Below are 55,774 nucleotides of genomic sequence, written 5' to 3'. Positions count from 1 at the left end.
GGTGGCCTCATGGTTGGCGGTTCCAGCCGTGCACAGCGCAACGCCGTGCTGATCGGCGCAGGTATTGGCGCGCTCGGTGGCGGCGCTATCGGCAACTATATGGATCGCCAGGAAAATGAGCTGCGCGCGCAGCTTCAGGGCACCGGCGTATCCGTGACGCGTAACGGCGATCAGATCATCCTGAACATGCCGTCGAGCATCACCTTCGATACGGATCAGGATCAGGTGAAGAGCCAGTTCTATCCGACGCTGAACTCGGTGGCCATCGTGCTGCGCAAGTTCAACCAGACCCTGGTTGACGTCCTGGGTCACACCGACTCGACGGGTAGCGCCAGCCATAATCAGGATTTGTCGCAGCGTCGTGCCGGATCGGTGGCAAGCTATCTCGGTTCGCAGGGCATCGACCCACGCCGCTTTGCGATCATCGGTTATGGCGCAAGCCAGCCGGTCGCGACCAATGCGACGCCTGAAGGTCGTGCTCAGAACCGTCGCGTTGAAATTCAAATTTCACCGCTGCGGGGCGCAAGCTAACCCTTGGGCAGACAGAATCGGGCCGCTGTGGTCCCATCTAACGAACGCAGTTCCTCGCGAGAGGGCTGCGTTTTTCTATGTTCGGGCCGAATCGTTGCTCCGCCGAAAGTGGCGGAGCTGCTTAAAGCGTGGATAGGCTTTTTATTTTACGTCTCTCTAATTATAGAGAACAATAATGGAACAAAATAGTAATATTGTTTTATTTCAGACTGTTAGCCTTATTGCCAAACGAGAACAAAACAGATACAAATAGATATTGGCGATGAGCCTGCCGGGCTTCTAGCGGGACAAGAGGATGGTGTAAGATGTCTCAGAATTCATTGCGACTTGTTGAGGATAATTCAGTGGACAAGACTAAGGCACTTGATGCGGCGCTGTCACAGATCGAAAGAGCGTTCGGCAAAGGCTCGATCATGCGCCTGGGTCAGAACGACAAGGTGGTCGAGATCGAAACCGTATCGACCGGCTCGCTCTCTCTGGACATCGCGCTGGGTGTAGGCGGCTTGCCCAAGGGCCGCATCGTCGAAATTTACGGGCCGGAAAGCTCCGGTAAGACCACGCTCGCGCTACACACCATTGCTGAAGCGCAGAAGAAGGGCGGCATCTGCGCATTCGTTGACGCTGAACATGCGCTCGACCCTGTCTATGCACGTAAGCTTGGCGTGGATTTGGAAAACCTGCTGATCTCGCAGCCGGACACCGGCGAGCAGGCGCTTGAAATTACCGACACGCTCGTGCGTTCCGGTGCCATTGATGTTCTCGTCGTGGACTCCGTTGCAGCGCTGACGCCGCGTGCGGAAATCGAAGGCGAGATGGGCGATTCGCTCCCCGGTCTCCAGGCCCGTCTGATGAGCCAGGCGCTGCGCAAGCTCACCGCTTCGATCTCGCGTTCGAATTGCATGGTCATCTTCATCAACCAGATCCGTATGAAGATCGGCGTCATGTTCGGTTCGCCTGAAACGACTACCGGCGGTAATGCACTGAAGTTCTACGCTTCGGTTCGTCTCGATATCCGTCGCATCGGTTCCATCAAGGAGCGCGATGAGGTTGTCGGCAACCAGACCCGCGTGAAGGTTGTGAAGAACAAGCTTGCTCCTCCCTTCAAGCAGGTTGAGTTCGACATCATGTATGGCGCCGGTGTTTCCAAGACGGGCGAACTGGTCGATCTTGGCGTGAAAGCCGGTGTGGTCGAAAAGTCCGGCGCTTGGTTCTCCTATAATTCGCAGCGTCTCGGTCAGGGCCGTGAAAACGCGAAGCTTTACCTCAAGGAGAATCCTGAAGTAGCGCGCGAAATCGAAACGACGCTTCGCCAGAATGCCGGTTTGATCGCGGAACAGTTCCTTGAAGATGGCGGCCCGGAAGAAGATAGCGGGTCCGACGCTGCGGAGATGTAATCTCCGCTGTTGGTTCGGTTCGAACCTCAAGTTCCGCTTGAAAGTTGGAGGCCCTGTGCTGTTGCGCAGGGCTTCACTTTTTTCAGTCGCAGCTTGATAGGGATTCAACCGCACCGGCAAAAGCTGGTTTCAGGTGCTGAATTTGCCTTTATGGCGCACGCTGCTTATCTGGACAGAAAAGCAGCACATCGTTAAAAGCGGTCAACCGAAGAACTCCACTTCACGTCTTTGTAACGCGGGGAGGGAGTAATGCCTGCGGTTTCCGTTATTTAATGCGGTTTGCAGGTGCAAAAGACAATCGATGCTGCCTGTTAACAGGCTGCATCAATGCAGGGCAGGAAAAGCCCAAGGGTGAATTATGGCTGGCGTCAACGAGATTAGGTCCACATTCCTCGATTACTTCCGCAAGAACGGACATGAAATCGTTCCGTCGAGTCCGCTCGTGCCGCGCAACGATCCGACGCTCATGTTCACCAATGCGGGCATGGTGCAGTTCAAGAACGTTTTTACCGGGCTGGAACATCGCGCCTATAATCGCGCAACCACCTCGCAGAAATGCGTGCGCGCCGGCGGTAAGCATAACGATCTCGACAATGTCGGCTACACTGCGCGTCACCACACTTTCTTTGAAATGCTGGGCAATTTCTCGTTCGGCGATTATTTCAAGGAAGACGCTATCAGCTTCGCCTGGAACCTGATCACCAAGGAATTCGGTCTGCCGAAGGACAAGCTCCTCGTCACCGTCTATCATACGGATGAGGATGCGGCGAATTACTGGAAGAAGATCGCCGGCCTGAGCGATGACCGTATCATCCGTATTGCCACCAGCGACAATTTCTGGGCGATGGGCGATACCGGCCCGTGTGGCCCTTGCTCGGAAATCTTCTTTGATCACGGCGATCATATCTGGGGTGGACCTCCCGGATCGCCAGACGAAGACGGCGACCGTTTCATCGAAATCTGGAATCTCGTTTTCATGCAGTTCGAGCAGGTGACGCCCGAGCAGCGCATCGATTTGCCGCGTCCTTCGATCGATACCGGCATGGGTCTGGAACGCGTAGCCGCCGTGCTACAGGGCGTGCATGACAATTACGACATCGACCTGTTCAAGGCGCTGATCCGCGCATCGGAAGAAGCGACAGGCGTCAAGGCTGAGGGGGATTTCCGTGCCAGCCATCGCGTTATTGCTGACCATCTGCGCGCTTCGAGCTTCCTGATTGCCGATGGTGTTTTGCCGTCGAATGAAGGTCGCGGCTACGTGCTGCGCCGCATCATGCGCCGCGCCATGCGTCATGCCCAGCTTCTGGGTGCCAAGGAACCGTTGATGTGGCGTCTGCTGCCTGCGCTCATTCGGGAAATGGGTCAGGCCTATCCGGAACTGATCCGCGCCGAAGCGCTTATTTCCGAAACATTGAAGCTGGAAGAAACCCGTTTCCGCAAGACACTGGAACGCGGTCTCGGCCTCTTGTCCGACGCCTCCGAAAAGCTGGTCGAAGGCGACCGCCTCGACGGTGAAACGGCTTTCAAGCTTTACGACACTTATGGCTTTCCGCTCGATCTGACACAGGATGCACTGCGCCAGCGTGGTATTACTGTCGATACCGACGGCTTCTCCACTGCCATGGAACGCCAGAAGGCAGAAGCGCGCGCCAATTGGGCCGGTTCGGGCGAAGCCGCAACCGAAACGATCTGGTTCGGTATCAAGGACAAGGTCGGCGCGACAGAGTTCCTGGGTTATGAAACCGAAAGCGCTGAGGGCGTTATCGCCGCCCTGGTGCGCGACGGCTCGGAAGTGCAGTCGGCGTCCGAAGGCGAGACCGTATCGGTCGTGGTCAACCAGACGCCGTTCTATGGTGAATCCGGCGGCCAGCAGGGCGATACCGGAACGATTTCCGGCGAAGGTTTTGTCATTACCATCAAGGACACGCAGAAAAAGGGCGAAGGCGTCTTCGTTCATATCGGCGAAGTGACCAAGGGCACTGCGAAAACCGGCGAAGCCGTCGAATTGAAGGTCGATTCGGATCGTCGCACGCGCATTCGCTCTAATCACTCGGCAACCCATCTTCTGCATGAAGCGCTGCGCGAAACGCTGGGCAGCCATGTGGCGCAGAAGGGTTCGCTCGTTGCGCCTGATCGCCTGCGCTTTGACTTCTCGCATCCGAAGCCGATTTCGGCTGAGGAGCTGGCCAAGGTTGAAAACATGGCCAATGAGATCATTCTCCAGAACGCGCCGGTTTCCACCCGCCTGATGGCTGTGGACGATGCAATTGCTGAGGGCGCGATGGCGCTGTTCGGTGAAAAATATGGTGATGAAGTGCGCGTCGTGTCGATGGGCATGGCCAAGCATGGTCCGAAGGCTGGCAAGTCCTATTCGGTCGAACTTTGCGGCGGCACGCATGTGCGCCAGACAGGCGATATCGGTCTGGTCCGCATCGTTTCGGAAGGTGCGGTTGCAGCCGGTGTTCGTCGTATGGAAGCGCTGACGGGCGAGGCTGCGCGCCTTTATCTCGAAGAGCAGGACGAACGCGTGAAAGCAATCGCCAGCGCGCTGAAGACCACGCCTGCCGAAGCGCTTGAACGCGTCAACGCCCTGATGGACGAGCGCAAGAAGCTTGAGCGCGAATTGTCGGATGCACGCAAGAAGCTCGCGCTCGGCGGCGGTTCATCGGAGGGCGGCAGCGCGGTTGAAGCTGTGAATGGCGTCAACTTCCTCGGCAAGGTTGTGACTGGTGTATCGCCGCGCGATCTGAAGCCATTGGCCGACGAAGGCAAGAAGCAGGTTGTTTCCGGCGTGGTGCTGTTCATCGGCGTCGGGGAAGATGGCAAGGCCAGTGCCGTTGCTGCCGTGACGGAAGATCTGGTCGGTCGTTTCAGTGCCGTGGATCTGGTGCGCGCTGCTTCGGCAGCACTTGGCGGCGCCGGTGGCGGCGGCCGCCCGGACATGGCGCAGGCCGGCGGGCCGGATGGCGACAAGGCGGATGCTGCGATTGCAGCGGTCAAGGCGCTGATCGCCTGATTTAATAGCAATAAGGCCGGGGAAACCCGGCCTCAGCCTGCTGACAAACCCCTGGCTATGCCGGGGGGGTGTGATTCTCTGGGTCATGTTGAAGAAACCAGCCGCAGAACAGACCGCGCTCGAGATGGTGACGCTCGATCAACTGGTCCCGAAAGATCATCTGCTTCGCAAGATCGATGCGGTGATCGACTTCTCTTTCATCCATGACCGGGTTGCCGGGCTTTATTGCCCCGACAACGGCCGTCCTCCGCTCGATCCGACCTTGATGTTCAAGGCGCTGTTCATTGACTACCTGTTCGGCGTGCGCTCGGAGCGTCAGCGGGTGCGCGAGATCGAGGTCAATGTCGCCTATCGCTGGTTCCTGCGCCTGAAGCTGAGCGATGCGGTGTTCGACGCCTCGACACTGAGCCAGAACCGGCGGCGGCGCTTTAACGACACCTCGGTCGCCCAGGACATTTTCGACCATATCGTCGAACAGGCGATCCGGCACGGACTGGTCGATGGGACAGTGCTTTATACCGACAGCACACATCTGAAAGCCAATGCCAACAAGGGCAAATACGACCTTGAGATGATCGCCAGATCCCGGGCCGACTATTGGGCTGATCTTGATCGGGCCATTGATGCGGAACGGGCACTGCACGGCCAGAAGCCGATGAGGGACAAGCCGCGTGAGCGGGAGGTGAAGGAAACCAAGGTCAGCCGCACCGATCCGGAAAGCGGCTATATGGTGCGCGACGGCAAGCCGAAGGGCTTCTACTATCTCGACCACCGCACGGTGGATGGAAAGCTGGCCATCATCACCGATATCCACGTCACGCCGGCCAATGTGCATGACAGTCGCGTCTATCTCGACCGTCTGGATCGGCAACGCCGGCGCTTTGACTTCGAGGTTGGCGCGGTCGGGCTGGATGCTGGCTATGCGACAGCGGCCATTGCCCGGGGTTTGGAAGATCGCCATATCCTCGGCGTTACCAGCTACCGCACTCCAACGCCGCCCAGGGACGGCATGATGCGCAAGTCGAAGTTCGCATTCGAAGCGGATGCCGATGGCTATCGCTGCCCTGAGGGCCAATTGCTCCCCTATGCCACGACCGACCGCAACGGTTACAAGCATTATGTATCTGATCCGGCCATCTGCCGGACCTGCCCGCTGCTCGCATCCTGCACGGCCAACGCCAAGTCCATCCGTACCATCACCCGCCATGTCTGGCAGGACGCCCGCGAACGCACTGACGCCCACCGGCTCACAGCTTGGGGAAAAGCGATCTACAAGCGGCGCAAGGAAACGGTGGAATGCTCCTTTGCCGACGCCAAGCAGCTGCACGGCCACCGCTACGCCCGCTTTCGAGGCCTTGTCCGCGTCGCCTGCCAATGCCTGCTGCAAGCCGCCGCACAGAACATCAAGAAGATCGCCATGGTCCTGACAAAGACCCCAAAGGCAGCCAGCGTATGAGCGGCTGCAGCCGCTTGCAACTCCTTACTAATGCAGTCACAAAACGCGCCCCTCTCAAAAACAAAACCCGCCGAAAAATATCGGCGGGTTTGTCAGCAGCCTGAGGCCGGGGAAACCCGGCCTTATCATTTTAAGCGGCGTGTGCTTTGCGGCTGTCATCGGGCGCTTCGGCCCGTTCATCAAGACCGTAGTCGCGAACCACGCTGGCGACCCGCAAGCGGTAGTTTTCAAAGACACCGCCACGACCCTGTGCCTGTGCAATGCGATGCGAGGGCAGGTTGCGCCATGCGCGGACGGCGTCTTCATCGCGCCAAAATGAGAGCGACAGCAGCTTGTCCGGCTCCACGAGGCTCTGGAAACGCTCGATTGAGATGAATCCATCGATGCGGCTGAGATCGTCCCGTAGGCCCGCCGCTATATCGAGATATTGTCCGCGCCGCTCATCATCGGCGGGCCAGACTTCAAAGATCACCGCGATCATGGTTTTACCAGCTCCGCATGAGGTCCCGATTGCGGCTTGAGGAACATGCGATCCTCAGATCGAATGAATTGCTCTCGGCGCGCAAATTCATAATTCTCGCGTCCGAGCGGATCGGCGGCAAGTCGCGCGCGATAGGCTTCATATGCGGCGAGGTTTTCCAGCGAATAAACGCCATAGGCCGTGGTAGCAGAGCCTTCATGCGGGCCGAAATAGCCGATCAGTTGCGCGCCGCAACGCGGAATGGCTTGGCCCCAATTGCGCGCATATTCGGCAAAAGCATCCGCTTTGAACGGGTCGATCTGGTAGCGGATGAAACAGGTGATCATGCGGGGTCTCCTTGATATGTATGCTTTCGATGGAAATACTGTAGCGGTTGAAATGCAGGCATAGTTCGGTTAGCATCGAAGTATGAAAGATGGACCGATCATAGCATCCGTCGCTGCTCTTCTCGGCGATCCGGCACGTGCAAACATGTTGACGGCGCTGATGGATGGACGCGCCTTGACCGTCAGCGAGCTGGCGTCTGCGGCGGGCGTCACCTTGCAGACTGCCAGCGGGCATCTGGCCAAGCTCGATGCGGCCAATCTGTTGATTGCTGAAAAGCAGGGGCGTCACCGTTATTTCCGCCTATCGGGCGCGGACGTGGCGCAGGTGCTGGAAGGGCTGATGGGCCTTGCCCAGCGAACGGGAGCGGTGCGCGTGCGCACGGGGCCGAAGGAGGAGGCATTGCGCAAGGCGCGCATCTGCTACGATCATCTGGCGGGCGAGCGCGGTGTTGAGATGCTCGATGCCGCGCACAGGCTTCGCCTCATCGATAATGCCGAAGAACCCGTGCTGACGGATGAGGGCAAATCGTTTTTCACCTGCCTGGGTGTGGACGTGGCAGGACTCGAACACGGCAAGAGACCGGTGTGCCGCCATTGTCTCGACTGGAGCGAACGGCGCAATCATCTGGGTGGTGCGCTTGGCGCGGCGCTTCTGAAGAATTTTATCGCGCGTGGTTGGGCCAGACGCGCCGAGGGGCGGGTGATCGCCTTTTCACCCACCGGCGCGCAAGCCTTCAAAAACGCGTTCTCAATTGAAGCGCAGCGGACTTGAAGTCGACACCTTAGCTCGCGGCCTTGACGGCAGCGTCATCCAGTTCAGCTGCACGTTTTGCGGCAGGACGGGCTTGCAGCCGTTCCCAATAGGCATCAAATGCCGGGCGGTGCGGCAAGCTTCCGAACATCATGCCCCAGCCTATATGAGAACCGACATAGACATCGGCTGCCGTGAAGCGATTGCCGGTAATATAGGGATGGCGCGATACCGCCTTTTCCAGCGTGGCGACGACGCTGTCGTAATTGCCATAGCCCATCATGCGCTCGCGCTCTGGCGGCACTTCAAAGCCCATGGAGCGATTTGATAGCGCCGCTTCCAGCGGCCCTGCGGCAAAAAACATCCAGCGATAGAAATCGGCGCGCTCGTCGGGATGGGGCGCAAGTCCTGCTTCCGGAAAGGTGACAGCCAGATAAGCGCAGACGGCTGCGGCTTCGGTGACGATAGCTTCGCCGTGGCGCAATGCGGGCACTTTGCCCATGGGGTTGACGGCACAAAATTCAGGGCCTTTCATCGGAGGGCCAAAATCGAGAATTTGAACGTCGTAGGGCTTGCCCGTCTCCTCCAGCATCCAGCGGGCGATACGTCCACGCGACATGGGATTGGTGAAAAGCGTCAGGTCAGCCATTTTATCCTCCTTGAATGGATGGATGCAGAATGCGCGTTTTCCCATATGAAGCAAATCAAAAAGAAAACGGCGGGAAAACCCGCCGTTTCGCATTCTTATGAAAGCTGCTGCTGATTAAGCAGCCATTGCCTTCTTGAGGTTTTCGTCGATCTTGTCGAGGAAGCCGGTGGTGGAGAGCCACGGCTGATCCGGACCGATCAGCAGCGCCAGATCCTTCGTCATGAAGCCGCTTTCCACGGTGTCCACGCAGACCTTTTCCAGCGTATCGGCAAAGCGCTTCAGCTCGGCATTGTCGTCGAGCTTGGCGCGATGTGCGAGACCACGGGTCCATGCGAAGATCGAAGCGATCGAGTTGGTCGAGGTTTCCTCGCCCTTCTGATGCTGGCGATAGTGACGGGTCACGGTGCCGTGTGCAGCTTCAGCTTCGACGGTCTTGCCATCCGGCGTCATCAGAACCGAGGTCATCAGGCCGAGCGAGCCAAAACCCTGAGCCACGATATCCGACTGAACGTCGCCGTCGTAGTTCTTACAAGCCCAGACATAACCGCCCGACCATTTGAGCGCCGAAGCGACCATGTCGTCGATAAGGCGATGTTCGTACCAGATCTTCGCTTCCTTGAACTTTTCGGCGAATTCGGTCTGGTAGACTTCTTCGAAGATGTCCTTGAAGCGACCGTCATAGGCCTTGAGAATGGTGTTCTTGGTCGAGAGATAGACCGGGTAGTTGCGCTGCAAGCCGTAGTTCAGCGAGGCGCGTGCGAATTCGCGGATCGATTCGTCGAGGTTGTACATGGCCATTGCCACGCCAGCCGCCGGAGCCTGATAGACTTCGTGTTCGATGGTTTCGCCGTCTTCACCGACGAACTTGATCGAAAGCGTGCCCTTGCCCGGGAACTTGAAATCGGTCGCGCGGTACTGGTCGCCGAATGCATGACGGCCAACAATGATCGGCTGGGTCCAGCCCGGCACGAGGCGCGGAACGTTCTTGCAGATGATCGGCTCGCGGAAGATCACGCCGCCGAGAATGTTGCGGATGGTGCCGTTTGGCGACTTCCACATCTTCTTGAGCTTGAATTCTTCAACGCGCGCTTCATCGGGGGTGATGGTTGCGCACTTTACGCCGACGCCGTGTTCCTTGATGGCGTTTGCTGCATCGATGGTGACCTGGTCATTGGTCGCATCGCGGTTTTCAACCGACAGATCGTAATATTTCAGATCGACGTCGAGATAGGGATGGATCAGCTTGTCCTTGATGAACTGCCAGATGATGCGGGTCATCTCGTCGCCGTCGAGTTCAACGACTGGGTTCGCAACCTTGATTTTTGCCATGGATGAAGCCTCTTTTTAAATGCGTCTTGAATGCGTTGGGCCCCTATAGCACCCGCAGGGAATAAGGCAAAGCTCTCAGGCCTCATTCTTTGGCCTATAGGTGAAATTGGCAGTCAAAAAATCGCGAAGGGCGGGGTCAGGCTGCGTGGTGCGTTGCCGGCTCGCTGTTGCGTGGCTTCTTCCAGCTCTCCTGCTGCTGGCGGTAATTTTCCTGTTCGCGCGCCAGAATGGCATCGGCGTCGAGCGCGGAAATGGCGGCTGCCTTGTCGGTCGGCACGAGGCCGTTCAGTTGCAGGGAAAGATAGCGCCCGCAGCAGACGCGCAGGAAAGAGGCGAAATTGTCGAGGTCGTGGCCTTCTTCGCGGGATTCGCCATAAAGCTTGCTGATCAGTCGGCTCACGCTGAGACCGTCGCGGGAAGCAACATCTTCCAGTGTCCACCAGAAGAAGTTTTCAAGCCTAACGCTGGTGACGACGCCATCAATGCGCAGTGAGCGTGTTACGCTCTGCCAGAGTTCTGGATTGGCACCGATGAACAATCTGCACATGATTTTCTCCCGGATAAAGCTCCGTGGATAGTGTTGCGCAATATGAAGCTGCCTGCAACCGGATGATGATTGCAGGCAATATCCATTATGCTCAAGCGTGCGTGATCTTGGTGCCGAGCACGGCGAGGAACTGCGATAGCCATGCCGGATGAGCGGGCCATGCGGGCGCGGTGACGAGGTTTCCGTCTGTTACGGCTTTATCGACGGGAATATCGGCATAGGTGCCACCGGCGAGTTCGACTTCCGGGCGGCAAGCCGGATAGGCTGAACAGGTGCGGCCTTCCAGCACGCGGGCGGCTGCAAGCAGCTGGGCGCCGTGGCAGACGGCGGCGACGGGTTTGTTTGCTTCGAAGAAGTGTTTTACGATCGCAATCACCTTGTCATCGAGCCGCAAATATTCCGGCCCGCGACCACCAGGAATGACCAGCGCGTCATAATTTTCAGCCTTCACATCGGCGAAACTGGCATTCAGCGTGAAATTATGGCCGGGCTTTTCCGAATAGGTCTGGTGACCTTCGAAATCGTGGATGGCGGTCGCGACCTGATCTCCCGCTTTCTTGCCGGGGCAAACCGCGTGAACCGTGTGGCCGACCGCAAGCAAGGTCTGGAACGGGACCATGGTTTCATAGTCTTCGCCGAAATCACCGCACAGCATGAGAATTTTTTTACCGGACATGGCTTCCTCCCTGAATCCTGATTTTCCGTACGGTTAATCTGGCATGGATGCGGCGAGGGCAGGTGTTATTCAGATACTACACCTGTTTTTTGCGGACGAACGTAAGGGGAATCTTTGCGAATTTACCTCAATTATGTCAGGGAAACGCCACGATTATATATATGACGGAAAGCATCATGGCAGGAACAGACAAGCAGCGCCCCTTTATCGCGGAAGGACCGGCAATCGTGCTGGTGGAGCCGCAATTGCCGGAGAACATCGGCATGGTGGCGCGTGCCATGGCGAATTTCGGTCTGGCTGAATTGCGGCTCGTCAATCCGCGTGAGGAGTTTCCCAGCGAAAAGGCGAGGGCCGCCGCCAGCAAGGCCGATCATGTCATCGACAATGCGGTGGTTTATGACGACCTGCCGTCGGCGATTGCCGATCTCAATTTCGTCTATGCCACCACGGCGCGTGAACGCGATGGCTTCAAGCAGGTGCGCAGCGCCGTCGAGGCCGGTAATGAATTGCGCACGCGTTTTCGAAGCGGCGAAAAGACGGGCATCCTCTTCGGTCGTGAACGCTTTGGTCTCAGCAATGAAGAGGTCGGGCTTGCCGATGAGTTGGTGACTTTTCCGGTCAATCCGGCCTTCGCCTCGCTCAATATCGCACAGGCCGTGCTGCTCATGTCCTATGAGTGGATGAAGTCCGGTCTCGAGACCGAGACGGAAACGGTTTTCCGTGGACCAGAGATGGAGCTTGCGCCGAAGCACGAATTGCAGGGCCTGTTCAACCATCTGGAAGAAGCCCTTGATGTCAGAGGCTATTTCCGGCCCGAAGCGCGCAAGGAAATTATGGTCAATAATCTGCGCGCCGTGCTGACGCGGGCCGGTTTCGCCTCAGCGGAATTGAAGCTCCTGCGCGGGGTTGTCACCTCGCTTGATGTGTTTACGCCCAAGAAGCCGCGTGGCTCCGGCGCGCCGGAAGGTCGCGCCCGCAAGCCCGCTCCAGAGGATAAGGCAGAATGAAAGACGCGCCCGTCGCCAGCTTTTCCGCTTCCGCAACAACCGACAACGAAAGACCTATATTGGTCTTCGACAGCGGTATCGGCGGTTTGACGGTGTTGCGCGAGGCGCGGGTGCTGATGCCGGACCGGCGTTTCGTCTATATCGCCGACGATGCCGGTTTTCCCTATGGCGGCTGGGAAGAAGAGGCGCTTCGGGCGCGTATCGTTGAACTGTTCGGCGGTTTCATCGCAACGCACAATCCTGAAATCGCGGTCATCGCCTGCAATACGGCCTCGACATTGGTGCTGGACGATTTGCGCCGCGCCTATCCATCGGTGCCTTTTGTGGGGACCGTGCCTGCGATCAAGCCCGCCGCCGAGCGCACATCGTCCGGGCTGGTTTCCGTGCTGGCGACGCCCGGCACGGTGAAGCGCGCTTATACCCGCGATCTCATCCAGTCTTTCGCCTCGCAATGCCATGTGCGGCTGGTCGGCGCTGATCGGCTGGCGAGCATTGCCGAGTCGCATATTCGCGGCGAGGAGATCGATGAAGCGCTGGTCGTGGAACAGATCGCGCCGTGCTTTATCGAGAAGGATGGCAACCGCACGGATATCGTGGTGCTTGCCTGCACCCACTATCCGTTTCTCGCCAATGTGTTCCGCCGTCTGGCACCATGGCCGGTGGATTGGCTCGATCCGGCGGAAGCGATTGCGCGCCGCACCGTATCGCTGCTGACGCCGCGCAAGGGCGATGTTGAATTGCATCACCACGACGATCTTGCGGTCTTCACCTCACAGAAGCCGGATTATGCCATCCGCAGGCTGATGCAGGGATTTGGGCTGCAATTCGCATAAGATATCATGCTTAAGGCCTTGTATTTTCCTGATCTTACGTGATCATGCTTGTGATCCGTCGATAAGGAAAAAGAGATGACCGGCACGATACCGCAGATCAAGCTTCCGTCAGGTCAGAACGTTCCAGCGCTGGGACAAGGCACCTGGTATATGGGTGAGAACGCCGGAGAGCGTCACCATGAGGTTGAGGCGCTTCGATACGGTATCGAGCTTGGCATGACGCTGATCGACACGGCGGAAATGTATGCCGATGGCGAAGCTGAGGAAGTTGTCGGCGAAGCCATAACAGGTCGCCGCGACGACGTGTTTCTGGTGAGCAAGGTTCTGCCCTATAACGCATCTCGGACTGGCACGATCGAGGCTTGCGAGCGCAGTCTGGAACGTTTCGGTACGGATCGCATCGATCTTTATCTCCTGCACTGGCGCGGGCGTCATCCGCTGGCTGAAACAATTGCTGCTTTCGAGGAATTGCAGCAGGCAGGCAAGATCGTCGCTTGGGGTGTCAGCAATTTTGATGCAGGCGATATGCAAGAGCTGTTCAGCGTCACGGGCGGTCAGGCTGTCGCGAGCAATCAGATTCTCTATAATCTCACACGGCGCGGGCCAGAATTCGACCTCATGCCCTGGTGCGGTCAGCATGGCATTCCGCTGATGGCCTATTCGCCTATCGAACAGGGCCGTTTGCTCGGCAATCGCGCTTTGGCGGAGATCGCTGCGGAATATAGCGTGACGCCTGCGGCGGTGGCGCTGGCATGGATCATGCGCAAGGGCAACGTGGTTGCTATTCCAAAATCATCGAACCTGCATCATGTTCGCGACAACAGAAAAGCCGCAGATTTGCGGCTTTCCGAAGAGCAATTGGCGCGTCTTGACCGCGCCTTTGCGCCGCCTTCGCGAAAAGTGGCGCTGGAGATGCTTTGAAATGGCTCTGTGATTGAATCAAAGAGCCGTTTTAAGCTGTTGTTTATAATCAATTTTCACAGGGTGTGGCTAGCGGGCGTCTTTCTTCGCCTGTTTGACACTTGCGGTCTTGCGGTTACGCCCGCGATCGGCAAGCCGCGTGAAAGTGCTGTACTTTTCATTTGGAACATTTCGCATACCGAAATGGGCATGACGCGTATTGAAGGTTTTGGCAGCCTTTTCGCTGGCGAGCTTTGCTGCAAGCGCTTTCTGGGCGTTGGCGATCAGATCGCTGGCAGCTGCCATCTGTTCACGGCGCTCGACTTCGCCATTGATGCGCGCCACGGCAGTCGCGAGAACGGCAACCTTCAGGTGAGAGCCTTCATCGGCCTTTGAAGCCGTCGCGCCACGGGCCGCCGATTTGCCGCGCATTTCACGGCGGCGCTGGTTGGCTTGATCGCGCGCCTTCTTGCGGCGCTCGCGGATCAGCTTTGCCAGTTGGGTGAGTTCCTCGTCGGACACTTCCTGCAAATGCGGATGCTGGGTCTTTTCCACCAGCTCCTTCTCTTCTGCATTAAGCGCGCGCGCCTGGTCCTTTCTGCTGACGGCCATGGGACATCCTTTCCTTGAAAAGCAATTTCCGCAAAAATCCCTATAGGGATATAGGCTCGGCTTTTGTCCGGGGAAGAGCGTAGTTGAAGTTTTCGTGTCACGCTTTTTATAGCGGTGTTCCTGCGGGCCGGCATGGAACTATTACGACCGATTTCCGTTATCCCGCAGTCGGAAAAAGCGCGGAGATCAGCATATGGAAATCGTCGAAACCCGCATCGGCTCGATAGGCGGCTTCAAGCTCTATACGGTCGAGTTTATTGCCGAGGGTGATGAAAAGGTATCCGTGATTTTTGAAAACGAAACCGGGGTGGAGTTGAATCGCGACGATGCCATTCGGCGTGCAGCAGCCAAGCTTGGTGCGGCGCTCGGCGTTGCGTCCATGGAATGTGGAATTGAACCCGACACCTTGCTGACGCGCCCCAGCGCAAGGCGGGCAGGTGACCGGGCCGAACTGGAACGTCAGCTGGAGGAAGGGCTGGAAGATACCTTTCCCGCGAGCGATCCGGTTTCGGTGACGAGTTCCGCGATACCGGCATCCGCGGACCCGAAGTCGTAAGGCGATACAAAGAGAAAAGCCGAAGCGTATGCTCCGGCTTTTCATGTTCATAAAATGAATCGCTTTTTTGATTTAACCCTTTGATAAATCAAAGATTGCGGCGTTTCCCTTCCAGAATGTCCAGAACGGCGCGTGCACAATCCAACACATTCGAGCCGGGGCCGAATACCGCTGCGACGCCGTGGTCGAACAGATATTGATAGTCCTGACGCGGCACCACTCCACCGCAAACCACGACGATGTTTTCCGCGCCTTTTGCTTTCAGCGTATCAACGAGCTGCGGCAGCAGGGTCTTGTGACCGGCAGCCAGCGACGACACCCCAATGACGTGCACTTTCGACTTGATGGCCATATCAGCCGCTTCGTCGGGTGTCTGGAATAATGGTCCGGCCAGAACTTCGAACCCGATATCGCCGAAAGCTGACGCGATGATCTTGGCGCCGCGGTCATGCCCGTCCTGTCCAAGCTTGGCGACCATTACCTTTGGCGTTTCGCCGCTCTGCTTGGAAAACTCCTCCAGCCGCGACACCAGCGTCTGATATTCAGGCTCGTCCTGATAGGCATCGCCATAGACCTTGCGGATGACTTTCGGTTCTGCGGCGTGGTCGCCAAAAGCGCGGCGCATGGCGTCGGAAATTTCGCCGACCGTGGCGCGAGCGCGGGATGCCTCGACGGCTGCGGCAAGAAGATTGCCTTCCCCGCTGGTCGCCACTTCTTCGAGAGCGGCGAGGGCGGCTTCGACCTTTGCCTTGTCGCGGGTCTGGCGAATGCGCTCGATGCGCGCGATCTGCGACTGACGCACGGCGGTATTGTCGATTTCGAGAATGTCGATCTCGTCTTCCTGTTCCAGCCGGAACTTGTTGACGCCGACAATGACTTCCTCGCCCTTGTCGATGGCAGCCTGACGCTTGGTGGCGGCTTCCTCGATCAGCCGCTTCGGCAGGCCGCTTTCGACGGCCTTGGTCATGCCGCCCAGTTCTTCCACTTCCTCGATCAACGCCCAGGCCTTCTCGGCCAGTTCGTTGGTCAGGCTTTCGATGTAATAGGAGCCGGCCAGCGGATCGACCACCTTGGTCACGCCGGTCTCGTTCTGGAGAATGAGCTGCGTGTTGCGGGCGATGCGAGCGGAAAATTCCGTCGGCAAAGCAATGGCTTCGTCGAAAGCGTTCGTGTGCAGCGATTGCGTGCCGCCAAGGGCGGCCGACATGGCCTCGAATGCCGTGCGCACGACATTGTTGTAGGGGTCCTGTTCCTGCAAAGACACGCCAGAGGTCTGGCAGTGGGTGCGCAGCATCAGGGAACCCGGCTTTTTCGGCTCGAATTCCTTCATGATGCGCGTCCAGAGCAGGCGGGCTGCGCGCAGCTTGGCGATTTCCATGAAGAAATTCATGCCGATGGCGAAGAAGAACGATAGGCGACCGGCAAAGTCATCGACATTGAGGCCTTTTTGCAGGGCCGCACGCACATATTCGCGCCCGTCGGCCAGCGTGAAGGCCAGTTCCTGCACCAGCGTCGCGCCAGCTTCCTGCATGTGATAGCCGGAAATGGAAATCGAGTTGAACTTCGGCATTTCCGTCGCCGTATAGGCGATGATATCCGCAATGATCCGCATGGAGGGTTCGGGCGGATAAATATAGGTGTTGCGGACCATGAACTCCTTGAGAATGTCGTTCTGGATGGTGCCGGAAAGCAGGTGGCGAGAGACACCTTGTTCTTCGCCTGCAACGATGAAATTGGCGAGGATCGGGATCACCGCGCCATTCATGGTCATCGACACGGAAACCTTCTCAAGCGGGATACCATCGAAGAGGATTTTCATGTCTTCGACGGAGTCGATGGCCACGCCCGCCTTGCCGACATCGCCGACGACACGCGGATGGTCGCTGTCATAGCCGCGATGGGTGGCAAGGTCGAAGGCGACGGACACGCCCTGCTGTCCGGCGGCCAGCGCCTTGCGGTAGAAGGCGTTGGATGCCTCGGCGGTGGAGAAACCAGCATATTGGCGGATGGTCCACGGACGTCCGGCATACATGGTCGCGCGCGGGCCGCGCACGAACGGTTCGAAACCCGGCAGGCTGTCGAGATGGCCGACATTTTGCAGGTCGTCCGCCGTATAAAGCGGCTTCACGTCGATGCCTTCCGGCGTATGCCAGACAAGGCTATCCGCAGGGCGCTTCAGTTCCTTTTCGGCCAACGCTTCCCAATCCGCGCGGGTTTTCTGCGTCATTGGCTTATTCTCCATCCCATATCGTCCTCATGCCCAGCTTCCCCGTCCTTCGAGACGCACCCTGCGGGCGCTCCTCAGGATGAGGAAAGCTTGCACCTGCACCTTGAGCCGGTGCAAAGCACCGCGTTGCAGGCTTATTCGAATTCCATAATCAGTTCGTCGACGGCAAGGCTTTCTCCGGCCTTGACGGCAACGCGCTTGACGGTGGCGCGACGTTCGGCGCGCAGCACGTTTTCCATCTTCATGGCCTCGACCGTCGCAAGTGGTTGTCCGGCTTCCACCGTAACGCCTTCCTCTGCCAGAATCGAGGTGATGACGCCCGGCATCGGGCAGAGCAACATTTTCGATGTATCCGGCGGCAGCTTGACCGGCATCAGCTTTGCCAGTTCCGCGATGCGGGGTTTTCGCACATGCACGGTCAGGTCCATGCCGCGCCAGCGCAGACGCCAGCCGGAGCCCGCGCGGGCGACCTTCACGCTCAGCGGCTTGCCGCCGACGGTGAATGTGGCGAGTTCGCGTCCTGGATGCCAGTCGCTGGCAATGGTGAGGCTGCCGCCATCGACGAAATTCACCGTTGCGCCGCCTTCGCCGTCGGCAAGGCGAACCGGCAGAAGATGGTCGCCGATCTTGACCACCCAGTCGTTGCCGGGCTTGAGGTCCTGCCCGGAAAGACGACCGGAAATTTGTCCGTCGCGGGTGACAACGGTGAGATTGATATGGGCAGCGACTGCAGCCAGAAGGCGCGCATCATCTTCCGATGGCGCAACACCCGAGAAACCATCCGGATATTCCTCTGCGATGAAGGCCGTGGTCAATGCACCGGCTCTGAAGCGCTGGTGGTCCATGACGGCGGACAGGAATGGCAGATTGTGGCCGATGCCTTCCACTTCGAAGGCGTCGAGCGCGTTGCCCATCGCGTCGATTGCGGCAAGGCGATCCGGCCCCCAGGAGCAAAGCTTGGCGATCATCGGATCGTAATACATCGAGATTTCGCCGCCCTCGAACACGCCGGTATCGTTGCGGATGACCGTTCCGTCGTCGCGACGACCTTCCACCGGAGGCCGGTAGCGGGTCAGGCGACCAATGGAGGGCAGGAAGTTGCGATAAGGGTCTTCGGCATAGAGACGGCTTTCCATGGCCCAGCCATTGAGCTTCACATCGGCCTGACCAAAGCGCAGCTTTTCACCGGCGGCAACGCGGATCATTTCTTCCACCAGATCGATCCCGGTGATGAGTTCCGTCACCGGATGCTCCACCTGCAAGCGCGTATTCATTTCGAGGAAATAGAAATTGCGGCTGCCATCGACGATGAACTCAACCGTACCGGCGGAAAAATACCCAACCGCCCTGGCAAGTGCGACGGCCTGTTCGCCCATGGCCTTGCGGGTCGCTTCGTCGAGGAAGGGTGAGGGCGCTTCCTCGATCACCTTCTGGTTTCGGCGCTGGATGGAACATTCGCGTTCGCCGAGATAGACGACATTGCCATGCTGGTCGCCAAGCACCTGAATTTCGATATGGCGCGGCTGCGTGACGAATTTTTCAATGAAAATGCGGTCGTCGCCGAAGGAGGATTTTGCCTCGTTGCGCGACAGTTGAAAGCCTTCGCGGGCTTCGTCGTCGTTCCACGCAATACGCATGCCCTTGCCGCCACCACCGGCAGACGCCTTGATCATCACCGGATAGCCGATGGAACCAGCGATCTTCACCGCTTCGTCAGCGTCTTCGATCAGGCCCATATGGCCGGGCACGGTGGAAACGCACGCTTCCGCCGCCAGCTTCTTGGAGGTGATCTTGTCGCCCATCGCATCAATGGCGTTCACCGGCGGTCCGATGAAAGTGACATTGGCCGCCTTCAGCGCTTCGGCGAAACGGGCATTCTCCGACAGGAAGCCATAGCCCGGATGCACGGCGTCCGCCCCGGTCTGCCTGATGGCATCCAGAATCTTGTCGATGACGATGTAGGACTGGTTGGAAGGTGCAGGCCCGATATGCACGGCCTCGTCGGCCATTTTCACATGCAGCGCATTGCGGTCGGCATCGGAATAAACCGCAACCGTGGCAATGCCCATCTTCTTTGCGGTCTTGATCACACGGCAGGCGATTTCGCCGCGATTGGCAATGAGGATTTTCTTGATCATCTTTATCTACTCAACTGAACCGGATCACAGCGGAATGGTGTCGTGCTTTTTCCAGGGCGCGCTTTGTTGCTTGTTGCGCAGGCTGGCAAAAGCGCGCGCAATGCGGCGGCGCGAGGAATGCGGCATGATCACCTCGTCGATGAAGCCACGCTCGGCGGCGACGAACGGATTGGCGAAGCGTTCTTCATATTCGCTCTGGCGGGCGGCAATCTTTTCGGGGTCGCCCAGTTCCGAGCGATAGAGGATTTCCGTTGCGCCCTTGGCACCCATCACGGCGATTTCCGCCGTTGGCCAGGCATAGTTGATGTCCGCGCCGATATGCTTGGAGGCCATCACGTCATAAGCGCCGCCATAGGCCTTGCGCGTGATGAGCGTGACCATAGGCACTGTCGCCTGACTATAGGCGAACAGCAGCTTTGCGCCGTGCTTGATGACGCCGCCATATTCCTGCGCCGTGCCCGGCAGAAAGCCCGGTACGTCCACAAGGGTCAGAAGCGGGATCGAAAAAGCATCGCAGAAGCGTACGAAACGTGCGGCCTTGCGCGAGGAATCGATATCGAGGCAGCCTGCAAGCACCATGGGCTGGTTAGCGACGACGCCGACTGTCTGGCCTTCGATACGAAGGAATCCGGTAATGATGTTCTTGGCGAAGGCTTCCTGAATTTCGAAGAACTCGCCTTCGTCTGCCAGCGCGTGGATCAGTTCCTTCATGTCGTAGGGCTTGGTTGCGCTGTCGGGGATCAGCGTATCGAGCCGCATTTCCAGCCGGGACGGGTCGTCATGCACCGGACGGACCGGTGGCTTGTCGCGATTGTTGAGTGGTAGGAAATCGAACAGAATGCGCACCTGTTCCAGCGCTTCGATGTCGTTTTCGTAAGCGCCATCAGCGACCGACGACTTGGCGGTATGCGTGCGTGCGCCGCCCAGTTCTTCCGCCGTGACGATCTCATTCGTCACGGTCTTCACCACATCCGGGCCGGTAACGAACATGTAAGAACTGTCGCGCACCATGAAGATGAAGTCGGTCATCGCCGGGGAATAGACCGCGCCGCCCGCGCAGGGGCCCATGATGACGGAAATCTGCGGAATGACGCCGGAGGCATCGGCATTGCGCTTGAACACGTCGGCATAACCCGCCAGCGAGGCGACGCCTTCCTGAATGCGCGCGCCGCCCGAATCGTTGAGGCCAATGACGGGCGCGCCGTTCTTCATCGCCATATCCATGATCTTGCAGATCTTCTGGGCATGGGTTTCCGACAGCGAGCCGCCGAGCACAGTGAAATCCTGACTGAACACATAGACCTGACGGCCATTGATCGTGCCCCAGCCGGTGACGACGCCATCGCCTGCCACTTTCTGCTCCGCCATGCCGAAATCGGTGCAGCGATGCGTGACATACATATCGAACTCCTCGAACGATCCTTCGTCGAGAAGCACTTCGATACGTTCGCGGGCGGTCAGTTTGCCTTTGGCGTGCTGGGCATCGATACGGCGTTGGCCACCGCCGATACGCGCTTCGGCGCGGCGGGCTTCGAGCTGTTCTAGGAGTTCCTGCATTATTGCGGCCTTCGAAAGTCGGTTATGAAACTGAAATGATAGGCATTTTTAGATGCGTTTTCTAAAATGCTTAAAGCGCTTGTGAGCCGTGTAGAAAAGCTTGAAAAGGTGCGATTGTGTAAGTTATAAATTTGCAAATAGCAAAATGCGAAATTGCGAAAATGGCACCTAAAAAACTCTATGTCGGCAGGAAGATACGTCAAATCCGCGAGCAGCATAAGGCCACGCAGTCGGCCTTTGCTGAACGTCTCGGTATTTCAACGAGTTATCTGAACCAGATCGAGAACAACCAGCGCCCCGTTTCGGCAGCCGTCCTGTTGGCGCTGGCCGAGAATTACCAGATCGATATTGGCGCGATCTCGCTCGGGGATGATGACCGGTTGTTATCGGCGGTTTCCGAGGCGCTGGCCGATCCTGTATTCGACAATTACAAGCCGAACCTCCAGGAGTTGAAACTCATCACCCAGAATGCGCCGGGACTGGCGCATGCCCTGATCGCCTGCCATCAGGCTTATCGGCGCAACAGCGAGCAGCTTGCCAGTCTCGATAACCAGCTGGGGCGCGCGCCTTCGATAGCCGAGCCTGCGCCTTATGAGGAAGTTCGCGACTTCTTTCATTTTATCGACAATTATGTGCATGAGATTGATGTTGCAGCAGAAAAGCTTGCCGAGAAGCTGGATATTCCCGGTCGGGATATCGGTGTCGCCCTGCCGCAATATATGGAAGACCGCCACCGCGTGCGGCTGGCAAGGTCCGGTTCAGACGAGGCGGTTCTGCGTCGCTTCGATGCGCAAGCACGGGTTCTCTATCTCAATCCCTATTCGCCTGCTTCGACGCGCCATTTCCAGATCGCATTTCAAATCGCCGAACTTGAAATGGAAGAACTGGTCAATGCGATAGCAAGGCGGGCCGATTTCAGGTCGGTCGAAGCAGTCGAGATTTGCAAGATCGGCCTGCGCAATTATTTTGCCGGCGCGCTGGTCATGCCGTACCAGACTTTTCTGTCGGCGGCGAAAGAACTGCGCCATGATCTTGAACTTTTGGCTTCGCGGTTCGGGGCCAGTCTGGAACAGGTTGCGCATCGTCTCAGCACTTTGCAGCGTTCGGGCCAGCGCGGCATCCCGGTTTTTTTCGCGCGTATCGACCGGGCAGGCAATATCACCAAGCGACACAGTGCCGCCAAGCTGCAATTTGCGCGTTATGGCGCCGCCTGTCCGCTCTGGAATGTGCATCAGGCTTTCGAAATGCCAGGAAGGATTATCCGTCAGTTGGCAGAAACGCCTGACGGTGCCCGCTATCTCTGTGTGGCCACGGAACTGACGAAAAGCGAGGGTGGTTTCAACGCCCCGCAGCGGCGCTATGCCATCGCCCTTGGCTGTGAAGTGGGCTACGCCCATGATTTCGTCTATGCGGATGGTCTCGATATCACGGCGCGGTCAGCCTTCGATCCCATTGGCGTTTCATGCCGGATTTGCGACCGTGCGGAATGTGTGCAGCGTGCCGTGCCGCCGCTCAAAAGCAGGCTGGCGGTCGATCACGACCGCCGTGGCATCCTGCCTTACAGGTTGATGTAGTCAGAAACCTGCATGTTCCTTGAGGAAGTCGGCTTCGTCTTCCGTGGTTGCGCGGCCCAGCACCTTGTTGCGATGCGGGAAACGGCCGAACTGCTCGATGATGTTGTGGTGCTCGCGGGCAAAGCCGAGCGAATATGGGTCGCCGAGCCTTTCATAAAGCTCGACGCAGCGGCGCTGGTGGTCCAGATTTTCGCTGTGCATGAAGGGCAGGTAGAAGAACTGCCGCTCATCGGCGGAAAGCTGCCGGTCGAAATCGTGGTCGAGCGCCTGCATGGCCACATCCAGTGCCAGGCCGTCGCTCTCGAAGGAACGCGGCGAGCCGCGGAACATATTGCGCGGGAACTGATCGAACAGGATCGTTAAGGCCAGCGCGCTTTCCGGCTGTTGCTTCCACGATTCCAGCTTGCCGGCGCGTGCATCGGCATAGGCGACAGCGAATTTCTCGCGAATCTCATTGTCGATATCGTCGCTTTTCGTGAACCAGTTTTCACGCATCTTGGGCGAAAACCAGAATTTGAGCACATCTTGCGGTTCGATAGCCATCTGGGGCCTCCCTTTATCGTTTCAGGCTCAACACCTATTGGGTCTTGGGTGGAGCCTGATCCGGCTGCGGGCAGGGCGGCTCTCCCTTGAAGTTGCGGGACATACAGCCGAATCGGTCAAAACTCTTGCCTGTATCCATGGCAGCCTTTCCCGCGCCACCGCAGCCTGTGAGGATGATGCCGGATAACAGGGCGAGCGAGACAAATATACCGCGTCGTTTCATGATGTTTTTCCCGAAAATGGACAGGCGCTGTCGGTTGAACAGATAATAGGGACGGGGTGAAGGCAGGACAATAGAGGTGCTGGATTTGCCGTGTGTTCACAAAGTTTCACATTCTTGCCCGATACTTGTGGTTCAGTTGAGGCCATTAACCGGTCAGCAAGTTCTGCGATCTAGGAACGATCGGCAATGGCCTCGTGGCGGAATGCAACGCAGGGAGCCTGCAAACTCCCCTGTCCTTGGTTCAAACCCAGGGCGAGGCCTCCATCATCCTCTTCCGCGATAATTCTGCACGCCCTGTTCAGGAATCCAGACATCCTGCGGCGCTGCACCGGTCTGGTAAAAAACGTCGATCGGGATGCCTCCACGCGGATACCAGTAACCGCCGATGCGCAGCCATTCCGGTTGCAGCAGATCGACCAGACGCTTGCCGATAGTCACAGTACAATCTTCGTGGAAAGCGCCGTGATTGCGGAATGAAAACAGGAAAAGCTTGAGCGATTTGCTTTCCACCAGCCAGCGGTCCGGAACATAGTCAATCACCAGATGCGCGAAATCCGGCTGCCCGGTCATGGGGCAGAGCGATGTAAATTCCGGTGCCGTAAAGCGCACGCAATAGCGCGTGCCATGCTGCGGATTGGCGACCTTTTCGAGAACGGCTTCTTCCGGCGAGGTGGGAACACCTGTGGTCGATCCCAGTTGGGTAAGGCCGGAATATATTGTATTTTCTGACATTTAAGCGCCTTTCGTCAAGTTACGGCGCAGCCAGTTTCGCGCTTATGCGCGCAGCACAAGCATTGCTGCTTGGCTCTTGTCCTTGTTTTGACCGGGTAGGCTGCGACCGGTGGCAAAATTGCCGATGCAGCTGCACTATCAGGCAGCTGAGCAGGCGTAAAGGGAAATAGATACAGGAAGGCCCGCGCGAGGGGGCGACGCGGGCCTTCCTTAAACCGGCTTCAATCGGCTTGCTACAAAGCAAATCCCGAAAACCGTACCAGACGTTTCAGGATGTACTCTAGCGGCGATCCGAAATCGCGCATCCGATGGCAACGCCGATCAGAATGCCGAGAATGCCGGCGGTCCCGAACAGCGTGGTCGCCGTTCCGGGATTTTCACGTATCGTCTCCGCCACCACTTGTCCGCGATCGCGCACAGCCTGTGCCGTGTGCCGCAGCCGACCCGATACGTCATCCATTGCGTCTTCCGCACGCTCCCGGAATTCTCCAGACTGGGAGGCAAGCGAGCGGGAAAGACGTTTCAGCTCACCGCGCATATCGGCGATCTGCTTTTCCAAAGCCTGCTGGATATCGTTGGTGGTCTTGTCTTCGGCCATTTGTCGTCTCCGTTGATTGATGCAAGGAAAACGTGCGGAACGCCGTTCGGTTCCATTCGATTTCAGAGCCGGGTGGAGCTTATGGTAAACGGATCATAAACCATTTTAATTTACCAATTTTGAATACAAAGAACTGTCTGGAGCGGGGCCAGAATGTATATCGAAAATGGTGCGCCAATCAGCCGAACCGAACCGGTTTCGGCCCGTATCGTCAAAGCCGCAGCGCTTGCGCAATGCTGCATTGACCAGCAGGAGCCGCAGCAATCTCGTGCCTTCGCTGAAGCAAGCCTGACACTGATGCTCGACGATCCGTCGCCCAAAGTGCGCATTGCCATGGCCGATGTTTTGTCCACCAGCGCGCATTCTCCCTTGCATATCGTTACGGCGCTTGCAGCCGATCAGCCGGAAGTGGCTGGCTATATCATCGCGCGCTCGCCGCTGTTGAGCGAGGCGGACCTTATCGACCGCGTTTCCTTCGGCGCGCCGTTGATCCAGTTGCTGGTCGCGGCCCGTCCGCATGTTTCCATCGCATTGGCCGCTGCCATTGCAGAAGTCGGCTCATTCGAATCGGTGGCCGAACTTCTCCGCAACAGTTGCGCGCGGATTGCGCCGCTGTCATTCCGCCGGATTGCAGAGCGTTGTGGACATGAGCCACAAGTGCGTGAGGCACTGTTGGCGCATCCGCAACTGCCTGCCGATTGCCGTCATTTGCTTGTGGTGAAGGTCGGCGACGCCCTGCGCCAAATGCCGCTGGTCAATCGTCTCCTTGGCGAGAGACGCGCCGCGAAGCTCGTCGGCGATGCGTTCGTGCGGGCGTCCATCGACATAGCCGAAGCTTGCACGCAGCAGGAATTGCCCGCAGTAGTCGAACATCTGCGACTGCGCGGGGAGGTGACGACCGCTTTCATCATCCGTGTTGTCGCGGGCGGTCGCATTGATCTGTTCGCGGCCCTGATGGCGTCGCTGTCCGATCTCGATGAAGAACGCATTTGCTCGATCATTTCGCACGGACGCCCGGCGGCAATGGTCGCTTTGCTGCGATCCGCCGGATTGAGTGATGCTACCCACGCCGCATTGATTGCGGCCATCGAGGCATGGCGCGCTGTTGCCAACGGACGCAGCAAGTTCGGCCCGGTCGAAGTCTCCGCTCTGATGCTTGAAACCACTGGCAAAAGCAGACAACTGGCTGCAAACGACGATCTCTTCGCGTTGCTGCGTTCAATCCATCAGGAATTCATGCGACAGACCGCCCGCGACAGGCTGAGCCTGATGTCGGTGGCCTGATTTGATTTAGGACTGCCGAAAGATGGGCAGTCTGCTCAAAAGATAGCCCGCGGTCGTTCCACAGACAGCACCCACGGCCTTGAAAAGAAAATCCGCCATTTCCCCGTGACGTCCGGGCGCAAGACGCTGCAACAACTCGAATGCACCCGCGCAGCCGACTGTCAGCAGCAAAACAGATAGCCAGTGGCGGGGATAAGCGAGGGCAAACAGCGTGCCCACCAGAAAGAACGCGCCGAAGCGCTCCACATCCGCAGGTTCGCCGCTGATCGGGCGCAGGCTGATCGGGCCGACTGTGACGATGAGAATGGAGGCGAGGACCAGCCACGCAAAAATGCGTAAAAAACGCTTCATGGAAGTATGTCCTCTGTTCGGCTCTATTCTTCGCTGTGATCGCCCTCAGCTTCGTCCTGCCGGGGATCTCCGCATCGCGCATACATACGGTCTGTGACGGATTTTTTCAGATTATTGCCGAACGGCAATTCGTAATGCGAGATGACATCGACGCCCATACACCATTTAACATCGTGCGGCGAGAGGCCGTAATTGGTTTCCAGAAAAGCAGTCACATATTCAACGCCGTCCTCGCAGGTGTCCGTTTTGCAGAACTTGCCGTCGCGCGCGAGCTGGCGAATCGATCCTTCGCCGAGCTTGACCACGAGTGGCTCGATTGCAAATGGAAGCGCACCGCCGATTGCGATGACGATAAGGCCTGCCAATGTGTATTTTATCGAGCGCCGCATAAATTGCCATCATGCTGGTTTCAGGATGGGCTATAACGCACGATCGGCAATATCATGGCAAGAGAGCGCAGCCGCTAATAACTCTATATCGCTGTTTTAATGCGCTTTTCCCATAACGTATCGTACATTTTTCGTGTTCTTCGACTGTTATAAGCCCAAGTTTGCGGCTCCTAAAAGAGTGTCAATATTTTAGGATGTGACGGATTGATATTGACTTTTACGTAAATGCGGTTGCACAACATTCAATCACTCAAGGTGAGGTGCAATGCCGTGGTGCGCGAATATTATACGATTACGGAACTGACGCGGGAATTCGGGATATCAACCCGTACCTTGCGTTTTTACGAGGATGAAGGACTGATCGCGCCTGTGCGGCGTGGCCGGACCCGCTTGTTCCGCCCGTCGGACCGCCACCTTCTCAAGCAGATTCTGCGCGGCAAGCGACTGGGCTTTTCCATCGCCGAGATTCACGAGATCATCCAGATGTATCGCGAGCCGCCCGGCGAGACCGGTCAGCTCAAGCTTTTGATGAAGCGCGTCGAAGAAAAACGTGACGATCTGCGCCAGAAGCGCCGCGATATCGATGAAACCGTCGGCGAACTGGATCAGATCGAAGAAGCTTGCATTGAGCGGTTGGCGGAGCTTGGCGTCAGCACCTGACGCCATCTATTCCGGTTGTGTATCGGGAACAGGCGAACACATATTCGCGATTTCCCGCACCGTACTGTTGTTCTGTTGATCAGCCTTGCCGGTAAAGACGTCATCGAACAGTTGCGCCTTGTCGAGCTCGGTCACGACACAGCCGCAGAACGCCTTGCAAAGCGCTTCGCTGCCGGTTTGCGAACAGGCGGCCACGCAGGACTGCGTGAAGGCTTCTCTTGGCGCTGGTCGCGCAGGCGGCGCGATTTGCGCGAAGACATACACCAGAGAAATAAGTACCGGCTGGTGAATGAGGTAGAAGGCAAGGCTGTGCCTGCCGATAAAAGTGAGCGGCTTTTGCAGAAAGCGGGGCTTGATGCCTCCGGAAAGCAGCGGGAGCAAATTGTAGCGCTCGGCGATGCGCGACGCGGCAATTCCCAACAGAACAGCGCCAAACCATGGAAATAGCGGCACAAAGTCGTTGGACCGTATTGTGACGGTCGAAAGACCGAGGAAAGCCAGTGCCGGATGGTTGAAAATATCGGCTCTGGCAAAATGGCGCGCAGCAATGACCAGGATGGCCGCGCAAAGGGTCACGATCCATGGCAGTCGCAAGAAAAGCAGGCCCAGAACGCTTGCGAGCGCAATTTGATGCAGGATGCCGAAAAAGATGAAGCTTTCCGGTGACATCAAATAGGTGACGCCGGTGATGGCCGCAGCCGCAACGACGATCTGGACAAGACGTATGCCCATTGAACGCCAGCGTATGCCGCGACCATGGGCTAGAACCAGGCTGAACCCAACGAGAAACAGGAAGCTGGAAGCAATGCAGCGCGCGAACAGTTTCCAGCCGCCTTGTGCCGTCGTTGCCGGGGCCATATAGCCGAAAAACTCCAGATCCCAGCCAAAATGATAGATCGCCATGGCGATTAGCGCGATTCCGCGCGCAATATCGATGCGTCCGAGACGAGGACGCGAGGCAGCGGGTGACAGTTCCGTTTCAGCGGTGTTCTGCATGATGCTTTCCGGTTTCGATTCCCCGCAAATCTCTAACACAGGCTGATCCAAGGCTATAGTATCGAGATGCGTGGGATTCGGCCCCGTGTGGATCGGTTCGCTAGGGGTTTCAGAGTGTTCTACAGTTTTTCAAAGCTTTTCTGGCTGTTCTTTCAGCCGCTTACGATCATTTTCCTGTTCGTTTTGCTCGGAATTGTGGCCATATGGGCCGGTTTTCGCAAAACAGGCCTGTCGGTATTGGGACTGGCCGCGCTTATCGTTTTCGTCAGCGCTTTCACAACGCTCGGCGCTCTGTTTCTGGCCCCACTGGAAGACCGCTTTCCGAGAGCTGCTTTGCCGGATAAGGTCGACGGCATTGTCGTTCTGGGCGGTTACATGAATGGCGACATCAATGCGGGACGGCCCGGTTTTGAATTGAACAGCGCGGCTGACCGCATTGTCGAGACGATGCGGCTTGCGCGGCTTTATCCCAATGCGAAGATTATCGTTTCCGGCGGCGAGGGTGCTTTTTTCGAGCAATCCACCAGCGAAGCCGACACAACGCGCGCGCTTCTGGACGATCTCGGCTTTTCCGGAGACCGCTATATCTACGAGAACAAGTCGCGCAATACGGTTGAGAATGCGGTTTTCTCGAAGGAACTGGCTCAGCCCAAAGCGGGAGAAAAGTGGCTGTTGGTGACCTCCGCCTATCACATGCCACGCGCGGTCGGCTGTTTTCGCAAGGCGGGTTTCGACGTGATCGCCTGGCCAGTCGATTACAAGACGCGATTGAACGAAGAATTCTCCATCTATCTGGAGTCGCCCAACGATGCCCTTTCGCGCTTCAGCGTCGCCATGCGCGAGTGGGTGGGACTTGCGGCTTACCGGATTACCGGCAAGACAGATATGTTCCTCCCACAACCCTGATGCCGCATTTTCGCCGCCACTGTAAAGCTTTTGTTAATGAAAAAATTTTGTAAGCTTTTGATACGGAATGGATTTTTAAAGTGCGGTGCTTGCAGTTTTGACAGGTTGCCGCATTTCAGCCGCTTTTCACCGTTGCATTTCGCACTTCACGGGGCTATATGAGCGGTAACAGTGACGTGATCAAAACCACTGTTCGTCAGACCGATACACAATAGGGTTATGAAAAGTTCCATGGACGAAACAGTTCAAAAATCCTGCTGGGGCGTTACGCTCTGGGCAGTCATTGGGCTCGCCGCTATTATTCTCATGGCCTACCTCTTCTCTGTTTGATCGATCAGGCGCTGGGGTCTGAACGATCCGGCAGCAGCGCAGAAACAGAGCTACGCATTCCGGAAAATTGATGCCGCATTTCGGCAATCCGTTTGCGTTATTCCTTTCTTACACTATCTGATATGAATGTACCGCAACGCGTGTTGTATTCGCTCGCGTATACAACCGTCTGGATAGGACGGGCGTTAGGTCAAAGCTTGGTCAGCTCCGTTTAGTCGAAGCTGCAGAAGGTGTGGAATGTTTCTGTCGGTTTTCGATCTCTTCAAGATTGGTATTGGGCCCTCCAGCTCCCATACGATGGGTCCCATGACGGCTGCGCGGATGTTTCTCAATGAGATCATCAGCGGCAACTGGCCACGGCCTGCGCATTCCAAAATCGTTCGCCTGAAGGCGAGCCTGCATGGCTCGCTGGCTTATACCGGCGTCGGTCATGCGACGGACCGCGCCGTCATTCTCGGCCTTTGCGGTTTTCTGCCCGACACGATCGATCCCGATATCATGGATTCGGAAGTAGAAAAGGTTCTGGCGGCCAAGAAAGTGCAGCCGGGAGGCCATCCCGCCTATCAGTTTGATCCGGCGGTCGATCTTGTTCTCGACCGCAAGACGCCGCTCCCCGGCCATGCCAACGGTATGGCGTTTTCCGCTTACGATCACGACGACAATCTTTTGTTGCGTCGTGCTTATTTTTCCATTGGCGGCGGTTTCGTCGTCACAGAGGAAGAATTGAGCCGCGTCCAGCGCAGCGGTGCGAAGCCGGATGACAAGGCCGACGTGCCTTATCCTTTCCGCAATGCCGCTGAAATGCTGGTCATGGCCCATGATAGCGGGCTGTCGATTGCCGAAATGAAGCGCGCCAATGAAGAAGTGCATATGTCGCGTGAGGAACTCGACGCGGGGCTGGATCGCGTCTGGGGCGCCATGCGCGGCTGCATCGAACGCGGATTGAGCCGCGAGGGCATCATGCCCGGCGGGCTGGGCGTTCGTCGTCGGGCACGGCACATTCACGACAAGCTTCAGGATGACTGGCGCAACAATCGCAGCAATCCGTTGCTCGCCAATGACTGGCTGTCGGTCTATGCCATGGCGGTCAACGAGGAAAACGCTTCGGGCGGCAGGGTGGTTACCGCGCCGACCAATGGCGCCGCGGGCGTGGTGCCTGCGGTGCTACGCTATTATCTGCATTTCCACGATGATGCCGACCAGAAGGGCATTCGCGATTTTCTGCTGACGTCGGCAGCCATTGGTGGCGTCATCAAGCACAATGCGTCGATTTCCGGCGCAGAGGTTGGCTGTCAGGGCGAGGTGGGTTCCGCTTCGGCAATGGCGGCAGCGGGGCTTGCCGCTGTTCTCGGCGGTTCGCCGGAGCAGATCGAAAATGCCGCTGAAATCGCGCTCGAGCATCATTTGGGCATGACGTGCGACCCTGTTGCCGGATTGGTTCAGGTGCCTTGCATCGAACGCAATGCGCTGGGTGCGGTGAAGGCGGTGACAGCTGCATCGCTGGCCGTGAAGGGCGATGGCAAACATTTCGTGCCGCTCGATGCCTGTATCGAAACCATGCGTCAGACTGGCCACGATATGAGCGAACGCTACAAGGAAACCAGTCAGGGCGGTCTTGCGGTGAATGTCGTAGCCTGCTGAGTTCTCAACTTTAGGAGAACGCGATTCTTCTTGCTTGAAGCGGTCGCATCCCTTGGTTAAACCGCTTCCATGGCTCTCAATCTCGTCAAGCTTTGTGTCGGTTGCGATAGTATCGAAGATCTCGCAGCCTGGATCGATTTCCGCCTCGCTGAACAGCGGGGCGCGGGGCTTGTGCCCGAACAAACCCACACGACGCGGATGGTGCCGAAACGCATCGACGAGCTTCTGGAGGGCGGTTCGCTCTACTGGGTCATCAAGGGCAATATCCAGTGCCGCCAGCGTTTGCTTGATGTGCGGCCCTTTACGGATGAAGTCGGCATCAGCCGTTGCCATTTCGTGCTGGAACCGAAGATCGTTCCGACGGAATGGCAGCCGCGCCGCGCTTTTCAGGGATGGCGTTATCTGAGCGAGAACGAAGTGCCGCGTGATGAAGCGGCTGGAAAGTCGGGCAGGGCAGCGCTCCCTGCGGAACTGCGTCAGGAGTTGGCAGCACTCGGCCTGCTCTGAGCAATTTTCCCGGAATCAAAAAGGCCCACCAAAAATCGGCGGGCCTTTATTTTATTCAGCTAATTGCCGCTCAGTTTTCAATCGTCACACGAACGGTGATCGTGTTGGAATTGACTGGCAGCGTCATGCGCATCCGGGCACGTGGCTGGGCGATGCGTTTGTTACGAGCGGCATGGCTGACCAGCAGGCCGACGAGATCACGGGTTTGAAACCCCGTGCCGCGACGCACATCGGCAATCCGCAATGCAGCCTGCTTGAGCGTCTGTACCGAGAACAGACCGCCCAGCGAAGGCACACGGTTTTCTTCATGAGACCAAATGGTGGTCTTCAGCGGCGGTACGAATGTGTCTTTCATATTGGACATCTCGAAACCCTCTACGCTTTACAAAATTCGGGTTTGAAGCTGTTGCGAGGAGAAAAAATCCCCTCGCGATTGATCAGTTGGCGACGGCATAGCAGCCGAAGCTCTTCTTCTTGAGAGAAGCACAAGCATCCCATGCAGCCTGCTTCGAGGTGAAGCCGACGAAGCGGGCGCGGTAGAATGTGGCGTTACCCTTGTTGAAGGTTTCCGTGTAGGGCGATGCGCTGCGCAGCGCGCCACCGACAGACGAGGACGCCTTGGCAAGCATGTCGCGGGCCTGACCTTCGCTCGGCAGAGAACCGATCTGGATCGCCCAGCCGCCAGCAGACGGGGCCGATGCGGTGGTGACCGGGTCTACCTCCTGTGCCTGCGCTTGGGCCTGAGCCTGCAGGGTGCCGGATGGGATTTTGGCCTTAGGTGTCGGGCGAATGGCGGCCTGTGCTGCGAGCGCAGCCGGACGGGCTGTTGGAGCGGCCAGTGCAAGCACCTGCGGCTGTTCCGCGTCACCTTCACCGGATTCGTTGTTGATGACTTCGTTGACCGATTCGACACGGGCAACCGGCACAGGCGCTTGTCTCGCCTTCGGCAGATCGACGGCGGCGACAGTCTGCGGAACGTCATTGGTTGCGGCAATGAGAGCGTCGGTACTGCGACCGCGCTTGGCCTGCGGGAGATATTTGTTGATCAGCTGCGCCATATGGGCGTCGCGGCTTGCGCCTGTATTGCCGCCCATGACCACGGCAACGATGCGGCGGCCATCGAGATTGACCGACGAAACGAGGTTGTAGCCGGAAGCATTGGTATAGCCGGTCTTGATGCCGTCGACGCCTTCGATGCGGCCCAGCAGGCGGTTGTGACCGTTGATGGTCTGACCACGATAAACAAAGCTGCGGCGCGAGAAATAGGAGAATTCACGCGGGAAATGCTGACGAAGCGCCATGCCGAGGATAGCCATGTCGCGCGCGGTGGAATGCTGCGCCATGTTCGGCAGGCCTGATGCGTTGCGGAACGTGGTGTTGCGCATGCCGAGACGGCGCGCCTTGGCGGTCATCATCTGGGCAAAGCGCTCTTCCGAACCGCCGATATATTCGCCGACCGCCGCCGCAACGTCATTGGCGGACTTGGTGATCATGGCGAGCGCCGCATCTTCGGCGCGGATGGTCTGGCCCGGGCGGAAGCCGATCTTTGTCGGTGGACGCGAACGGGCATAGGCTGACACGGGGATGGGCGTATCCCTGCTGATCCGTCCGGCCTGCATGGCTTCGAAGAGCATATAGAGCGTCATCATCTTGGTCAGCGAAGCGGGATAGCGCTGCGCGTCGGCGTTTGAAGCAAAAAGCGTCTTGCCCGTATTCGCATCGACCACGATCGCAGCATATCTGTCGCTGGCGGCAATCGCCGGTATCGTGGTGGATGCTGTCGAACAGCCTGTAACGGTCGCGAGAAGAAGTGTAGCTTGCGCCGCTTTTTTCAGGGCATATGCGACTTTACTGAATGCCATACGCACGATGATGACCCTACCTGTATTCCGGAATTTTTAAGCTGCGGCGCAAAAGGCACACAGCAATCTAATTCCACCACCCTAATGTCATCAGCGTTACCAATCCGTTTATGGTAAGCGCGTCGTTCATAATTTTCTGAAAATTTTTGCGGTCACTCGGCCTTGGTCGCAGCTTTGATCACGCATTTATGAAGTTTTTTCGCAGCTGCGCGATGCCCGTTCCGTCAAAAAACAAACGCCACTTTTGGCAGAAAGCTTTAGCAAACGGGGGCTTGACCTATATTAGTTGTGTCAAGGGGCTCGCTGGTAATAAGTCTCGGTTGCAAGTGCCACTGAAGGGCTTAAAATCAGAACGAAAAGACCTACATATTGAGGCAGGGCGGGGTCGGCAGATGGGCATTTGGGTACAGGTTTCATGAGGCATTTCAATACAGTCATGCAAAGCAAGACCGATGGCGGGAACGGGCCGGAAAACGGCACCGTTGTGGTCACGCGCACGCAGCCCAAAACCAAGAAGCCCAGCCTCTACCGTGTCCTGCTACTAAACGACGACTACACCCCCATGGAGTTCGTCGTACATGTCCTGCAGCGTTTTTTCCAAAAAAGCCTTGATGATGCCACGCGCATCATGCTGCATGTTCACAATCACGGTGTCGGTGAATGCGGAGTATTTACATACGAAGTCGCCGAGACCAAAGTGAGCCAGGTCATGGATTTTGCCCGCCAGAATCAGCATCCGCTGCAATGCGTGATGGAGAAAAAGTGAGGTCTTATGCCATCGTTCTCTCCCAGCCTTGAAAGGGCACTGCATCAAGCCCTGACCATCGCAAACGAGCGGCATCACGAATATGCTACGCTCGAACATCTTTTGCTTGCCCTGATCGACGATCAGGATGCCGGCGCAGTGATGCGCGCCTGCAACGTCGATCTGGAGCACCTCAAGCGCGTCGTTACCGATTATATCGACCGCGAACTGGACAATCTCGTCACCGGCTATGACGAGGATTCCAAACCGACGGCCGCTTTCCAACGTGTGATCCAGCGCGCCGTCATTCACGTTCAATCTTCGAATCGCGAGGAAGTTACGGGTGCCAATGTGCTCGTCGCCATCTTTGCGGAACGGGAAAGCCATGCTGCCTATTTCCTTCAGGAGCAGCAGATGACCCGTTACGATGCCGTGAACTATATTTCACACGGCATTTCCAAGCGTCCTCAAAGCGGCGAAACCCGTTCGCCGCGCGGTGCCGAAAGCCCGAGCGAGGAGCAGCGCCCCGGTGGGGAGCAGGAAGAGGGACCGAAGAAGAAGCAGGACGCCCTGTCTGCTTACTGCGTCAACCTCAATGACAAAGCCAAAGCCGGTCGTATCGATCCACTGATTGGTCGCGACAGCGAAATCAGCCGGACGATTCAGGTTCTGTGCCGCCGCTCCAAGAACAACCCGCTTTATGTGGGTGATCCCGGCGTCGGCAAGACGGCCATTGCCGAGGGTCTCGCGAAACGCATTGTGGAAGGACAGGTTCCTGAAGCGCTTGCCGACGCGACGATCTTCTCGCTCGACATGGGCACACTTCTGGCGGGAACGCGCTATCGCGGTGACTTTGAAGAGCGTCTGAAGCAGGTCGTGAAGGAACTCGAAGAGTTTCCGGGTGCGGTTCTGTTCATCGACGAAATCCACACGGTCATCGGTGCCGGTGCGACTTCGGGCGGTGCGATGGATGCATCGAACCTGCTCAAGCCAGCACTGTCGTCCGGCGCAATCCGTTGCATCGGATCGACGACCTATAAGGAATATCGCCAGTTCTTCGAGAAGGACCGCGCGCTTGTGCGTCGTTTCCAGAAGATCGACGTCAATGAGCCGTCGATCCCGGATGCGATTGAAATCATGAAGGGGCTGAAGCCTTACTTCGAGGATTTCCACAAGGTCAAATACACGGTCGACGCCATCAAGTCGGCGGTGGAGCTATCCGCGCGCTATATTTCCGACCGAAAGCTGCCCGATAAGGCGATCGACGTGATCGACGAAACCGGCGCCAGCCAGATGCTGCTGCCGGAAAACAAGCGCAAGAAGACCATCGGCGTGAAGGAAATCGAAGCGACCATCGCGACGATGGCCCGTATCCCGCCGAAGTCCGTCTCGAAGGATGATGAACTCGTCCTGTCGCATCTCGATGCGGAACTGAAGCGTGTCGTCTATGGCCAGGATCTGGCTATCGAAGCGCTGTCGGCCTCGATCAAGCTGGCCCGTGCGGGTCTGCGTGAACCGGACAAGCCAATCGGCTCCTATCTGTTCTCCGGCCCAACCGGCGTCGGCAAGACGGAAGTTGCCAAGCAGCTTGCCGCCTCGCTTGGTGTGGAACTCCTGCGTTTCGACATGTCGGAATATATGGAGCGCCATACGGTTTCGCGGCTTATCGGCGCGCCTCCCGGCTATGTCGGCTTCGATCAGGGCGGTCTTTTGACCGATGGCGTGGACCAGCATCCGCATTGCGTGCTGCTGCTCGACGAAATCGAGAAAGCCCATCCGGACCTTTACAACATTCTGTTGCAGGTCATGGATCATGGCTCGCTGACCGACCATAACGGCAAGAAGATCGATTTCCGCAATGTGATCCTGATCATGACCACCAATGCCGGTGCGTCGGATATGGCCAGAGCGGCAATCGGCTTCGGTTCCACGCGGCGTGAAGGCGACGATATGGAAGCGATCAACCGGCTATTCACGCCGGAGTTCCGCAACCGTCTCGATGCGATCATTCCGTTCGGTCCTCTGCCGGTTCCGGTTATTCATCAGGTTGTGCAGAAGTTCGTTCTTCAACTCGAAGCCCAGCTTGCCGAACGCGGCGTTACCTTCGAACTGACCGAAGGCGCAATCGCATGGCTGGCCGACAAGGGCTATGATGAGCGCATGGGCGCGCGTCCGCTCGGACGTGTCATTCAGGAACACATCAAGAAGCCGCTGGCCGATGAAGTGCTGTTCGGAAAGCTCAAGCATGGCGGTACGGTACGCGTCGATGTGATCACCAAGGCAGACGGCAAGACCGATCTGTCGCTGGAATCCGTCGCCGAGCAGCCGGTGAAGCCGAAGAAGGATATTCCGGCCGAGAAGAAGATTTCTCCGCGCCGGAAGGCCGCGCCGAAGAAGGCTGAAAAGGAAAAGGTTCTGGCCGGTAAGGACGAACCAGCTCCGAAGCCAGCTGCAAAAGCGGCGCCGAAAGCTTCAAGCGCCAAATCGTCGGTGCCGAAAGTGCCGCGCAAGAAATAAATGCATGAACAGACGGCCCCTCTTCGGAGGGGCCGTTTTCGTTTGAAGTTTAAACTTATCGATCCTCGGTCAATTCTATTCTAACGTGGCTTCATGCCAGCGACTCATCTTCCAGATAAGCCTCCACATCAGGACATTGCGCCAGCGCATAGCGGCCAGCATTTTCGCTGGTTTCTGCGTGGTTGCAGCCGCATTTTCAGCATTCCGGCCATCTTGCTGATGAGTTCGTTTGTCGGCTTTGCCGGGCTTGCGATTGAAAGCGGCATTTCGGTCGGGCAGGCGGTGTTCATGACGCTGACCATCTGGGCACTGCCCGCCAAGGTCGTGCTGATCGGTGCCGTCAGTGCAGGCGCAACACTGCCTGCCGCTGCGCTCGCTGTCGGACTGTCCTCGGTGCGCCTCATGCCGATGGTAGTGGCGCTTCTGCCGGAACTCAAAGGGCCAAAAACGCGTAAGCTGACGCTAGCGGTGCTCTGCCATTTCGTGGCGGTGACGGCCTGGGTCATGGCGATGGAGGAGTTGCGCAATATTCCGCGTGACATGCGCACCAGCTATTTTGCCGGGATCGGCTCGGTTCTGGTTGGAACCAATGCGCTGGTGGTGGCGATTGTCTATATGCTGTCGTCTTCGTTCCCGCCGGTTGTGTTTGCAGCCCTTTTCCTGCTGACGCCAATGTATTTTCTGACCTCGCTCTGGCGGTCGGCGCGCGAACTGGCAGGGCAGGTCGCGATGGCGTCCGGCTTGCTGTTGTTTCCGCTCTTTCACCAGTTCATGCCGGGATATGACCTGCTCTGCACGGGCATTGTGGGTGGCCTGATCGCCTTTGGATTCCACAGAAAGCGCAGCATGACGAAGGAGAAGGCGCTATGAACTGGGACAGTTTTGACAGCCAGTGGTGGCCGTTCGTCTTCATCATTCTGGCGGGATCGCTGCCGACCTATATTTTTCGCGTCATGGGCGTAATCGTCGGCGGGCGAGTCCGCGAGGATTCCGAGTTTCTTGTGCTGGTGCGCTGTGTGGCAACCGCGCTGGTCGCGGGCGTGATTGCACAGCTTATTCTTTATCCGAACGGCGCACTTGCCGATTCGCCGATATGGCTTCGGGTCGGAGCCGCCGGTGCAGGATTTGCCGCCTATCTGATGGCTGGCAAGCGTTTGCTTGTCGGTATCGCGGTTGCGGAAATCCTGCTGATTGCCGGTCTGTTGACGCTCTAAGAGTGAGTCTTATCAGAGCGCTGCGCGGATTTTTTCAGCATTTGCTGAAAGAACGGCTGCGTCTTCCATCTGGCCAGTATGCGGCTTGAGAGCGACGCCTTCAAAACGCGGAATGACGTGGAAATGCAGATGATAGACGGTCTGGCCGGAAGCCGGTTCGTTGAACTGCATGACGGTGACGCCATCGGCATTGAAAGCCTTCTTCACGGCCTGCGCGATTTTCTGCACGGCGGCGATGACGACGGCCAGCTTTTCCGGCTTGGCGTCGAGCAGATTGCGCGACGGCGCCTTCGGCACAACCAGCGTGTGGCCGGTGCCCTGCGGCATGACATCCATGAAAGCGACGACATCGTCGGTTTCGTAGACGCGGGTGGACGGAATTTCACCCCGCAGGATTTTCGCGAAGATGTTGTTGTCGTCATAGGTGGCAGACATGCGATTCTCTCCAATGCTGGACTTTGCCAAATTTGACCGCATAGAGAGGCGTTAGGCAAGCTTCGTGGGGGCAGCTTCGTGGCGGTAGGGTGTGTGTTCCTCCAGTGCCTCATGAATTTGCTCGACCTCGCGCCGTTCCTGAACGAGATAGTCGCTCACCGCATTTCGGAAACTTTCATTGACGATGTAATGCGCGGAATGGGTCGTTACTGGCACATAACCGCGTGCAAGCTTATGTTCGCCCTGCGCGCCTGCCTCCACCACGCGCAGCTTGCGCTCGATGGCGAAGTCGATGGCCTGATGGTAGCAGACCTCGAAATGCAGATAGGGGTGGTCCTCGATGCAACCCCAGTGTCTGCCGAACAGCCTGTCCCCACCAATGAAATTGATGGCACCGGCAATATAGCGTCCGGCGCGTTTTGCCATGACCAGCAGAATATCCTCGGCCATGGTCTGGCCGATCAGCGAATAGAACTTGCGGTTGAGATAAGGGCGGCCCCATTTGCGGCTGCCCGTATCCATATAGAAAGCAAAGAAATCGTCCCAGACCGCTTCCGTCAGGTCGCTGCCGGTCAGCCAGACGATTTCAATGCCATCGGACAGCGCTTCGCGGCGTTCCTTTTTGAGCGCCTTGCGTTTGCGCGAAACAAGTTCACTCAGAAAGTCATCATAATTGGAAAAGCCGTTGTTTATAAAATGAAACTGCTGGTCCGTCCGGTGCAGAAAGCCCGCGCGTTCCAGCGCATTTATTTCGTCGGGCAGGGCAAATGTCACATGCGCCGAGGATACGCCTGCCTGATCGGTTAGCTCGCGCAAACCGCCTGCCAGTGCCAGCCGCACGGCTTCGCCATCATAGGCAATATGGTTGAGAAGGCGCGGCCCGGTTGCGGGCGTGAAGGGAATAGCCGCCTGAAATTTCGGGTAGTAACGCCCGCCAGCCCGCTCGAAAGCATCGGCCCAACCGTGGTCGAACACATATTCGCCCTGGCTGTGTCCTTTCAGATAGTTCGGTACAACGCCGAGCAATTCGCCACGATTGTTTTCAAGACGCAGATGGCGCGGCAACCAACCTGCTTTTCGGGAAACGGAACCCGATTCCTCCAGCGCGGACAGGAAAGCGCGGGTCGTGAAAGGATTATAGTTCGCGTCCTGCCGGGAGGCCCCGGCAAGACTGCCCCATTCGTCTTCCGTAAACTCGCTGATATTTTCAACGATGCGAAGAACGAATCTTTCTTCACTGTGCGGATCTTCGTCGTTCACCGCAAATCCTTTGCTCTCAGGCGACCAGTGAGCGAGGGTCGAACCCTTCGAACGTGATCTGTTCGACATTGAGTTCGCTGTGCTTCTGCATTTCCCGGTCGCGCACTGTCCAGCTGATGACCGGCATATGCAGCTTTTCCCGCACGAAGGTGACGAACGGGTTCGGCAGATGATGCACATTATAGGATACGAAGGAAATGCCATGCGCGAGCATGGAGAAATGCGCTTCGAAATCCTGCGTGCGGGTGCCTTCCGCCGTCAGCCCGCCCGGAATGCCAGGCGCGTCGCTTGCAAAGCGGCGGATCAGGTGATGATCGAACGACATGATGGCCGCTTCGCCCTTATATTCGCCAAGCTCGCGGGCAACGGCTGCGACCAGCCCGTCATCGCGACCTTCGATGCCCTTGAGTTCGATCACCAGCGGAACTCGTCCATCGACCAGATCAAGCATCTGGCGAAGCGTCGGGACGCGCTCGGCAGTGCCGCCGACGTTAAGCGCGGTTGCTTCGGAGAGCGTGAGGTCGCTGATGCGACCCTCGCGACCGGCAAGACGTTGCAGGTCGTCATCATGGAAAACGACCACGCCGCCGTCTTTCGTCAGATGCACGTCGCACTCGATAGCAAAGCCCGCCTTGGCGGCTGCCTCAAACGCAGCGAGCGTGTTTTCCCAGCGGGTTTTGTTCAGATCGTGCAATCCGCGATGCGCCACCGGGCGCTTTGCGAGCCAGTCGATGGAGGACATTATGCAACCTCGATAATCGCTTCGACTTCAACCGGCGCGTTGAGCGGCAGGCTGGCGACGCCGACGGCGGAACGCGCATGTTTGCCAGCATCGCCCAAAACGGCGACGAGCAGATCGGACGCGCCATTGGCAACGAGATGCTGTTCAACGAAATCAGCGGTCGAGGACACAAAAACGGTGATCTTCACGATGCGCTTGATTTTTTCAAGATCGCCGAGCGCAGCCTTGGCCTGTGCCAGAATGTTCACGGCGCAGGCGCGCGCCGCAACCTGGCCATGGGCAACCGTCAATTTGTCGCCAACCTGGCCAGTGTGCACAAGTTTGCCATTTTCCAGCGGCAGCTGGCCCGAAGTGAGCAAAAGCGAGCCTGTTTCAGCAAAGGGGACATAGTTTGCAGCCGGTGCCGCGGCTACGGGCAGGGATATACCCAGGTTTTTCAAGCGGCTTTCGATCGTGTCGGTCATTGCATTAATCCTTGCTTGCAAAGGGACTTCTCCGTCACCCTATAGGCAGAATCGGTGAAGCTTTTTGGGAAGGGTGCGTTTTTTGCCTCGCTTCCGCCACGAGTTTTTTTATCATGCTTGTCAACTCATCGGGAGATTCATGTATGCGTTTTTTGAAGCCGGGTTTTAAAGTGGTTGTTGCTGCAAGTGGAACCGCCGCCTGTGTGTGGGCAGGACTTGCGAGCGTGGCCCAAGCGGCTTCGACGGTAACGCTGGTGCCGCATCGCGCCGTTTACGATTTGACGCTGGACCGCGCCGATGAAAAGTCAGGCATCAGCGGTCTGACTGGGCGCATGGTCTATGAGTTCAACGGATCTGCCTGCGAAGGCTATACGACGAACTTCCGTTTCGTGACCCGCATCGACATGGAAGAGCAGCCGCAGCGCGTCACCGATCAGCAGACGACGACCTTCGAAGGCAGCGACGGCAAGAGCTTCCGCTTCGTCAACAAGACCTTTGTCGACAAGGAACTTGTCAAGGAAGTGCGCGGCGATGCCAAACTTGAAGGTGGCAAGACGGTGGTGGAACTGTCGAAGCCGAAGGAAAACAAGATTGATCTGCGCGGGACGCAATTTCCGACCCAGCATATGGAAGAGCTGATCGGCAAGGCTGAAGCGGGTCAGAAGTTCTATCAGACGTCGCTGTTCGATGCGTCGGAAGACGCCGACCGCGTGGTCGCCACCACAGTCGTTGTCGGCAAGGGGCAGACCCCGTCGGATGATGAAACCAAGTTCATGGGCCCTTTTTCCAAAGACCCGGTCTGGCCGGTGACGATTGCTTATTTCGATGACAAGGAAAAGCAGGACGGGCTGCCGATCTATCGCATCAACTTCAAACTTTACCGCAATGGTATCACGCGCGATCTCACCATGGACTATGGTGACTTCGCCATGCGTGGCAAGCTCGTGAAGCTGGACGTATTCGATGCGGCCAAGGAAAAGGCCAAATCCTGCAATTGAGGATGCCCAGATACGCCGTTTGGCGTTATATTGGCTGGATGACTTGCAATTCATGGCGCGATCGGTTAACAGCGCGCCTATTCCACACACGGGATTGGGCTTTTGCCGGGAGAAATCCGGCAAGAACCTCCGGTGGCGAGCAATCGCCTCAGCCCGTGGAGGTTAAACCGGAAAAGGAAAATAAAGATGGCATTGCCTGATTTCAGCATGCGCCAGCTTCTGGAAGCTGGTGTTCACTTCGGCCACCAGACCCACCGCTGGAACCCGAAGATGGCGCCTTTCATCTATGGCGCTCGTAACAACATCCACATCATGGACCTGTCCCAGACCGTTCCTCTGCTGCACAACGCGCTGAAGATCGTTTCGGACACCGTTGCTCGCGGCGGTCGCGTCCTGTTCGTCGGCACGAAGCGTCAGGCTTCGGACATCATTGCCGATGCAGCAAACCGTTCGGCTCAGTACTACGTCAACGCCCGCTGGCTCGGCGGCATGATGACCAACTGGAAGACGATCTCCAACTCGATCCAGCGTCTGCGCAAGCTCGACGAACTTCTGGCTGGCGAAGGCCAAGGCTTCACCAAGAAGGAACTTCTGAACCTTCAGCGTGAGCGTGAAAAGCTTGACCGCGCACTCGGTGGCATCAAGGACATGGGTTCGGTTCCTGACCTGATCTTCATCATCGACACCAACAAGGAAGCAATTGCTATCCAGGAAGCCAAGCGTCTTGGCATTCCGGTTGTTGCCGTGATCGATTCGAACTGCGATCCGGACCAGATCGACTACCCGATCCCGGGCAACGACGACGCTGCACGCGCTATCTCGCTCTATTGCGATCTGGTTGCACGCGCTGCTCTCGACGGTATTGCTCGCCAGCAGGGCGCAATGGGCATCGACATCGGTGCGCAGGCTGAAGCTCCGGTTGAGCCAGCTCTCGAAGCTCCGGCTGAAGGCGCTTAATCAGCGTTTGATTTCATCCATCCGTCATATCTCTGATAGAGGCGGATGGATAATCTCGTTTCATTCCGGCGCGGACGCGTGATTCCGAAGCACGTTTGACGGTTTTCGGGCAAATTCACGCTTCGTCAAAATGGCGCCGGTTCAAAGTTGGCACACCCATTCGGTGTGCCTTCGCTTTCGTGAAAGGCGACACAATGAGCATTTCCGCATCTCAGGTTAAAGAACTCCGCGAACTGACCGGCGCTGGCATGATGGACTGCAAGGCTGCTCTTGCAGAAACCAACGGCGACATCGAAGCTGCTGTCGATTGGCTGCGCGCCAAGGGCATTGCAAAGGCTGACAAGAAGGCTGGCCGCACGGCTGCTGAAGGTCTGGTTGGCGTTGCATCTTCCGGCAACAAGGCTGTTGTCGTTGAAGTCAACTCCGAAACCGACTTCGTTGCCCGCAACGACGCTTTCCAGGATCTGGTCCGCAAGATCGCTCAGGCTGCCCTGACCACCGACGGTTCGGCTGAAGCTGTGGCCAACGCCAACATCGACGGCAAGACCGTTACCGAAACTGCGAAGGACGCAGTTGCAACCATTGGCGAAAACATTGGTTTCCGTCGTTCGGCTGCTCTGTCCGTTCCGCAGGGTGCAGTTGCAACCTACATCCACAACGGCGTTGCTGACGGTCTCGGCAAGCTCGGCGTTCTGGTTGCTATCGAAACCGCAGGTGACGCAGAAGCTGCAAACGCATTCGGCCGTCAGGTCGCCATGCACGTTGCCGCTATCAACCCGCTCGCTCTGACCGCTGAAGAACTCGACCCGGCTGCTGCCGAGCGCGAAAAGGCGATCTTCATTGAGCAGGCTCGCGAATCCGGCAAGCCGGACAACATCATCGAAAAGATGATCGAAGGCCGTATGCGCAAGTTCTACGAAGAAGTTGTTCTTCTTTCGCAGGCTTTCGTCATCAATCCTGACCTGACGGTTGCAGCTGCCCTCAAGGAAGCTGAAAAGGCCATCGGCGCTCCGGCTAAGATCACCGGCTTTGCCCGTATCGCACTTGGTGAAGGCATCGAAAAGGAAGAAAGCGATTTCGCTGCTGAAGTCGCTGCTGCAGCCAAGGGTTAATCGGCTCTGGTCTTCCTCTGAAAGCGTATTTGCGCTTTCAGAACATGCTTTAGCCTGAAAAGGCTTTTGATTATGAAGGGCATCGCGTGACAACGCGGTGCCCTTCGTGTATCGGAACGCAACACAATCACTTTATTACGATCAGTGGAGAGCATTCCATGTCCGGCAAGCCCGCCTATAAACGCGTCCTTTTGAAAGCCTCGGGCGAGGCATTGATGGGCAGTCAGGGTTTCGGCATCGATGTCTCCGTTGCAGATCGTATCGCCAACGATATCAAACAGGCCCGGCTGCTCGGCGTCGAAGTCGGCGTGGTGATCGGCGGCGGCAATATTTTCCGTGGTGTCGCGGTGGCGTCCAAGGGCGGCGACCGCGTGACGGGTGACCATATGGGTATGCTGGCGACGGTGATCAATTCGCTGGCGCTGCGCACCTCGCTGCACAAGATCGGCGTGGACGCCGTTGTTCTCTCCGCCATAGCAATGCCGGAAATCTGCGAGAGTTTCTCGCAGCGTCAGGCGACGGCCTATATGGACGAGGGCAAAGTGGTGATTTTTGCAGGCGGTACGGGCAATCCGTTCTTCACGACCGATTCAGCGGCAGCGTTGCGCGCCGCAGAAATCGGCGCGGATGCGCTTTTGAAGGGCACGCAGGTGGACGGCATCTATTCGGCTGATCCCAAGAAAGACCCGACCGCGACCCGGTTCGACACGCTCACCCACAAGGAAGTTCTCGATCGCGGACTGGCTGTCATGGATACGGCAGCTGTTGCCCTTGCGCGTGAGAACAACATTCCGATAATAGTCTATTCCATCCATGAAAACGGCGGCTTGGCCGAAATTCTGCAAGGCAAGGGACGTTGCACGATCGTTTCCGATAATTGATCGACACTGATCGTTCACATGCCTTGCTGCGTATCGAAGGAGAATATGCATGAGTGATGCTTTTGACATCAACGACCTGAAACGCCGCATGGAAGGCGCAGTCAATTCTTTGAAGCACGATCTGAACGGTCTTCGTACCGGTCGCGCTTCCGCCAGCCTGCTTGAGCCAATCACCATCGAAGCCTATGGCGCGACGATGCCGATCAATCAGGTTGCCAATATCACGGTTCCGGAATCGCGCATGCTTTCGGTTTCCGTTTGGGACAAGAGCATGGTTGGCGCCGTCGAGCGCGCTATCCGTGATTCCGGTCTGGGCCTCAACCCGATCACCGACGGCATGACACTGCGTATTCCGCTGCCGGAACTGAACGAACAGCGCCGCAAGGAACTGGTCAAGATTGCGCATCAATATGCGGAGCAGGGCCGTATTGCCGCTCGCCATGTGCGTCGCGACGGTATGGATACGCTGAAAAAGCTGGAGAAGGACGGCGACATCAGTCAGGATGACAGCCGCGTTCTGTCCGAAAAGGTGCAGAAGCTGACCGACGACACCATCGCCGAGATGGACAAGGTCGTTGCTGTCAAGGAAGGCGAAATCATGCAGGTCTAGGACCTGTATGACGTTCGTAAAAGGAGAGCCAGGAATGTCCGATCCGCGCCACATCGCCATTATTATGGATGGCAATGGCCGTTGGGCGAAGGCGCGCGGCTTGCCGCGTAGCGCCGGGCATCGTGCTGGCGTGGAAGCGCTGCGCGAAACGGTGCGGGCGGCGGGTGATCGCGGTCTTGGCTTTCTCACGCTTTTTGCGTTTTCTTCCGAAAACTGGTCGCGACCGAGCGGTGAGGTCAATGACCTGCTCGGTCTGCTCAAACTGTTTATCCGTCGCGATCTTGCCGATCTTCATCGTAACAATGTGAAGGTCAGCATCATCGGCGAGCGCGAAGGGCTGACCGACGATATTCGTGGGCTGCTCACCGAAGCAGAAGCGCTGACCCGCCGCAATACCGGTCTCAATCTGGTGATTGCCTTCAATTACGGGTCTCGCGACGAGATCGTCCGTGCAGTCAAGAGCCTGGCGCGCGACGTCGCTGCCGGTCGTCTCGACCCGTCGTCAATTTCCGCCGAGCTGCTCTCGGCAAATCTCGATACCGCTTCCATGCCCGACCCGGACCTCATCATCCGCACCAGTGGCGAGATGCGTCTGTCGAATTTTCTGCTTTGGCAGGCCGCTTATGCGGAATTTCTGTTTCTGCCCGGTCACTGGCCGGATTTCCGTCCGGCCGATCTCGATGCTGCCTATGAAGTGTTCCGTCAGCGTGAGCGCCGCTTTGGTGGTGTGGAGGCGCGGAGCAGTCTTGAAGACGGCCTCGTCGAATGCGAAGAGGGCAGCCGGGCAATGGGGCAATAGGTGCGGCATGACAGATCGTTTCGCAGCCGTGCTTCGTCATTGCTCTGTTCCATCGCATCGCATGCTCTGACGTAGTGCAAGCCGAAAGGTGTCAATGTCCAATCTGCAAACCCGTATTCTCACCGCCATCGTGCTCGGCGCATTGGCCTTGTGGCTGACCTGGGTAGGCGGGTTGGGTTTCACGCTTTTCGCTATCGCTATCGGTCTGGCGATGTTCTACGAATGGACGGCGCTGAGCGCTCCACGTCAAACATCGTTTTCGCGGGTTTTCGGCTGGCTCTGGCTGGTCCTGACAGCCATCCTTCTTATTCTGGACCGCAGCGCGTTGCTGACCATCGGCACGCTTTTGCTGGGAACGCTGATTCTTCTCGCCACGCAGTGGAAAACCGGGCGTGGCTGGCCTGCCGCCGGACTTTTCTATGCCGGGTTCTCGGCGATATCGCTTTCGCTCCTGCGCGGTGACGAGCCCTTCGGCTTTACGGCCATCGTTTTTCTGTTCGCCGTCGTCTGGTCCACTGACATCGCAGCCTATTTCAATGGTCGCGCTTTGGGCGGGCCAAAGCTTGCGCCGCGTTTTTCGCCCAACAAGACATGGTCTGGCGCTATTGGCGGTGCTGCGGCGGCGGTCGCTGGCGGCATTCTGGTCGCTTCGCTGGTGGCGACACCGGGTAGCCTGATCGTGCCGTTGCTGGCGCTTCTGCTCTCTATCGTTTCGCAGATCGGCGATCTGGCGGAATCCTGGGTGAAGCGCCAGTTCGGCGCCAAGGATTCTGGCCGTCTTCTGCCGGGGCATGGTGGCGTGCTGGACCGTGTGGATGGGCTTGTCGCCGCCGCTGCACTTCTATACCTCTTTGGTGCCGTGATTGCGGAGCCGGATGTGCCATCTGCTATCTTTTTCAGTTTCTAAGCGGCAGACGATTCGTAGAGTACGAGGGTCGATGCCGTGCTGTGGCCGCTGTCGATCACTGGGTGATTTGTAAGGAGTAGTCATTTGCAGGAGGGTCTGGCCTTTTTCTTCGGCGGTGAAAGCCTGCTTGTCGGGACAATCGTACCGTTCCTTTTCGTTCTCACAATCGTCGTATTCGTGCATGAGATGGGGCATTATCTGGTGGCGCGATGGTGCGGCATCGGTGCGCAGGCATTTTCAATTGGCTTCGGCCCCGAACTTCTCGGCTTCACCGACCGTCGTGGAACCCGCTGGAAGCTCTCTGCAATCCCGCTTGGCGGCTATGTGAAGTTCATTGGCGATGAAAGCGAAACCAGTTCGCCCGTCGGTGTGGCTAACAATGCACTGAGCGAGGAGGATCGCAAGCGCGCGTTCCACACTCAGCCGGTCTGGAAACGTGCGGCAACGGTTTTTGCCGGTCCTGCTTTCAATATCATCCTGACCATCGTGATTTTCAGCGTCTTCTTTGCGCTTTATGGGCGGCAGATCGCCGATCCCCTGATTGCGGGCGTTCAGCCGAACAGCCCGGCTGCGGCTGCCGGTTTTGAACCCGGTGATCGCTTTATCAGCGTTGAGGGCGAGAAGATCACCACTTTTGCCGATGTACAGCGCATCGTTTCGGGCCGTGCAGGCGATACGCTCGACTTCACGGTGGAGCGCGGCGGCAAGATGGTTGATCTCAAGGCGACGCCCGCAACCGTCGAGAGAACCGATCCGCTCGGCAACAAGGTGAAGCTTGGCGCCATCGGTGTCGAGACCACGGAAGCGGTCGGCAATTTCCGCCGTATTGAATATGGTCCGCTCGAATCAGTCGGGCAGGCGGTGATGGAAACGGGCTTCATCATCAGCCGCACAGGTGAGTTTTTCACACGTTTCGCCTTTGGCCGTGAGGACAAGTGTCAGCTCGGTGGGCCGGTCAAGATCGCCAATATGGCGAGCAAGGCGGCGAGCGCCGGCTTTGACTGGTTGATACAATTGACGGCTATGCTCTCCATCGGGATCGGGCTTTTGAACCTGTTTCCCCTGCCGCCGCTGGATGGCGGGCATCTGGTTTTCTACGCGGTCGAAGCGGTCAAGGGCAGCCCGGTTTCACCGGCGGCGCAGGAAATTTTCTACCGCATCGGATTCCTTCTTGTGATGGGATTTATGGGGTTCGTACTTTTCAACGACCTCTTTGCCTGCTAGATCAAATGCCGACTGTCTCAGGCAGCGGTCCTAGGAATTGAAATCTTGGGGGATGACGATCTTGGGGATTATTGGCCAGACCGGCTTGTCCGGTTAAGCTGACTGCAGTGAGGCGACGCTTTGACCGACGGAGGCCGGGCAAGGTGTTAAACAGAAGTGAACATTGGGAGCGACGACCAGAAAAGCTAAGCAATCTGTTTACCATAACTCACAATTCGCGTGGCATGGATGCCACGCTTGTTGCCTAAGTAAACAGAATTTAACCGCAACGCTTGCTTGTATGGAAAAACCGGCTAATACGGTTGTATCTGTACGCATTTTTCTGGGTTAATCGTCCCGGGGACAGAAACGAAGGTTCGGAAAGCCTATGACGGCAAGTTCTAAATTCTTTGGCGCCGCGTCCGCGCTCGCCATGTCGGTGGCTCTAGTGGCTTCGGGTACTGCTGCGCTCTCGCTCGCATCCGTGAATGTCGCGGAAGCTGCCGTTGTGAGCCGTATCGATGTTCGCGGTAATACGCGCGTTGATGCTCAGACCATTCGCGACAATATCGACATTCGTCCGGGTAAAGCCTTCACCAGCGCCGATATCGATGCCGCTGTGAAGCGTCTTTTCGGCATGGGCCTGTTTTCCGATGTTCGCATCAACCAGTCTGGCAGCACGCTTGTCGTGACCGTCAGTGAGCGTTCCGTGGTCAACAACGTCCTGTTCCAGGGTAATAAGAAGATCAAGGATCCTGACCTGACGCGCGCCGTGCAGCTGAAGCCGCGTTCGCCTTTCGATGCGGCGACGATGGAATCGGACAAGGAAACGATCAAGGCTGCCTATGCACGTATCGGACGCAGCGATGCGACGGTTAATGCGCGCACTGTCGATCTCGGTCAGGGTCGCGTCAACGTTGTCTATGAAGTCAATGAAGGCTCGCGCACCAAGATCGAAAATATCGAATTCGTCGGCAATCAGGCCTATAGCGGTCGCCGTCTGCGCGACGTCATCTCCACCAAGCGTTCGAACCCGCTGTCGTGGCTGACCCGTAATGACGTTTATGACGAAGGCCGTTTGCAGGCTGATGAAGAAACGCTGCGTCGCTTCTATTACAATCGTGGTTATGCCGATTTCCGCGTTGTTTCGTCGAATGCGGTTCTCGATCCGGCTACCAATGAATACACGATTACGATCACCGTCGATGAAGGTCAGCGTTACACCTTCGGCGATGTGAGTGTTGAAAGCACCGTTGATGGCGTCAATACAGACGCTTTGTCCGGTCTCGTGAAGACCCGTTCGGGTCGCGCCTATAGCGCCAAGGAAGTTGAAGATTCCGTTCTGGCTGTAACTGAAAGTGTTGCCGGCAGCGGTTATGCCTTCGCCAAGGTTGAGCCACGCGGTGACCGCAACTTCGAGAATCGCACGATCTCGGTTGTCTATAGCGTTGATCAGGGTCCGCGCGCTTATATCCAGCGCATCGAAATCCGCGGCAACGACAAGACGCGCGATTACGTGATTCGTCGTGAGTTCGACATGAACGAAGGCGATGCCTTCAATCAGGTCATGGTGCAGCGCGCCAAGCGTCGCCTTGAGGCTCTGGACTTCTTCCAGACCGTCAACATCTCGACCGCTCCGGGTTCCGAGCCGGACCAGGTGATTCTGGTTGTGGATGTTGTCGAAAAGTCGACGGGTGAATTCTCCATCGGTGGCGGTTACACCACCGGCGGCGAAACGCCGGGTGCGTCTGTCGAAGGTGCAATCACTGAGCGTAACTTCCTCGGTCGCGGCCAGTATATCCGTCTCAGCGCCGGTGCCGGTCAGGACGATATGCGCAATTACGGCCTGTCCTTCACGGAACCGTATTTCCTTGGCTATCGCATTTCGGCTGGCTTCGACGTATTCCGTCGCAGCTATCGCGTGAACGATGACTACGACGTCGAGCAGACTGGCGGTACGATTCGCTTCGGTCTTCCGGTCACGGAAAACTTCTCGGTCGGTCTCGCTTACAACCTGGTTCAGGAAAAGTATGACCTGTTCCGCGACAATATTGCTGATTACTATGCGCCTGCTCTGCAGGAAGCTGCAGAAAACAGCCCATGGCTTCGCTCGTCGGTCAGCTATTCGCTGACGTATAACACCATCGATGACATGAAGAATCCGCATGAAGGCCTCTTTGGCAAGTTCACGCAGGAATTTGCAGGTCTTGGTGGCGATGCGAAGTTCCTGAAGACGACTTTCAAGGGTAACTACTATAAGACGCTGGCGCAGGAAGCCGACATTGTCGGTATGCTGGGTGTCGGTGGTGGTTACATCCACGAATTCGGCGACGACGGCGTTCGTATCTTCGACTTGTTCAAGAACAATTCGGATATCATTCGCGGCTTCAAGTTCAACGGCATTGGTCGTTACCAGGATTCTGCCAGCGGCCAGCGTTACTGGATGGGCGGCACGACCTACATCAACGGTACGGCTGAAGTGCAGTTCCCGATGCCTGTCGTACCGGAAAGCCTCGGTATCCGTGGGGCATTCTTCGCTGATGCGGCCATGCTCTATGGCGGTGACGACGTGTTGGGTAATCAGCCGGTTCTCGGCGACGACAAGAAGCTTCGCGCTTCGGTCGGTCTCAGCCTGATGTGGGCTTCGCCGTTCGGTCCGTTGCGCTTCGACTACGCATTCCCGGTCGCGAAGGCTGATACTGATAAGGTTCAGAACTTCAACTTCGGTGTTTCGACCAAGTTCTAACCGATTTGCCTTTCCCCGGGGCGGCTACGCCCCGGGAGAGAAAGTGTACTGATGGCAGATCCCGTCTTTTTCTCGCCTTCTCGTGAACTCACGATTGGCGATGTTGCTGATTTCACCGGTGCAAGACTTCGTGACCCGAAGCTTGCACCGCGTTCTGTTGAGCGTCTGGCTTCCATGAAGGATGCCGGAGAGGGTTCGCTTATCTTCGTGGAAGGTAAGAAAAATGCCGAAGCGCTGGCCGGTATCAAAGCCGCTGGCGTTCTCTGCAAGGAAGATGTCGCTCCAAGCGTTCCTTCGCATATGGCAGCCCTGATTACCCGCAATCCGCATCGCGATTTTTCCGCCGTTGGGCGCATGCTGTTTCCGACCTCGGCCAAGATGGAAAGCTGGCTTGGCGAAACCGGCATTTCCCCGCAGGCTTTTATCCACCCTTCAGCGCATGTCGAAGATGGCGCGACCGTTGAAGCGGGCGCGGTGATCGGCAAGGGCGTCACCATCGGTTCAGGCACGTTGATTGCTGCAACGGCGGTGATCGGCGAGAATTGCCAGATTGGACGCGACAGCTATGTCGGGCCTGGTGTGACGATCCAGTGCGCTTTTATCGGCAATCGTGTTTTGTTGCATCCCGGCGTGCGTATCGGTCAGGACGGTTTCGGCTATGTCCCCGGCGCTGCAGGACTTGATAAAGTTCCACAGATCGGTCGGGTTGTTATTCAGGACAATGTCGAGATCGGAGCCAATACGACGGTTGATCGCGGGTCGCTGAGCGACACGGTGATCGGTGAGGGCTCCAAAATCGATAATCTCGTCCAGATTGCGCATAATGTGCGCATCGGTCGTTTTTGTCTCATTGCCGCGCATTGCGGTATTTCCGGAAGTTGCGTGATCGGCGACGGGACCATGCTTGGCGGTCGCGTCGGTCTTGCGGATCACCTGATTATCGGCTCGGGCGTGCAGATTGCCGCTGCGAGCGGTGTTATGAACGATATACCCGATGGAGAACGTTGGGGAGGTCTTCCCGCACGTCCTATCAAGCAATGGTTCCGCGATATCGCGAACATTCGCAGCATCGGGCAATCAAGAAAGGAGCAATCCTCAGATGAGTGATACGGAACAGACGAAACTCGAAGCGGCGGATATTCAGGATCTTCTGGCAGTGTTGCCGCACCGATATCCCTTTCTGCTGATTGACCGGATCGTGGATATTGATGGCGATCGTTCGGCAACCGGCATAAAGAATGTCACGATCAATGAGCCGCATTTTACCGGGCATTTCCCGGAAAAGCCGATCATGCCGGGTGTTCTGATTATCGAAGCCATGGCGCAGACCGCTGGTGCCATCTCGCTGCTGCAGCGCAAGACCGGTCGCCCGGGCGTGGTCTATTTTATGACGATCGACAATGCGAAGTTCCGCCGTCCGGTTGTTCCGGGCGATCGCCTGCTTCTGCATGTCAAGAAAACCAAACAGCGCGCCAATATTTCCAAATATGAGTGCGTGGCTGAGGTTGATGGTGTGAAAGTTGCTGAAGCGGAAGTCGCGGCGATGATCAACGCCGGTGAAGAAAGCCAGTGAGCATTATAATGAACGAAACAATCATTCACCCCACCGCTCTTGTCGAGCCGGGTGTGGAACTGGGCCAGGGTGTGTCTGTAGGCCCCTTCTGTCATATTCAATCGGGCGCTGTCATCGGCGACAATTCCGTCCTGATGAGCCATGTGGTGATCACAGACGCGACCACGCTTGGCGCGGGCGCGAAGGTCTATCCGCATGCCGTTCTCGGCTGCGATCCGCAGAACAACAAGCATAAAGGCGGCCCGACCACGCTGAAGATCGGCGCGAATTGCATGATCCGCGAAGGCGTCACCATGCACCGTGGCTCCGACAGTGCGCGCGGCTATACTTCGGTCGGCGACGACTGCTCCTTCCTCGCTTATGCCCATGTGGCGCATGATTGCGATATCGGCGATCATGTCACTTTCTCGAACAATGTGATGATCGGCGGTCATACGACCATCGAACACCATGCCATTTTGGGCGGCGGTGCGGCTGTGCACCAGTTCGTGCGCGTCGGACACCATGCGTTCATCGGCGGCATGGCTGCCGTGGTAGGCGATGTCATCCCTTATGGCATGGCCATCGGCAATCATGCGCATCTGGGCGGGCTCAACATCGTCGGCATGAAGCGTTCCGGCATGGAGCGCAAGGAAATTCACAATCTGCGCCATGCCGTGCGTATGCTGTTCGACCGTACCAAGCCGGTGCGCGACCGTACCATCGACGTACTCGCAGCTTTCCCGGATTCTCAGGCGGTCGCCGATATGATTGCCTTTATCAGTGCCGATACGAAACGCGCCTATACCACGCCACCGCTCGATGCGGCTCATGGTGGACTCGGGCATGACAGCGACGAAAGCTGAAAACTTGGCGCGTCAGTCCGTCGATGGCGGGCGTGTCGGTATTATTGCGGGCAACGGCCTGTTGCCCATTGCCGTGGCTGAGGCGCTTCAAAACGCTGACACACCGCCCTTTCTCGTTCCCTTGCGTGAAGAAGCCGACCGGGTGCTCTATAATTATGAGCATCAGGAAGTATCGGTTGTCGAATTTGCAAAGCTTGTTCGCTCCATGAAAGCGGCTGGCGTTTCGCGAGTTGTCCTGGCAGGAGGCGTGCGCAGCAGGCCGCATCTCAGTGACCTCAAGCTCGACTGGCCGACGTTGCGGGCTGTGCCGCATGTGTTTCGCGCGCTTGGGCAAGGCGACGACGCTTTGCTGCGGGCCTTTATCGGCCTGTTGGAATCATTCGGCTTCAAGGTGGTTGGTGCCCATGAAGTCGTGCCCGATCTTCTGTCTCCGTCGCCCGCTCGCATTCTTACCAAGGTTGCGCCGGATGCGCGTGAAGCGGGAAATATTAAGCTGGCTATGGAATCGGCTTTGCGGCTCGGCGATCTCGATGTCGGGCAGGGCGCTGTCGCTGTCGGCGGACGGGTGGTGGCGCTGGAAGGCGCGGAGGGCACCGATCTAATGATTGAGCGCGTCCGTGAACTGCGTGAAGCCGGGCGTATTCCCAAGCGCGGAGGAGTGCTTGTGAAAATGGCCAAACCCCGTCAGGATGAACGCGCGGATTTGCCTGCCATTGGTATTTCCACTGTGCTTAATGCTAAACGCGCCGGTCTCGCCGGGATTGCAGTTGAGGCCCGGCGTACATTTATTCTAGGCTTCGGCGACACCATTGCGGCGGCCAATGAAGGCGGCCTCTTCATAGAGACGATCAGTCGACACGAGAAGGACAGTTAAGGGTGAGCAACACCAGCCGGCCATTGAAAATAGCAATCGTGGCCGGTGAAGAATCCGGCGATCTTCTTGGTGCTGACCTGATTGACGCCTTGCGTCTTCAGACCGACAGGCTAGTGGATCTGGTCGGTGTCGGTGGCGATCATCTGGCCGCGCGGGGTCTGAAAACCTTTTTCGACCCGCATGAAATCGCTTTGATGGGGCTTGGTGCCATCATCAAAAACTTGCCGGGACTGGTGTTGCGCATTCGGCAGACTGCACGGCAGATCGTGGCGGAAAAGCCGGATTGTGTTCTGCTGATCGATAGTCCGGATTTTACGCATCGCGTCGCAAAAAAGATCAGAGCCGCCGATCCCTCCATTCCAATCGTCAAGTATATCGCGCCCAGTGTCTGGGCGTGGCGTCCGCAGCGCGCACGTGCGATGCGCGCCTATATCGATCATGTGCTGACGGTTTTGCCGTTCGAGGTCGATGTGATGGAGCGGCTGAATGGACCGCAGGCAACCTATGTCGGGCATCGCCTGTCGAGTTATGCGCCGATCATTGAGACGCGCGCGGCGCAGCTTGCGCTGGAGCCGCAACGATCGGAAGCCGGCAAACATACGCTATTGCTTCTGCCCGGTTCTCGCCGCACGGAAATCCAGATGTTGATGGAGCCTTTCGGCAGAGCGGTCGAAGAGCTGTCGCAGCGCGTGGAAAAACTCGAAGTCATTCTGCCTACCTTGCCGCGCATCGAAGCGATGGTGCGCGATCTGTCGCGGGACTGGGCGGTGAAGCCGCTGATCGTCGTGGGTGACGAGGAGAAGTGGAAGGCTTTTGCGCGGGCCGATGCAGCACTTGCCGCGTCAGGCACCGTATCGCTGGAACTGGCGCTGTCGCGCATTCCGAGCGTGCTTTCCTACAAGGCAGACTGGTTTGCGCGCAAATTCCTGATGCCGAAGATCACAATCTGGAGCGCGGCATTGCCCAATATCATTGCCGATGAACCGGTGGTGCCGGAGTTTTTCAATGAATTTGTGCGTCCGGGCATGCTGGCGCGCAATCTGGAGCGCCTCATGCGGCCCGGTTCAGCGCGTCAGGCGCAGCTGGATGGCTTCGACGCGGTCGCTTCGGTCATGGCGACGGAGCGGCCTTCTGGGGAAATCGGGGCGCGGGTTCTGCTGGACGCGATCGAAAAAGGTCGCAAGGGTTGAACAACTCAAATTTGGATCAAAAAGAAACCCCGGTTGCCATTGGCAGCCGGGGTTTTGTTTTCAGCGTTTGCCGCGCTTATTTGCGCTTTGCAACCGGCACGTAGTCGCGTTCCGTTGCGC

The 55,774-nt window shown here is 57.5% G+C and carries 57 protein-coding genes and 1 tRNA gene (2 of these 58 cut by a window edge); 34 read left to right on the top strand and 24 right to left on the bottom strand.

From position 1 onward, the window contains the following. The 4 genes from ABWW11_RS07775 to ABWW11_RS07760 form a co-directional block, all read left to right on the top strand. Positions 1-531: the 3' portion of a YiaD family glycine zipper/OmpA-like lipoprotein gene (locus ABWW11_RS07775; RefSeq protein WP_109370251.1), read on the top strand. It extends 135 nt beyond the left edge of the window; the window shows 531 of its 666 coding nt (coding positions 136-666); its start codon lies beyond the left edge, outside the window; it ends in the stop codon at positions 529-531. Positions 532-836: 305 nt separating this feature from the next. Next, positions 837-1,925 carry a recombinase RecA gene (gene recA / locus ABWW11_RS07770; RefSeq protein WP_109369210.1) on the top strand — a complete coding sequence of 363 codons (1,089 nt, stop codon included), beginning with the start codon at positions 837-839 and terminating at the stop codon, positions 1,923-1,925. A 358-nt stretch (positions 1,926-2,283) separates the two neighbouring features. Then, on the top strand, positions 2,284-4,941 hold the full coding sequence (alaS, locus tag ABWW11_RS07765) for an alanine--tRNA ligase (RefSeq protein ID WP_319080880.1): 2,658 nt from the start codon (positions 2,284-2,286) through the stop codon (positions 4,939-4,941). An 85-nt stretch (positions 4,942-5,026) separates the two neighbouring features. Next, on the top strand, positions 5,027-6,397 hold the full coding sequence (locus ABWW11_RS07760) for an IS1182 family transposase (RefSeq protein WP_109370250.1): 1,371 nt from the start codon (positions 5,027-5,029) through the stop codon (positions 6,395-6,397). A gap of 130 nt (positions 6,398-6,527) precedes the next feature. On the opposite strand, the gene ABWW11_RS07755 is transcribed toward ABWW11_RS07760, so the two are convergent. After that, on the bottom strand, positions 6,528-6,878 hold the full coding sequence (locus ABWW11_RS07755; protein ID WP_109369208.1) for an antibiotic biosynthesis monooxygenase family protein: 351 nt from the start codon (positions 6,876-6,878) through the stop codon (positions 6,528-6,530). After that, the gene (locus ABWW11_RS07750; protein WP_109369207.1) at positions 6,875-7,204 is read right to left on the bottom strand and encodes an NIPSNAP family protein; all 330 of its coding nucleotides are present in this window, start codon (positions 7,202-7,204) and stop codon (positions 6,875-6,877) included. Before ABWW11_RS07750 ends, ABWW11_RS07755 begins: the two co-directional genes overlap by 4 nt. A gap of 82 nt (positions 7,205-7,286) precedes the next feature. On the opposite strand from ABWW11_RS07750, the gene ABWW11_RS07745 reads away from it, so the two are divergent. Further along, entirely contained in the window at positions 7,287-7,976 is a 690-nt protein-coding gene (locus tag ABWW11_RS07745; RefSeq protein ID WP_319080879.1) for an ArsR/SmtB family transcription factor, read from the top strand. Positions 7,977-7,986: 10 nt separating this feature from the next. On the opposite strand, the gene ABWW11_RS07740 is transcribed toward ABWW11_RS07745, so the two are convergent. The 4 genes from ABWW11_RS07740 to ABWW11_RS07725 all read right to left on the bottom strand — a co-directional run bounded on the left by ABWW11_RS07740 (position 7,987) and on the right by ABWW11_RS07725 (position 11,156). Beyond that, positions 7,987-8,604, bottom strand: a complete 618-nt coding sequence (locus tag ABWW11_RS07740) for a glutathione S-transferase family protein (protein WP_109369205.1) — start codon at positions 8,602-8,604, stop codon at positions 7,987-7,989. Between the two features lie 114 nt (positions 8,605-8,718). Further along, positions 8,719-9,933, bottom strand: a complete 1,215-nt coding sequence (locus tag ABWW11_RS07735) for an NADP-dependent isocitrate dehydrogenase (RefSeq protein ID WP_109369204.1) — start codon at positions 9,931-9,933, stop codon at positions 8,719-8,721. 136 nt (positions 9,934-10,069) lie between these two features. Next, positions 10,070-10,480 carry a ribbon-helix-helix domain-containing protein gene (locus tag ABWW11_RS07730; protein ID WP_109369203.1) on the bottom strand — a complete coding sequence of 137 codons (411 nt, stop codon included), beginning with the start codon at positions 10,478-10,480 and terminating at the stop codon, positions 10,070-10,072. A gap of 91 nt (positions 10,481-10,571) precedes the next feature. Further along, positions 10,572-11,156: a DJ-1/PfpI family protein gene (locus ABWW11_RS07725; protein ID WP_109369202.1), complete on the bottom strand. Its 585-nt coding sequence runs from the start codon at positions 11,154-11,156 to the stop codon at positions 10,572-10,574. A 176-nt stretch (positions 11,157-11,332) separates the two neighbouring features. Here ABWW11_RS07725 and ABWW11_RS07720 point away from each other — a divergent pair, with 176 nt between their 5' ends. The 3 genes from ABWW11_RS07720 (at position 11,333) to ABWW11_RS07710 (ending at position 13,917) form a co-directional block, all read left to right on the top strand. Beyond that, positions 11,333-12,163 carry an RNA methyltransferase gene (locus ABWW11_RS07720; protein ID WP_109370249.1) on the top strand — a complete coding sequence of 277 codons (831 nt, stop codon included), beginning with the start codon at positions 11,333-11,335 and terminating at the stop codon, positions 12,161-12,163. Continuing rightward, a complete protein-coding gene (gene murI / locus ABWW11_RS07715; protein WP_109369201.1) occupies positions 12,160-12,996 on the top strand; it encodes a glutamate racemase in 837 nt (278 codons plus the stop codon). Before ABWW11_RS07720 ends, murI begins: the two co-directional genes overlap by 4 nt. A gap of 75 nt (positions 12,997-13,071) precedes the next feature. Next, positions 13,072-13,917 carry an aldo/keto reductase gene (locus ABWW11_RS07710; protein ID WP_109369200.1) on the top strand — a complete coding sequence of 282 codons (846 nt, stop codon included), beginning with the start codon at positions 13,072-13,074 and terminating at the stop codon, positions 13,915-13,917. Positions 13,918-13,986: 69 nt separating this feature from the next. Here ABWW11_RS07710 and ABWW11_RS07705 read toward each other — a convergent pair whose 3' ends face one another. Next, positions 13,987-14,508 (bottom strand): hypothetical protein, encoded by a 522-nt coding sequence (locus ABWW11_RS07705; protein ID WP_109369199.1) that lies wholly within the window; start codon positions 14,506-14,508, stop codon positions 13,987-13,989. Positions 14,509-14,701: 193 nt separating this feature from the next. Between ABWW11_RS07705 and ABWW11_RS07700 the strand changes: the two genes are divergently transcribed. Further along, a complete protein-coding gene (locus ABWW11_RS07700; protein WP_109369198.1) occupies positions 14,702-15,064 on the top strand; it encodes a hypothetical protein in 363 nt (120 codons plus the stop codon). 88 nt (positions 15,065-15,152) lie between these two features. On the opposite strand, the gene scpA is transcribed toward ABWW11_RS07700, so the two are convergent. From scpA to ABWW11_RS07685, 3 genes are all read right to left on the bottom strand, one after another. Further along, positions 15,153-17,291: a methylmalonyl-CoA mutase gene (scpA, locus tag ABWW11_RS07695; RefSeq protein WP_124916002.1), complete on the bottom strand. Its 2,139-nt coding sequence runs from the start codon at positions 17,289-17,291 to the stop codon at positions 15,153-15,155. Between the two features lie 134 nt (positions 17,292-17,425). Further along, positions 17,426-19,429: an acetyl-CoA carboxylase biotin carboxylase subunit gene (locus tag ABWW11_RS07690; RefSeq protein WP_109369196.1), complete on the bottom strand. Its 2,004-nt coding sequence runs from the start codon at positions 19,427-19,429 to the stop codon at positions 17,426-17,428. Positions 19,430-19,453: 24 nt separating this feature from the next. Further along, complete coding sequence (locus ABWW11_RS07685; protein ID WP_109369195.1) at positions 19,454-20,986, bottom strand: acyl-CoA carboxylase subunit beta; 1,533 nt, start codon at positions 20,984-20,986, stop codon at positions 19,454-19,456. Positions 20,987-21,147: 161 nt separating this feature from the next. Between ABWW11_RS07685 and ABWW11_RS07680 the strand changes: the two genes are divergently transcribed. Next, the gene (locus ABWW11_RS07680) at positions 21,148-22,560 is read left to right on the top strand and encodes a helix-turn-helix domain-containing protein (RefSeq protein WP_121536264.1); all 1,413 of its coding nucleotides are present in this window, start codon (positions 21,148-21,150) and stop codon (positions 22,558-22,560) included. Here ABWW11_RS07680 and ABWW11_RS07675 read toward each other — a convergent pair whose 3' ends face one another. Both ABWW11_RS07675 and ABWW11_RS07670 read right to left on the bottom strand, forming a co-directional pair. After that, positions 22,561-23,103, bottom strand: coding sequence for a DUF924 family protein (locus ABWW11_RS07675; protein WP_109369193.1), 543 nt, complete (start codon positions 23,101-23,103; stop codon positions 22,561-22,563). Between the two features lie 34 nt (positions 23,104-23,137). Further along, positions 23,138-23,326, bottom strand: a complete 189-nt coding sequence (locus tag ABWW11_RS07670; RefSeq protein ID WP_109369192.1) for a hypothetical protein — start codon at positions 23,324-23,326, stop codon at positions 23,138-23,140. 188 nt (positions 23,327-23,514) lie between these two features. Here ABWW11_RS07670 and ABWW11_RS07665 point away from each other — a divergent pair. Further along, positions 23,515-23,590, top strand: a tRNA-Cys gene (locus ABWW11_RS07665). Here ABWW11_RS07665 and queF read toward each other — a convergent pair. Both queF and ABWW11_RS07655 read right to left on the bottom strand, forming a co-directional pair. After that, positions 23,591-24,058, bottom strand: a complete 468-nt coding sequence (gene queF / locus ABWW11_RS07660; protein ID WP_109369191.1) for a preQ(1) synthase — start codon at positions 24,056-24,058, stop codon at positions 23,591-23,593. 280 nt (positions 24,059-24,338) lie between these two features. Beyond that, the gene (locus tag ABWW11_RS07655) at positions 24,339-24,656 is read right to left on the bottom strand and encodes an ElaB/YgaM/YqjD family protein (RefSeq protein ID WP_109369190.1); all 318 of its coding nucleotides are present in this window, start codon (positions 24,654-24,656) and stop codon (positions 24,339-24,341) included. A gap of 153 nt (positions 24,657-24,809) precedes the next feature. Between ABWW11_RS07655 and ABWW11_RS07650 the strand changes: the two genes are divergently transcribed. Next, positions 24,810-25,940 (top strand): DUF2336 domain-containing protein, encoded by a 1,131-nt coding sequence (locus ABWW11_RS07650; protein ID WP_109369189.1) that lies wholly within the window; start codon positions 24,810-24,812, stop codon positions 25,938-25,940. A gap of 6 nt (positions 25,941-25,946) precedes the next feature. On the opposite strand, the gene ABWW11_RS07645 is transcribed toward ABWW11_RS07650, so the two are convergent. Then, complete coding sequence (locus tag ABWW11_RS07645) at positions 25,947-26,291, bottom strand: VanZ family protein (RefSeq protein WP_121536260.1); 345 nt, start codon at positions 26,289-26,291, stop codon at positions 25,947-25,949. 23 nt (positions 26,292-26,314) lie between these two features. Continuing rightward, on the bottom strand, positions 26,315-26,680 hold the full coding sequence (locus tag ABWW11_RS07640) for a hypothetical protein (protein WP_109369187.1): 366 nt from the start codon (positions 26,678-26,680) through the stop codon (positions 26,315-26,317). A gap of 273 nt (positions 26,681-26,953) precedes the next feature. Here ABWW11_RS07640 and ABWW11_RS07635 point away from each other — a divergent pair, with 273 nt between their 5' ends. Further along, a complete protein-coding gene (locus ABWW11_RS07635) occupies positions 26,954-27,340 on the top strand; it encodes a MerR family transcriptional regulator (protein WP_078340841.1) in 387 nt (128 codons plus the stop codon). A gap of 6 nt (positions 27,341-27,346) precedes the next feature. Here the strand turns inward: ABWW11_RS07635 and ABWW11_RS07630 are convergent, their stop codons facing one another. Then, on the bottom strand, positions 27,347-28,336 hold the full coding sequence (locus tag ABWW11_RS07630) for a heparan-alpha-glucosaminide N-acetyltransferase (protein ID WP_319080878.1): 990 nt from the start codon (positions 28,334-28,336) through the stop codon (positions 27,347-27,349). A 114-nt stretch (positions 28,337-28,450) separates the two neighbouring features. On the opposite strand from ABWW11_RS07630, the gene ABWW11_RS07625 reads away from it, so the two are divergent. The 3 genes from ABWW11_RS07625 to ABWW11_RS07615 all read left to right on the top strand — a co-directional run bounded on the left by ABWW11_RS07625 (position 28,451) and on the right by ABWW11_RS07615 (position 31,720). Continuing rightward, positions 28,451-29,242 (top strand): YdcF family protein, encoded by a 792-nt coding sequence (locus tag ABWW11_RS07625; protein ID WP_109369185.1) that lies wholly within the window; start codon positions 28,451-28,453, stop codon positions 29,240-29,242. A gap of 567 nt (positions 29,243-29,809) precedes the next feature. Continuing rightward, complete coding sequence (locus ABWW11_RS07620; RefSeq protein WP_109369184.1) at positions 29,810-31,213, top strand: L-serine ammonia-lyase; 1,404 nt, start codon at positions 29,810-29,812, stop codon at positions 31,211-31,213. Between the two features lie 69 nt (positions 31,214-31,282). Further along, on the top strand, positions 31,283-31,720 hold the full coding sequence (locus tag ABWW11_RS07615; RefSeq protein WP_109369183.1) for a DUF1489 family protein: 438 nt from the start codon (positions 31,283-31,285) through the stop codon (positions 31,718-31,720). A 70-nt stretch (positions 31,721-31,790) separates the two neighbouring features. Here the strand turns inward: ABWW11_RS07615 and ABWW11_RS07610 are convergent, their stop codons facing one another. Then, positions 31,791-32,084 (bottom strand): hypothetical protein, encoded by a 294-nt coding sequence (locus tag ABWW11_RS07610; RefSeq protein WP_109369182.1) that lies wholly within the window; start codon positions 32,082-32,084, stop codon positions 31,791-31,793. A 73-nt stretch (positions 32,085-32,157) separates the two neighbouring features. Beyond that, a complete protein-coding gene (locus ABWW11_RS07605) occupies positions 32,158-33,588 on the bottom strand; it encodes a D-alanyl-D-alanine carboxypeptidase (protein ID WP_109369181.1) in 1,431 nt (476 codons plus the stop codon). Positions 33,589-33,997: 409 nt separating this feature from the next. On the opposite strand from ABWW11_RS07605, the gene clpS reads away from it, so the two are divergent. The 4 genes from clpS to ABWW11_RS07585 all read left to right on the top strand — a co-directional run bounded on the left by clpS (position 33,998) and on the right by ABWW11_RS07585 (position 38,058). After that, positions 33,998-34,348: an ATP-dependent Clp protease adapter ClpS gene (gene clpS, locus ABWW11_RS07600; RefSeq protein WP_109369180.1), complete on the top strand. Its 351-nt coding sequence runs from the start codon at positions 33,998-34,000 to the stop codon at positions 34,346-34,348. Positions 34,349-34,354: 6 nt separating this feature from the next. After that, positions 34,355-36,844 (top strand): ATP-dependent Clp protease ATP-binding subunit ClpA, encoded by a 2,490-nt coding sequence (gene clpA, locus ABWW11_RS07595; protein WP_124916003.1) that lies wholly within the window; start codon positions 34,355-34,357, stop codon positions 36,842-36,844. 219 nt (positions 36,845-37,063) lie between these two features. After that, on the top strand, positions 37,064-37,714 hold the full coding sequence (locus ABWW11_RS07590) for an AzlC family ABC transporter permease (protein ID WP_109370248.1): 651 nt from the start codon (positions 37,064-37,066) through the stop codon (positions 37,712-37,714). Then, positions 37,711-38,058, top strand: coding sequence for an AzlD domain-containing protein (locus ABWW11_RS07585; RefSeq protein WP_109369178.1), 348 nt, complete (start codon positions 37,711-37,713; stop codon positions 38,056-38,058). The genes ABWW11_RS07590 and ABWW11_RS07585 overlap by 4 nt, the downstream gene beginning before the upstream one ends. Before the next feature lie 12 nt (positions 38,059-38,070). Here the strand turns inward: ABWW11_RS07585 and ABWW11_RS07580 are convergent, their stop codons facing one another. The 4 genes from ABWW11_RS07580 to ABWW11_RS07565 are packed head-to-tail and all read right to left on the bottom strand — an operon-like array spanning position 38,071 to position 40,959. Beyond that, entirely contained in the window at positions 38,071-38,493 is a 423-nt protein-coding gene (locus ABWW11_RS07580; RefSeq protein WP_109369177.1) for an HIT family protein, read from the bottom strand. A 51-nt stretch (positions 38,494-38,544) separates the two neighbouring features. Beyond that, positions 38,545-39,753, bottom strand: a complete 1,209-nt coding sequence (locus ABWW11_RS07575) for a GNAT family N-acetyltransferase (RefSeq protein WP_109369176.1) — start codon at positions 39,751-39,753, stop codon at positions 38,545-38,547. 16 nt (positions 39,754-39,769) lie between these two features. Next, entirely contained in the window at positions 39,770-40,495 is a 726-nt protein-coding gene (locus ABWW11_RS07570; protein WP_109369175.1) for a glycerophosphodiester phosphodiesterase, read from the bottom strand. Continuing rightward, the gene (locus ABWW11_RS07565) at positions 40,495-40,959 is read right to left on the bottom strand and encodes a RidA family protein (protein WP_109369174.1); all 465 of its coding nucleotides are present in this window, start codon (positions 40,957-40,959) and stop codon (positions 40,495-40,497) included. The genes ABWW11_RS07570 and ABWW11_RS07565 overlap by 1 nt, the downstream gene beginning before the upstream one ends. A 143-nt stretch (positions 40,960-41,102) precedes the next feature. Here ABWW11_RS07565 and eipB point away from each other — a divergent pair, with 143 nt between their 5' ends. From eipB to lpxB, 14 genes are all read left to right on the top strand, one after another. Next, complete coding sequence (gene eipB, locus ABWW11_RS07560) at positions 41,103-41,957, top strand: cell envelope integrity protein EipB (RefSeq protein WP_109369173.1); 855 nt, start codon at positions 41,103-41,105, stop codon at positions 41,955-41,957. 186 nt (positions 41,958-42,143) lie between these two features. Then, entirely contained in the window at positions 42,144-42,914 is a 771-nt protein-coding gene (gene rpsB, locus ABWW11_RS07555) for a 30S ribosomal protein S2 (RefSeq protein WP_109369172.1), read from the top strand. Positions 42,915-43,108: 194 nt separating this feature from the next. After that, positions 43,109-44,026 carry a translation elongation factor Ts gene (gene tsf / locus ABWW11_RS07550; RefSeq protein WP_109369171.1) on the top strand — a complete coding sequence of 306 codons (918 nt, stop codon included), beginning with the start codon at positions 43,109-43,111 and terminating at the stop codon, positions 44,024-44,026. A 158-nt stretch (positions 44,027-44,184) separates the two neighbouring features. Beyond that, complete coding sequence (pyrH, locus tag ABWW11_RS07545; RefSeq protein ID WP_109369170.1) at positions 44,185-44,907, top strand: UMP kinase; 723 nt, start codon at positions 44,185-44,187, stop codon at positions 44,905-44,907. Positions 44,908-44,956: 49 nt separating this feature from the next. Continuing rightward, positions 44,957-45,517 (top strand): ribosome recycling factor, encoded by a 561-nt coding sequence (gene frr, locus ABWW11_RS07540; protein ID WP_078340836.1) that lies wholly within the window; start codon positions 44,957-44,959, stop codon positions 45,515-45,517. 34 nt (positions 45,518-45,551) lie between these two features. Then, a complete protein-coding gene (locus ABWW11_RS07535; protein WP_109369169.1) occupies positions 45,552-46,316 on the top strand; it encodes an isoprenyl transferase in 765 nt (254 codons plus the stop codon). 94 nt (positions 46,317-46,410) lie between these two features. Beyond that, positions 46,411-47,223, top strand: coding sequence for a phosphatidate cytidylyltransferase (locus ABWW11_RS07530; protein WP_109369168.1), 813 nt, complete (start codon positions 46,411-46,413; stop codon positions 47,221-47,223). Positions 47,224-47,307: 84 nt separating this feature from the next. Beyond that, a complete protein-coding gene (rseP, locus tag ABWW11_RS07525) occupies positions 47,308-48,447 on the top strand; it encodes an RIP metalloprotease RseP (protein WP_319080487.1) in 1,140 nt (379 codons plus the stop codon). Between the two features lie 367 nt (positions 48,448-48,814). Continuing rightward, positions 48,815-51,172 carry an outer membrane protein assembly factor BamA gene (bamA, locus tag ABWW11_RS07520; RefSeq protein ID WP_235858874.1) on the top strand — a complete coding sequence of 786 codons (2,358 nt, stop codon included), beginning with the start codon at positions 48,815-48,817 and terminating at the stop codon, positions 51,170-51,172. A gap of 51 nt (positions 51,173-51,223) precedes the next feature. Beyond that, positions 51,224-52,279: a UDP-3-O-(3-hydroxymyristoyl)glucosamine N-acyltransferase gene (gene lpxD / locus ABWW11_RS07515; protein ID WP_109369166.1), complete on the top strand. Its 1,056-nt coding sequence runs from the start codon at positions 51,224-51,226 to the stop codon at positions 52,277-52,279. Next, the gene (fabZ, locus tag ABWW11_RS07510) at positions 52,272-52,745 is read left to right on the top strand and encodes a 3-hydroxyacyl-ACP dehydratase FabZ (RefSeq protein ID WP_109369165.1); all 474 of its coding nucleotides are present in this window, start codon (positions 52,272-52,274) and stop codon (positions 52,743-52,745) included. The genes lpxD and fabZ overlap by 8 nt, the downstream gene beginning before the upstream one ends. An 8-nt stretch (positions 52,746-52,753) precedes the next feature. Next, positions 52,754-53,590, top strand: a complete 837-nt coding sequence (lpxA, locus tag ABWW11_RS07505; RefSeq protein WP_109369164.1) for an acyl-ACP--UDP-N-acetylglucosamine O-acyltransferase — start codon at positions 52,754-52,756, stop codon at positions 53,588-53,590. Then, positions 53,571-54,464, top strand: coding sequence for an LpxI family protein (locus tag ABWW11_RS07500; RefSeq protein ID WP_109370246.1), 894 nt, complete (start codon positions 53,571-53,573; stop codon positions 54,462-54,464). Before lpxA ends, ABWW11_RS07500 begins: the two co-directional genes overlap by 20 nt. Positions 54,465-54,466: 2 nt before the next feature. Next, positions 54,467-55,654: a lipid-A-disaccharide synthase gene (gene lpxB, locus ABWW11_RS07495; RefSeq protein WP_109369163.1), complete on the top strand. Its 1,188-nt coding sequence runs from the start codon at positions 54,467-54,469 to the stop codon at positions 55,652-55,654. A 76-nt stretch (positions 55,655-55,730) separates the two neighbouring features. On the opposite strand, the gene gltA is transcribed toward lpxB, so the two are convergent. Then, positions 55,731-55,774: the 3' portion of a citrate synthase gene (gene gltA, locus ABWW11_RS07490; protein ID WP_078340455.1), read on the bottom strand. 1,249 nt of this gene lie beyond the right edge of the window; the window shows 44 of its 1,293 coding nt (coding positions 1,250-1,293); its start codon lies beyond the right edge, outside the window; its stop codon occupies positions 55,731-55,733.

The sequence above is a fragment of the Brucella sp. NBRC 113783 genome (assembly GCF_040372265.1).
GTDB classification, from domain to species: Bacteria; Pseudomonadota; Alphaproteobacteria; order Rhizobiales; family Rhizobiaceae; genus Brucella; species Brucella teleogrylli.
This window is presented reverse-complemented; position numbering and strand designations above follow the sequence as displayed.

Excerpts from the sequence above, each read along its gene's own strand:
- scpA (WP_124916002.1), bottom strand. The coding sequence starts at position 17,291 with ATGACGCAGAAAACCCGCGCGGATTGGGAAGCGTTGGCCGAAAAGGAA.
- ABWW11_RS07620 (WP_109369184.1), top strand. The coding sequence starts at position 29,810 with ATGTTTCTGTCGGTTTTCGATCTCTTCAAGATTGGTATTGGGCCCTCC.
- tsf (WP_109369171.1), top strand. The coding sequence starts at position 43,109 with ATGAGCATTTCCGCATCTCAGGTTAAAGAACTCCGCGAACTGACCGGC.
- frr (WP_078340836.1), top strand. The coding sequence starts at position 44,957 with ATGAGTGATGCTTTTGACATCAACGACCTGAAACGCCGCATGGAAGGC.
- ABWW11_RS07740 (WP_109369205.1), bottom strand. The coding sequence starts at position 8,604 with ATGGCTGACCTGACGCTTTTCACCAATCCCATGTCGCGTGGACGTATC.
- pyrH (WP_109369170.1), top strand. The coding sequence starts at position 44,185 with ATGTCCGGCAAGCCCGCCTATAAACGCGTCCTTTTGAAAGCCTCGGGC.
- ABWW11_RS07730 (WP_109369203.1), bottom strand. The coding sequence starts at position 10,480 with ATGTGCAGATTGTTCATCGGTGCCAATCCAGAACTCTGGCAGAGCGTA.
- ABWW11_RS07755 (WP_109369208.1), bottom strand. The coding sequence starts at position 6,878 with ATGATCGCGGTGATCTTTGAAGTCTGGCCCGCCGATGATGAGCGGCGC.
- murI (WP_109369201.1), top strand. The coding sequence starts at position 12,160 with ATGAAAGACGCGCCCGTCGCCAGCTTTTCCGCTTCCGCAACAACCGAC.
- rpsB (WP_109369172.1), top strand. The coding sequence starts at position 42,144 with ATGGCATTGCCTGATTTCAGCATGCGCCAGCTTCTGGAAGCTGGTGTT.
- alaS (WP_319080880.1), top strand. The coding sequence starts at position 2,284 with ATGGCTGGCGTCAACGAGATTAGGTCCACATTCCTCGATTACTTCCGC.
- ABWW11_RS07700 (WP_109369198.1), top strand. The coding sequence starts at position 14,702 with ATGGAAATCGTCGAAACCCGCATCGGCTCGATAGGCGGCTTCAAGCTC.
- queF (WP_109369191.1), bottom strand. The coding sequence starts at position 24,058 with ATGTCAGAAAATACAATATATTCCGGCCTTACCCAACTGGGATCGACC.
- ABWW11_RS07585 (WP_109369178.1), top strand. The coding sequence starts at position 37,711 with ATGAACTGGGACAGTTTTGACAGCCAGTGGTGGCCGTTCGTCTTCATC.
- ABWW11_RS07650 (WP_109369189.1), top strand. The coding sequence starts at position 24,810 with ATGTATATCGAAAATGGTGCGCCAATCAGCCGAACCGAACCGGTTTCG.
- ABWW11_RS07655 (WP_109369190.1), bottom strand. The coding sequence starts at position 24,656 with ATGGCCGAAGACAAGACCACCAACGATATCCAGCAGGCTTTGGAAAAG.
- ABWW11_RS07535 (WP_109369169.1), top strand. The coding sequence starts at position 45,552 with ATGTCCGATCCGCGCCACATCGCCATTATTATGGATGGCAATGGCCGT.
- ABWW11_RS07530 (WP_109369168.1), top strand. The coding sequence starts at position 46,411 with ATGTCCAATCTGCAAACCCGTATTCTCACCGCCATCGTGCTCGGCGCA.
- ABWW11_RS07735 (WP_109369204.1), bottom strand. The coding sequence starts at position 9,933 with ATGGCAAAAATCAAGGTTGCGAACCCAGTCGTTGAACTCGACGGCGAC.
- clpA (WP_124916003.1), top strand. The coding sequence starts at position 34,355 with ATGCCATCGTTCTCTCCCAGCCTTGAAAGGGCACTGCATCAAGCCCTG.
- ABWW11_RS07590 (WP_109370248.1), top strand. The coding sequence starts at position 37,064 with ATGAGTTCGTTTGTCGGCTTTGCCGGGCTTGCGATTGAAAGCGGCATT.
- lpxD (WP_109369166.1), top strand. The coding sequence starts at position 51,224 with ATGGCAGATCCCGTCTTTTTCTCGCCTTCTCGTGAACTCACGATTGGC.
- ABWW11_RS07725 (WP_109369202.1), bottom strand. The coding sequence starts at position 11,156 with ATGTCCGGTAAAAAAATTCTCATGCTGTGCGGTGATTTCGGCGAAGAC.
- ABWW11_RS07610 (WP_109369182.1), bottom strand. The coding sequence starts at position 32,084 with ATGTCCAATATGAAAGACACATTCGTACCGCCGCTGAAGACCACCATT.
- ABWW11_RS07685 (WP_109369195.1), bottom strand. The coding sequence starts at position 20,986 with ATGCAGGAACTCCTAGAACAGCTCGAAGCCCGCCGCGCCGAAGCGCGT.
- ABWW11_RS07680 (WP_121536264.1), top strand. The coding sequence starts at position 21,148 with ATGGCACCTAAAAAACTCTATGTCGGCAGGAAGATACGTCAAATCCGC.
- ABWW11_RS07705 (WP_109369199.1), bottom strand. The coding sequence starts at position 14,508 with ATGGCCGTCAGCAGAAAGGACCAGGCGCGCGCGCTTAATGCAGAAGAG.
- bamA (WP_235858874.1), top strand. The coding sequence starts at position 48,815 with ATGACGGCAAGTTCTAAATTCTTTGGCGCCGCGTCCGCGCTCGCCATG.
- ABWW11_RS07745 (WP_319080879.1), top strand. The coding sequence starts at position 7,287 with ATGAAAGATGGACCGATCATAGCATCCGTCGCTGCTCTTCTCGGCGAT.
- ABWW11_RS07500 (WP_109370246.1), top strand. The coding sequence starts at position 53,571 with ATGACAGCGACGAAAGCTGAAAACTTGGCGCGTCAGTCCGTCGATGGC.
- ABWW11_RS07645 (WP_121536260.1), bottom strand. The coding sequence starts at position 26,291 with ATGAAGCGTTTTTTACGCATTTTTGCGTGGCTGGTCCTCGCCTCCATT.
- ABWW11_RS07670 (WP_109369192.1), bottom strand. The coding sequence starts at position 23,326 with ATGAAACGACGCGGTATATTTGTCTCGCTCGCCCTGTTATCCGGCATC.
- eipB (WP_109369173.1), top strand. The coding sequence starts at position 41,103 with ATGCGTTTTTTGAAGCCGGGTTTTAAAGTGGTTGTTGCTGCAAGTGGA.
- ABWW11_RS07570 (WP_109369175.1), bottom strand. The coding sequence starts at position 40,495 with ATGTCCTCCATCGACTGGCTCGCAAAGCGCCCGGTGGCGCATCGCGGA.
- ABWW11_RS07565 (WP_109369174.1), bottom strand. The coding sequence starts at position 40,959 with ATGACCGACACGATCGAAAGCCGCTTGAAAAACCTGGGTATATCCCTG.
- ABWW11_RS07690 (WP_109369196.1), bottom strand. The coding sequence starts at position 19,429 with ATGATCAAGAAAATCCTCATTGCCAATCGCGGCGAAATCGCCTGCCGT.
- ABWW11_RS07640 (WP_109369187.1), bottom strand. The coding sequence starts at position 26,680 with ATGCGGCGCTCGATAAAATACACATTGGCAGGCCTTATCGTCATCGCA.
- ABWW11_RS07615 (WP_109369183.1), top strand. The coding sequence starts at position 31,283 with ATGGCTCTCAATCTCGTCAAGCTTTGTGTCGGTTGCGATAGTATCGAA.
- recA (WP_109369210.1), top strand. The coding sequence starts at position 837 with ATGTCTCAGAATTCATTGCGACTTGTTGAGGATAATTCAGTGGACAAG.
- lpxA (WP_109369164.1), top strand. The coding sequence starts at position 52,754 with ATGAACGAAACAATCATTCACCCCACCGCTCTTGTCGAGCCGGGTGTG.
- fabZ (WP_109369165.1), top strand. The coding sequence starts at position 52,272 with ATGAGTGATACGGAACAGACGAAACTCGAAGCGGCGGATATTCAGGAT.
- ABWW11_RS07675 (WP_109369193.1), bottom strand. The coding sequence starts at position 23,103 with ATGGCTATCGAACCGCAAGATGTGCTCAAATTCTGGTTTTCGCCCAAG.
- ABWW11_RS07760 (WP_109370250.1), top strand. The coding sequence starts at position 5,027 with ATGTTGAAGAAACCAGCCGCAGAACAGACCGCGCTCGAGATGGTGACG.
- ABWW11_RS07580 (WP_109369177.1), bottom strand. The coding sequence starts at position 38,493 with ATGTCTGCCACCTATGACGACAACAACATCTTCGCGAAAATCCTGCGG.
- ABWW11_RS07710 (WP_109369200.1), top strand. The coding sequence starts at position 13,072 with ATGACCGGCACGATACCGCAGATCAAGCTTCCGTCAGGTCAGAACGTT.
- clpS (WP_109369180.1), top strand. The coding sequence starts at position 33,998 with ATGAGGCATTTCAATACAGTCATGCAAAGCAAGACCGATGGCGGGAAC.
- ABWW11_RS07720 (WP_109370249.1), top strand. The coding sequence starts at position 11,333 with ATGGCAGGAACAGACAAGCAGCGCCCCTTTATCGCGGAAGGACCGGCA.
- ABWW11_RS07750 (WP_109369207.1), bottom strand. The coding sequence starts at position 7,204 with ATGATCACCTGTTTCATCCGCTACCAGATCGACCCGTTCAAAGCGGAT.
- ABWW11_RS07630 (WP_319080878.1), bottom strand. The coding sequence starts at position 28,336 with ATGCAGAACACCGCTGAAACGGAACTGTCACCCGCTGCCTCGCGTCCT.